The sequence below is a fragment of the Streptomyces sp. NPDC057137 genome (assembly GCF_042670825.1).
GTDB lineage: Bacteria > Actinomycetota > Actinomycetes > Streptomycetales > Streptomycetaceae > Streptomyces.
This window is the reverse complement of record NZ_JBHUUW010000003.1, coordinates 1-56011: the sequence shown is the minus strand read 5'-3', so window position 1 is coordinate 56011 and position 56011 is coordinate 1. Positions and strand designations below refer to the sequence as shown.

Annotated in this window: 53 protein-coding genes (1 of these 53 cut by a window edge); 23 read left to right on the top strand and 30 right to left on the bottom strand. The window is 71.2% G+C overall.

Annotated features, from left to right (window positions below):
- Window positions 1-195 carry the 5' end (the start) of a ketopantoate reductase family protein gene (locus ACFT9I_RS04140; protein WP_382560394.1) on the bottom strand. Its footprint begins 804 nt before the window's first position, so the window shows 195 of its 999 coding nt (coding positions 1-195); its start codon is at window positions 193-195; the stop codon falls past the left edge of the window.
- Between the two features lie 196 nt (window positions 196-391).
- On the opposite strand from ACFT9I_RS04140, the gene ACFT9I_RS04135 reads away from it, so the two are divergent.
- The 5 genes from ACFT9I_RS04135 (at window position 392) to ACFT9I_RS04115 (ending at window position 5940) form a co-directional block, all read left to right on the top strand.
- On the top strand, window positions 392-1552 hold the full coding sequence (locus ACFT9I_RS04135; RefSeq protein ID WP_382560391.1) for a PP2C family protein-serine/threonine phosphatase: 1161 nt from the start codon (window positions 392-394) through the stop codon (window positions 1550-1552).
- 145 nt (window positions 1553-1697) lie between these two features.
- Window positions 1698-2891: a sulfite oxidase gene (locus ACFT9I_RS04130; RefSeq protein ID WP_382560388.1), complete on the top strand. Its 1194-nt coding sequence runs from the start codon at window positions 1698-1700 to the stop codon at window positions 2889-2891.
- Between the two features lie 264 nt (window positions 2892-3155).
- Window positions 3156-4253, top strand: coding sequence for an ABC transporter substrate-binding protein (locus ACFT9I_RS04125; protein WP_382560385.1), 1098 nt, complete (start codon window positions 3156-3158; stop codon window positions 4251-4253).
- Window positions 4250-5191 (top strand): ABC transporter permease, encoded by a 942-nt coding sequence (locus ACFT9I_RS04120; RefSeq protein WP_382560383.1) that lies wholly within the window; start codon window positions 4250-4252, stop codon window positions 5189-5191. Before ACFT9I_RS04125 ends, ACFT9I_RS04120 begins: the two co-directional genes overlap by 4 nt.
- Window positions 5167-5940 carry an ABC transporter ATP-binding protein gene (locus ACFT9I_RS04115; protein WP_382560380.1) on the top strand — a complete coding sequence of 258 codons (774 nt, stop codon included), beginning with the start codon at window positions 5167-5169 and terminating at the stop codon, window positions 5938-5940. The genes ACFT9I_RS04120 and ACFT9I_RS04115 overlap by 25 nt, the downstream gene beginning before the upstream one ends.
- 48 nt (window positions 5941-5988) lie before the next feature.
- Here ACFT9I_RS04115 and ACFT9I_RS04110 read toward each other — a convergent pair whose 3' ends face one another.
- The 7 genes from ACFT9I_RS04110 to ACFT9I_RS04080 all read right to left on the bottom strand — a co-directional run bounded on the left by ACFT9I_RS04110 (window position 5989) and on the right by ACFT9I_RS04080 (window position 12344).
- Window positions 5989-7128 (bottom strand): LLM class flavin-dependent oxidoreductase, encoded by a 1140-nt coding sequence (locus tag ACFT9I_RS04110; RefSeq protein ID WP_382560378.1) that lies wholly within the window; start codon window positions 7126-7128, stop codon window positions 5989-5991.
- A 14-nt stretch (window positions 7129-7142) separates the two neighbouring features.
- Window positions 7143-8513 carry an NtaA/DmoA family FMN-dependent monooxygenase gene (locus ACFT9I_RS04105; protein ID WP_382560376.1) on the bottom strand — a complete coding sequence of 457 codons (1371 nt, stop codon included), beginning with the start codon at window positions 8511-8513 and terminating at the stop codon, window positions 7143-7145.
- Between the two features lie 56 nt (window positions 8514-8569).
- The gene (locus tag ACFT9I_RS04100) at window positions 8570-9784 is read right to left on the bottom strand and encodes an LLM class flavin-dependent oxidoreductase (protein ID WP_382560374.1); all 1215 of its coding nucleotides are present in this window, start codon (window positions 9782-9784) and stop codon (window positions 8570-8572) included.
- 102 nt (window positions 9785-9886) lie between these two features.
- The gene (locus ACFT9I_RS04095) at window positions 9887-9994 is read right to left on the bottom strand and encodes a putative leader peptide (protein WP_382560372.1); all 108 of its coding nucleotides are present in this window, start codon (window positions 9992-9994) and stop codon (window positions 9887-9889) included.
- A gap of 100 nt (window positions 9995-10094) precedes the next feature.
- Window positions 10095-10466 (bottom strand): DUF4440 domain-containing protein, encoded by a 372-nt coding sequence (locus ACFT9I_RS04090; RefSeq protein ID WP_382560370.1) that lies wholly within the window; start codon window positions 10464-10466, stop codon window positions 10095-10097.
- On the bottom strand, window positions 10459-11013 hold the full coding sequence (locus ACFT9I_RS04085) for a DUF1697 domain-containing protein (protein ID WP_382560367.1): 555 nt from the start codon (window positions 11011-11013) through the stop codon (window positions 10459-10461). The genes ACFT9I_RS04090 and ACFT9I_RS04085 overlap by 8 nt, the downstream gene beginning before the upstream one ends.
- A gap of 134 nt (window positions 11014-11147) precedes the next feature.
- A complete protein-coding gene (locus ACFT9I_RS04080) occupies window positions 11148-12344 on the bottom strand; it encodes a S8 family peptidase (protein WP_382560365.1) in 1197 nt (398 codons plus the stop codon).
- Window positions 12345-12943: 599 nt separating this feature from the next.
- Here ACFT9I_RS04080 and ACFT9I_RS04075 point away from each other — a divergent pair.
- Window positions 12944-15178, top strand: coding sequence for an MMPL family transporter (locus ACFT9I_RS04075; RefSeq protein WP_382560816.1), 2235 nt, complete (start codon window positions 12944-12946; stop codon window positions 15176-15178).
- Between the two features lie 110 nt (window positions 15179-15288).
- Here the strand turns inward: ACFT9I_RS04075 and mgt are convergent, their stop codons facing one another.
- Together mgt and erm are read right to left on the bottom strand one after the other, a co-directional pair.
- Window positions 15289-16494, bottom strand: a complete 1206-nt coding sequence (gene mgt, locus ACFT9I_RS04070) for a macrolide-inactivating glycosyltransferase (RefSeq protein WP_382560363.1) — start codon at window positions 16492-16494, stop codon at window positions 15289-15291.
- Window positions 16495-16509: 15 nt separating this feature from the next.
- The gene (erm, locus tag ACFT9I_RS04065; protein WP_382560360.1) at window positions 16510-17307 is read right to left on the bottom strand and encodes an ErmE/ErmH/ErmO/ErmR family 23S rRNA (adenine(2058)-N(6))-methyltransferase; all 798 of its coding nucleotides are present in this window, start codon (window positions 17305-17307) and stop codon (window positions 16510-16512) included.
- A 380-nt stretch (window positions 17308-17687) separates the two neighbouring features.
- Here erm and ACFT9I_RS04060 point away from each other — a divergent pair, with 380 nt between their 5' ends.
- Window positions 17688-18104, top strand: coding sequence for a VOC family protein (locus ACFT9I_RS04060; protein WP_382560358.1), 417 nt, complete (start codon window positions 17688-17690; stop codon window positions 18102-18104).
- 60 nt (window positions 18105-18164) lie between these two features.
- Here ACFT9I_RS04060 and ACFT9I_RS04055 read toward each other — a convergent pair whose 3' ends face one another.
- The 3 genes from ACFT9I_RS04055 to ACFT9I_RS04045 are packed head-to-tail and all read right to left on the bottom strand — an operon-like array spanning window position 18165 to window position 21255.
- Complete coding sequence (locus ACFT9I_RS04055; protein ID WP_382560355.1) at window positions 18165-19481, bottom strand: ABC transporter substrate-binding protein; 1317 nt, start codon at window positions 19479-19481, stop codon at window positions 18165-18167.
- Window positions 19481-20320, bottom strand: a complete 840-nt coding sequence (locus tag ACFT9I_RS04050) for a carbohydrate ABC transporter permease (protein WP_382560352.1) — start codon at window positions 20318-20320, stop codon at window positions 19481-19483. Before ACFT9I_RS04050 ends, ACFT9I_RS04055 begins: the two co-directional genes overlap by 1 nt.
- Complete coding sequence (locus ACFT9I_RS04045) at window positions 20317-21255, bottom strand: carbohydrate ABC transporter permease (RefSeq protein WP_382560350.1); 939 nt, start codon at window positions 21253-21255, stop codon at window positions 20317-20319. The genes ACFT9I_RS04050 and ACFT9I_RS04045 overlap by 4 nt, the downstream gene beginning before the upstream one ends.
- A 154-nt stretch (window positions 21256-21409) precedes the next feature.
- On the opposite strand from ACFT9I_RS04045, the gene ACFT9I_RS04040 reads away from it, so the two are divergent.
- The gene (locus ACFT9I_RS04040) at window positions 21410-22276 is read left to right on the top strand and encodes a phosphotransferase enzyme family protein (protein WP_382560348.1); all 867 of its coding nucleotides are present in this window, start codon (window positions 21410-21412) and stop codon (window positions 22274-22276) included.
- Window positions 22277-22310: 34 nt separating this feature from the next.
- On the opposite strand, the gene ACFT9I_RS04035 is transcribed toward ACFT9I_RS04040, so the two are convergent.
- Together ACFT9I_RS04035 and ACFT9I_RS04030 are read right to left on the bottom strand one after the other, a co-directional pair.
- Window positions 22311-23033: a 3'-5' exonuclease gene (locus ACFT9I_RS04035; protein WP_382560345.1), complete on the bottom strand. Its 723-nt coding sequence runs from the start codon at window positions 23031-23033 to the stop codon at window positions 22311-22313.
- 127 nt (window positions 23034-23160) lie between these two features.
- Window positions 23161-24393, bottom strand: coding sequence for an SAV2148 family HEPN domain-containing protein (locus ACFT9I_RS04030; RefSeq protein WP_382560343.1), 1233 nt, complete (start codon window positions 24391-24393; stop codon window positions 23161-23163).
- 401 nt (window positions 24394-24794) lie between these two features.
- Here ACFT9I_RS04030 and glgX point away from each other — a divergent pair, with 401 nt between their 5' ends.
- Both glgX and treY read left to right on the top strand, forming a co-directional pair.
- Window positions 24795-26918 carry a glycogen debranching protein GlgX gene (glgX, locus tag ACFT9I_RS04025; protein WP_382560340.1) on the top strand — a complete coding sequence of 708 codons (2124 nt, stop codon included), beginning with the start codon at window positions 24795-24797 and terminating at the stop codon, window positions 26916-26918.
- Between the two features lie 182 nt (window positions 26919-27100).
- Complete coding sequence (treY, locus tag ACFT9I_RS04020) at window positions 27101-29443, top strand: malto-oligosyltrehalose synthase (protein ID WP_382560337.1); 2343 nt, start codon at window positions 27101-27103, stop codon at window positions 29441-29443.
- 102 nt (window positions 29444-29545) lie between these two features.
- Here the strand turns inward: treY and ACFT9I_RS04015 are convergent, their stop codons facing one another.
- The 3 genes from ACFT9I_RS04015 to ACFT9I_RS04005 form a co-directional block, all read right to left on the bottom strand.
- Window positions 29546-29920 (bottom strand): VOC family protein, encoded by a 375-nt coding sequence (locus ACFT9I_RS04015; RefSeq protein ID WP_382560334.1) that lies wholly within the window; start codon window positions 29918-29920, stop codon window positions 29546-29548.
- Window positions 29921-29992: 72 nt separating this feature from the next.
- The gene (locus ACFT9I_RS04010; RefSeq protein WP_382560331.1) at window positions 29993-32206 is read right to left on the bottom strand and encodes an MMPL family transporter; all 2214 of its coding nucleotides are present in this window, start codon (window positions 32204-32206) and stop codon (window positions 29993-29995) included.
- A 203-nt stretch (window positions 32207-32409) separates the two neighbouring features.
- A complete protein-coding gene (locus ACFT9I_RS04005) occupies window positions 32410-32958 on the bottom strand; it encodes a DUF1707 and FHA domain-containing protein (RefSeq protein WP_382560330.1) in 549 nt (182 codons plus the stop codon).
- Window positions 32959-33082: 124 nt separating this feature from the next.
- Here ACFT9I_RS04005 and ACFT9I_RS04000 point away from each other — a divergent pair, with 124 nt between their 5' ends.
- From ACFT9I_RS04000 to ACFT9I_RS03965, 8 genes are all read left to right on the top strand, one after another.
- Window positions 33083-33991 (top strand): GNAT family N-acetyltransferase, encoded by a 909-nt coding sequence (locus tag ACFT9I_RS04000; RefSeq protein WP_382560327.1) that lies wholly within the window; start codon window positions 33083-33085, stop codon window positions 33989-33991.
- Between the two features lie 212 nt (window positions 33992-34203).
- On the top strand, window positions 34204-35955 hold the full coding sequence (gene treZ, locus ACFT9I_RS03995; protein ID WP_382560815.1) for a malto-oligosyltrehalose trehalohydrolase: 1752 nt from the start codon (window positions 34204-34206) through the stop codon (window positions 35953-35955).
- A 116-nt stretch (window positions 35956-36071) separates the two neighbouring features.
- Window positions 36072-37055, top strand: coding sequence for an aldo/keto reductase (locus ACFT9I_RS03990; RefSeq protein ID WP_382560324.1), 984 nt, complete (start codon window positions 36072-36074; stop codon window positions 37053-37055).
- A 185-nt stretch (window positions 37056-37240) separates the two neighbouring features.
- Window positions 37241-38128, top strand: a complete 888-nt coding sequence (locus ACFT9I_RS03985) for an ABC transporter substrate-binding protein (RefSeq protein ID WP_382560322.1) — start codon at window positions 37241-37243, stop codon at window positions 38126-38128.
- Window positions 38125-39024: an amino acid ABC transporter permease gene (locus ACFT9I_RS03980; protein ID WP_382560320.1), complete on the top strand. Its 900-nt coding sequence runs from the start codon at window positions 38125-38127 to the stop codon at window positions 39022-39024. The genes ACFT9I_RS03985 and ACFT9I_RS03980 overlap by 4 nt, the downstream gene beginning before the upstream one ends.
- A gap of 101 nt (window positions 39025-39125) precedes the next feature.
- Window positions 39126-39854 (top strand): amino acid ABC transporter ATP-binding protein, encoded by a 729-nt coding sequence (locus ACFT9I_RS03975; protein WP_382560812.1) that lies wholly within the window; start codon window positions 39126-39128, stop codon window positions 39852-39854.
- 24 nt (window positions 39855-39878) lie between these two features.
- Complete coding sequence (locus ACFT9I_RS03970; protein WP_382560319.1) at window positions 39879-40520, top strand: hypothetical protein; 642 nt, start codon at window positions 39879-39881, stop codon at window positions 40518-40520.
- A 103-nt stretch (window positions 40521-40623) separates the two neighbouring features.
- On the top strand, window positions 40624-41268 hold the full coding sequence (locus tag ACFT9I_RS03965) for a TOPRIM nucleotidyl transferase/hydrolase domain-containing protein (protein WP_382560317.1): 645 nt from the start codon (window positions 40624-40626) through the stop codon (window positions 41266-41268).
- A gap of 48 nt (window positions 41269-41316) precedes the next feature.
- On the opposite strand, the gene ACFT9I_RS03960 is transcribed toward ACFT9I_RS03965, so the two are convergent.
- Window positions 41317-42288, bottom strand: coding sequence for a hypothetical protein (locus ACFT9I_RS03960; RefSeq protein WP_382560314.1), 972 nt, complete (start codon window positions 42286-42288; stop codon window positions 41317-41319).
- A gap of 137 nt (window positions 42289-42425) precedes the next feature.
- On the bottom strand, window positions 42426-43064 hold the full coding sequence (locus tag ACFT9I_RS03955; RefSeq protein ID WP_382560312.1) for a nucleoside/nucleotide kinase family protein: 639 nt from the start codon (window positions 43062-43064) through the stop codon (window positions 42426-42428).
- 88 nt (window positions 43065-43152) lie between these two features.
- On the opposite strand from ACFT9I_RS03955, the gene ACFT9I_RS03950 reads away from it, so the two are divergent.
- Window positions 43153-43542: a VOC family protein gene (locus ACFT9I_RS03950; protein ID WP_382560309.1), complete on the top strand. Its 390-nt coding sequence runs from the start codon at window positions 43153-43155 to the stop codon at window positions 43540-43542.
- Between the two features lie 48 nt (window positions 43543-43590).
- Here the strand turns inward: ACFT9I_RS03950 and ACFT9I_RS03945 are convergent, their stop codons facing one another.
- From ACFT9I_RS03945 to ACFT9I_RS03920, 6 genes are all read right to left on the bottom strand, one after another.
- Window positions 43591-43836 carry a hypothetical protein gene (locus ACFT9I_RS03945; RefSeq protein WP_382560308.1) on the bottom strand — a complete coding sequence of 82 codons (246 nt, stop codon included), beginning with the start codon at window positions 43834-43836 and terminating at the stop codon, window positions 43591-43593.
- The gene (locus ACFT9I_RS03940; RefSeq protein ID WP_382560305.1) at window positions 43833-44699 is read right to left on the bottom strand and encodes an NAD-dependent epimerase/dehydratase family protein; all 867 of its coding nucleotides are present in this window, start codon (window positions 44697-44699) and stop codon (window positions 43833-43835) included. Before ACFT9I_RS03940 ends, ACFT9I_RS03945 begins: the two co-directional genes overlap by 4 nt.
- 140 nt (window positions 44700-44839) lie before the next feature.
- A complete protein-coding gene (locus tag ACFT9I_RS03935) occupies window positions 44840-45703 on the bottom strand; it encodes a LysR family transcriptional regulator (protein ID WP_382560302.1) in 864 nt (287 codons plus the stop codon).
- Between the two features lie 112 nt (window positions 45704-45815).
- Window positions 45816-46175, bottom strand: a complete 360-nt coding sequence (locus tag ACFT9I_RS03930) for a VOC family protein (protein WP_382560301.1) — start codon at window positions 46173-46175, stop codon at window positions 45816-45818.
- A 33-nt stretch (window positions 46176-46208) separates the two neighbouring features.
- Window positions 46209-46778, bottom strand: a complete 570-nt coding sequence (locus ACFT9I_RS03925; RefSeq protein WP_382560298.1) for a histidine phosphatase family protein — start codon at window positions 46776-46778, stop codon at window positions 46209-46211.
- A gap of 16 nt (window positions 46779-46794) precedes the next feature.
- On the bottom strand, window positions 46795-48216 hold the full coding sequence (locus tag ACFT9I_RS03920) for a M20/M25/M40 family metallo-hydrolase (protein WP_382560295.1): 1422 nt from the start codon (window positions 48214-48216) through the stop codon (window positions 46795-46797).
- Window positions 48217-48448: 232 nt separating this feature from the next.
- Between ACFT9I_RS03920 and ACFT9I_RS03915 the strand changes: the two genes are divergently transcribed.
- On the top strand, window positions 48449-48922 hold the full coding sequence (locus ACFT9I_RS03915; protein WP_382560293.1) for a hypothetical protein: 474 nt from the start codon (window positions 48449-48451) through the stop codon (window positions 48920-48922).
- Between the two features lie 33 nt (window positions 48923-48955).
- Here ACFT9I_RS03915 and msrB read toward each other — a convergent pair whose 3' ends face one another.
- The 4 genes from msrB to ACFT9I_RS03895 form a co-directional block, all read right to left on the bottom strand.
- Window positions 48956-49363: a peptide-methionine (R)-S-oxide reductase MsrB gene (gene msrB / locus ACFT9I_RS03910; RefSeq protein ID WP_382560291.1), complete on the bottom strand. Its 408-nt coding sequence runs from the start codon at window positions 49361-49363 to the stop codon at window positions 48956-48958.
- 33 nt (window positions 49364-49396) lie between these two features.
- Window positions 49397-50797 (bottom strand): UDP-N-acetylmuramate--L-alanine ligase, encoded by a 1401-nt coding sequence (gene murC, locus ACFT9I_RS03905; RefSeq protein ID WP_382560289.1) that lies wholly within the window; start codon window positions 50795-50797, stop codon window positions 49397-49399.
- Between the two features lie 89 nt (window positions 50798-50886).
- Window positions 50887-51417, bottom strand: coding sequence for an indole-3-glycerol phosphate synthase (locus ACFT9I_RS03900; protein WP_382560287.1), 531 nt, complete (start codon window positions 51415-51417; stop codon window positions 50887-50889).
- Between the two features lie 142 nt (window positions 51418-51559).
- Window positions 51560-52372, bottom strand: a complete 813-nt coding sequence (locus tag ACFT9I_RS03895) for a pyrimidine reductase family protein (RefSeq protein WP_382560284.1) — start codon at window positions 52370-52372, stop codon at window positions 51560-51562.
- 315 nt (window positions 52373-52687) lie between these two features.
- Here ACFT9I_RS03895 and zapE point away from each other — a divergent pair, with 315 nt between their 5' ends.
- The 3 genes from zapE (at window position 52688) to ACFT9I_RS03880 (ending at window position 55863) form a co-directional block, all read left to right on the top strand.
- Window positions 52688-53797 (top strand): cell division protein ZapE, encoded by a 1110-nt coding sequence (gene zapE, locus ACFT9I_RS03890; protein WP_382560281.1) that lies wholly within the window; start codon window positions 52688-52690, stop codon window positions 53795-53797.
- An 82-nt stretch (window positions 53798-53879) separates the two neighbouring features.
- Window positions 53880-54305: an OsmC family protein gene (locus ACFT9I_RS03885; protein WP_330173076.1), complete on the top strand. Its 426-nt coding sequence runs from the start codon at window positions 53880-53882 to the stop codon at window positions 54303-54305.
- Window positions 54306-54498: 193 nt separating this feature from the next.
- Window positions 54499-55863, top strand: a complete 1365-nt coding sequence (locus ACFT9I_RS03880; RefSeq protein WP_382560278.1) for an alkaline phosphatase PhoX — start codon at window positions 54499-54501, stop codon at window positions 55861-55863.
- Window positions 55864-56011: the final 148 nt, after the last annotated feature.

Below are 56011 nucleotides of genomic sequence, written 5' to 3'. Positions count from 1 at the left end.
GACCTCGTCGGGCCGCTCGACCACGGGCAGGCGGTGCACGCGGGTGCCGTCGGGTGTGGTGAGCCGCAGACCGTGGTCGCGCAGCGCCGCGTGGTGCGCGCCCCGCGCGACGAGGACGACGTCGTGGCCGGACTCGGCGAGCCGGCCGCCGATGCTGCCGCCGACGGCGCCCGCCCCGATGATGATGTAGCGCATCCCGACTCCGTTCCGTTCGACCCGACCCGGGGTTCGATTCCTGCCGAGGATAGATCCGGCCGGGTCCGATGAGACCCGCCGGGGGTCCGGCGGGGGTCCGGCGGGGGTCCGGCGGGGGTCCGGCGGGGGTTCCTCGCGGCGGCGCGGGCCACCCGCCGACGGCGCCCGCCGGGCAAGATCGCAGTACCGTGAAGACATGCCTTCCGTCGACGCACCGAGGCGCGACTCCAAGGCGCTGTGGCGAGGGCCGCACGCGATCGTGGGTCTGGCGGTCGCGATCCTGGCGGTGCTGCTGATCGCCGACGCGTTCGGCGGGTCCAGGATCCGTCTCGGCGGCATGATGCTGGCGCTGCCCGCCCTGGCGGCGGTGTTCGCCGGCCCCCGAGCGGTGCTGTTGATCTCCGGGGCGATGGTGCCGGCCTACGTCGGCGCCCTCGCCGAGAACGGGCGGCTGAACTGGGAGGACGCGCCGGTCCCCCTCGCGACGGCGGTGGTCATCTGCGTGGCCTCGGTGGGGGCGGCCTCGGTGCGGGAGAAACGAACCCATCAGCTGGAGCAGTCACGGCGGGTGACCGCCCAGACGCAGGCGACACTCCTGCGTCCACTGCCATCCCGGCTCGGTCCGATGGAGATCTCGTCCACCTATCTGGCGTCCGACGCGGAATCCACGCTCGGCGGCGACCTGTACGCCTGTGCGATGGTCGGCGGACGACCACGGGTGATCGTGGGGGACGTCCAGGGCAAGGGGCTGTCAACCCTGGAAGTCGTGCTGTTCGTGCTGAACGCCTTCCGCCAGGGTGCCCGGCAGGGCGTCGCCCTGGCCGATCTGCCCGCCTTTCTCGACGAGGCGGTGCGCCGTGACCTGATACGCGCCGACGAGCTGGCGGACCAGAGCGGCGACAGCGCGCAGGGACCGGAGACGGCGCAACGCATACGGGAGTGCTTCGTGACGGCCGTCGTGGTCGAGGTCGTCGGTGAGGGCGACGAGGTACGGCTGGTGAACTGCGGCCACCCGGCGCCGCTCCTCCTGCACGACGGCACCGCGCGGGAGCTGCCGGCCGTGAGAGCGTCGCTGCCGGTCGGACTGCTCGGTCTCGACAGCGACCCCGTGCAGGTCGAGACCCACCACCTGGCACCGGGCGACACCCTGCTGCTCTACACCGACGGCCTCATCGAGGCCCGTAACGCGGTCGGCGTCTTCTACCCGCTCACCGAACGCATCGGCAACTGGGCCGCCCACCCCCCGGCCGCGATGCTCCACGCCATCCTGACCGACCTGCGACGCCACGCCCGTCTTGAGGACGACGTCGCCATGGTCGCCGTCCGACGGTCCACGAGCGGGGCGAACACCGCCTGACGCGGCCCCCGGTGGTACTAGGATTTCCGCATGGCTGTCATGTCGCGCCTTTCGCCGCGCCGCTGTTGTTGTCGCTGACGCCTGCTTCTCGCGCCGTTTCCCGGCCGGTCTCCCCCGTTCCTCCCCTCCATCGAGGAGTCCCGCGATGACCCCTGCCCGTCGTTCCGTACTGAAGATGCTCGCGGCCGCCCCGGTGGCCGCCCAGGTCGCCACGGGCACGCCCGCCCTGGCCGCCCCGCGCGCCGCACCCGCTGCCGTGGCCCCCGGCATCGTCAAGCCCCTCCCACCCGAGCTGTTCACCATCCGCGGCACCAACGCCGAAGCCAACTTCGCCGCCCTCCGTGACACCGGCCTCCATACACCCGTGGAGCATTTCTTCGTCCGCAACCACACGTCGACCCCCGTGCTGGACAAGGGTGCCTGGACCCTGACGGTGTGGGGCAGCGGCCTGAGCGGCGGCCCGGCCCGCTTCACGTACGACCAGCTCCGCCGGCTCCCCTCCGTCACCCGCGACGTGGCCGTCGAGTGCGCCGGCAACGGCCGCAGCTTCTACACCTCCCAGCAGGGCGACGCCGCCTCCGGCACCGCCTGGACGCTCGGCGCGATCGGTGTCGCCCGGTGGCGCGGCGTGCGGCTCTCCGACGTGCTGCGCCGCGCCGGGATCGGCGGGCACGCGGTCGACGTGATGCCGCGCGGGCTCGACGCCGACTACATCACCGAGGGCGTCAATCTGGGCCGGGTGCGCCGCCCGCTGCCGGTGGCGAAGGCGCTGGACGACGTGATCCTCGCGTACGAGATGAACGGCGAGCCGCTGCCGTACGACCACGGGTATCCGGTCCGGGTCGTCGTGCCGTCCTGGGTGGGGATCGCGTCCATCAAGTGGGTCGGCGACATCGAGGTGAGCGCCGAGCCGCTGAGTTCGCCCTGGAACACCGACTTCTACCGGCTGTTCGGCCCCTCCTACCCGCCCGGGGGCAGCGCCCCGCTGACCCGGCAGACCATCAAGTCCGGCTTCGAACTCGCCCCGGACACCGTGCTGGCCGCCGGGCGCACCCACCGGCTGACCGGCCGCGCCTGGTCGGGCCACGCGCCCGTGCGGCAGGTCGAGTTCAGCACCGACGGCGGGGCGCGCTGGCAGCGGGCGCAACTGCGGGACACTCCGCGCCGTAACAACTGGGTGCGCTGGTACGCCCCTTGGCGCCCGCACACCAAGGGGCAGACCCATCTCCTCGCGCGCGCCACCGATCTGGCGGGCAACACCCAGCCCGAACGCTCCGTGCCCAACACACAGGGCTACCTCTTCGACGCGGTGATCAGGGTCCCGGTCACGGTGAACTGACGCATGGCTTTGTCCGGTTCCGTACCGGGTTCTGTGTCAGGCGTATAGCGGCGGTACGAAGCCATTGTTGCCGTATCGCATATTCGAACCGGGCCTCTTGCCCATGGCTTCGTACCGCCACTAGCTTCACGAACATGTCCAAATCCCAGCGGTTGAGCAAACGACGCGCCGTCGATCTCATGCGCGTCGCGACCGCGCTCTGTAGCTGACCTCACCGCCCCATGCCGTGAAGGTCCCAGCAATTCAGAGAACCCGGGAACAGACATGTCCAGAGCACTCCGTGCTGCCCTGCTCGCCACCGTCCTGATCAGCTCGGCCGTGCTCACCGGCTGCGCCGACAACACCGCGACCACCACCGCGTCCTCGAAGGATCTCTCCGACGTCGAGATCCCGGAGACGGTGGATCCGGACACCGAGATCACGATCGGCAGTCCGGAGATCCAGGTCGCGCTCAAGCTCTCCGGACAGATAGACAAACTCCCCTTCAAGGTGAAGTGGGCGAATCTCAGCGGCGGTCCGCAGTGCTCCGAGGCGTTCCGGGCCAATTCCCTGGACGTGTGCTCGGCGGCCGAGATCCCGTCGATCCACGCGCACTGGACCGGGCTCGACACCAAACTGGTGGCCGCGGCGTTCCGTACGGACCCGATCAAGAACCCGATATACGAGCTCGGCATCGCGCCGGGCGCCGACATCGACACCCTCGCGGATCTGCGCGGCAAGCGGATCGCGTACAGCCCCGGGCAGGCCCAGGGCGCGCTCGTCCTGCGCATCCTGGCCAAGGCCGGACTCACCAAGGAAGACGTGAAGCTGGTCGAGTTGCCGAGCACCGGCGACGTCTATCCGACCGCGCTCGGCGGCAAGCAGGTCGATGCCGCGCCGCTCGGCGGGGTCAACATCAAGCGCTATCCGGCGAAGTACGGCAAGGACGGCGGCAAGACGATCCCGCACGGGCTGCGGGACGACCCCAGCCATCTCTGGGTGCCGACGGAGTCGGTGAGTGACCCTCAGAAGGCCGCCGCCATCAGGGAGTTCGTCAAGTACTGGGCCAAGGCGGAGGTCTGGATCGACACCCACCCCGAGGAGTGGATCGAGGGCTACTACGTGAAGGACCAGGGGCTGTCGCGCCAGGACGGCGAATATCTGGTCAAGACCGGTGGGCACCCGGCCATTCCGGGTGACTGGACGGAGACCATCGCGAATCAGCAGAAGACGGTCGACCTGCTGTCGAAGGAGACGGACAAGAAGTCGTTCGACGCGAAGATCCTCTTCGACCGGCGCTTCGAGAAGGTCGGGGCCGAAGCGATCGCGGGCACCGGAGCGGACACCTCTGACACCGGGGCCAAGACGGGAGCCGGATCATGAGCACGGAAGCAGCCGAAGAAGTCACCCTGTCCAAAGCCGAGTCGGCGGTAACCGACGCGGGCCCCGACGCAGGCCCGGACACGGAGCTGAGGCCGGCACCGCGACCCGCGGACATCTCCCGCAAAGCACGCGGCTCCCGCGCCGCCCGGCGGCTCGGACCGCGCCGCCGGCTCGGTCTGGGGCGCCCCGTCCCGTACGGCTGGGCACTGGGCCCGCTGCTGCTGCTCGCCGTCTGGGCGGCGGGCTCCGCCACCGGCCTCATCGACGCCCGTAATCTCTCGGCCCCCTGGACCGTGGTGACGACGGCGGGCGATCTGATCGAGAACGGCCGGCTCCAGTCCAATCTCGCCACCTCGGCCCAACGCGCCGCGCTCGGCCTGCTGTTCGGCGTTCTGGCGGGCCTGATCCTGGCTCTCGTGTCGGGGCTCAGCAGGATCGCCGAAGGGGTGATCGACGGCCCGGTGCAGATCAAGCGGGCCATCCCGTCCCTCGCGCTGATCCCGCTGCTGATCCTGTGGTTCGGCATCGGCGAGTCCATGAAGGTCATCACGATCGCCCTGGGCGTCTTCGTGCCCGTCTACATCCACACGCACAACGGACTGCGCACCATCGACAACCGCTATGTGGAGCTGGCCGAGACGGTGCGGCTGAGCCGTACGGCGTTCCTGCGCCATGTGGTCCTGCCCGGCGCGCTGCCCGGATTCCTGCTGGGCATGCGGTTCGCCGTGACCGGTGCCTGGCTGGCCCTGGTGGTGGTCGAGCAGGTCAACGCCACCAGCGGGATCGGCTACATGATGGAGCTGGCCCGGACGTACGGGCAGACCGACGTCATCATCGTCGGTCTGGTCGTGTACGGGCTCCTCGGGCTGCTCTCGGACGCCCTGGTACGTCTCGTCGAACGGAGGACGCTGTCATGGCGACGCACACTGGCGGGCTGACCGCCGAACACCCGGCCGGCACCGGCCTCGGCACCGTACAGATCAGGAATCTGATCCGTTCCTTCGGCGACCGGAACGTCCTCGACCATCTCGATCTCGACGTCGGCGCCGGGGAGTTCGTCGCGCTGCTGGGCCGCAGCGGCTCCGGCAAGAGCACGCTGCTGCGCGCGCTCGCCGGTCTCGACCACGACGTCACGGGCACCGGCGAACTCAGCTCCCCCGAGCCGGTCTCCGTCGTGTTCCAGGACGCCCGGCTGCTGCCCTGGAAGCGGGTGCTCGACAACGTCGTCCTCGGCCTCGACGGGCCCGATCCGGTGGAACGCGGACGGGCCGCGCTCGCCGAAGTCGGCCTGGAGGGACGGGAGAAGGCGTGGCCCGTCGAGCTGTCCGGCGGTGAGCAGCAGCGCGTGTCGCTGGCCCGTTCGCTCGTACGCGAACCGGGACTGCTCCTCGCCGACGAGCCGTTCGGCGCGCTGGACGCGCTGACCCGTATCCGGATGCACGTACTGCTGCGCCGGCTGTGCGCCAAGCACCGCCCGGCGGTCCTGCTCGTGACGCACGACGTGGACGAGGCGATCGTCCTCGCGGACCGCGTGGTCGTCCTGGCGGAGGGGCGCATCGGCGCGGACATCCCCGTGGAGCTGCCCGCGCCGCGCGCCCACGGCAGCGCGGCGTACGCCGCGCTGCGTGAGCGGCTGCTGGAGGAGCTGGGCGTGGACCCGACGGCGCAGGAGGAGACCGCCGCCTGACCACCAGGAAGCGCCGCGCGAACCGGGCCGCCCCGCCCGGTCGCGCGGTCATCGCCGCGCCCACTCCTCGGCCAGCAGTTCGTAGCTGTGGACCCGGTCCGCGTGGTCGTGGGTGATCGTGGTGATGAGAAGTTCGTCGGCCCCCGTGGCGTCGCGCAGGACCTCCAGTTGGTCGGCGACGCTCTCGGGTGAGCCGACGAACTGCGTCTCGGTCCGGTCGGCGACCAGCTCCCGATCGGCATCGCTCCAGCGGTGCGCGCGGGCCTCGTCGGGCGTGGGGAACTGGATCGCGCCCTCACCGCTGCGGATGCTGCACACCCACAGGCCGTAGCCGGTGGCCAACTCCCGTGCGGTGGCCTCGTCCTCGGCGACGACGACGTCCGCCGAGACGCTGACGTACGGCCGGTCCAGCTCGGCGGACGGCTTGAAGGCGGCCCGGTACCCCTCGGCGGCCTCCAGCACGGTCGCCGGGCTGACGTGGTAATTCGCCGCGAACCGGAGGCCGTTGGCCCCGCCGACCTGCGCGCTGATACCGGCGCTGCTGCCCAGGATCCACACCTGGAGATCGGCTCCCTCCCCCGGCACGATGTGTGCCTCGACGCCGCCTTCGGTGGCGTAGGTGCCCGCCAGCAGCGCGAGGATGTCGGCGATCTGCTCGTCGTACGGCTGCGATTCGGCGCCCGGCTGCTGGAGCAGTTTCCGGTGCAGGGCGAAGCGCGGGGAGCGCAGCAGGTTCGCGACGGAGAACCGGGCCGGGATACGCAGCCCGTTCGGTGTGCGGCCGTCCACGACGGGTGTCACCTGCTCCGGCACCGGCGCGGGCGTCGCCGACTCCGCCCTGCCGCCGGACCGGCCGAGTCCGAGGTCGAACCGGCCGGGGTGCAGCGCGTCGAGCAGCCCGAACTCCTCCACGGTGGACAGGGCGGTGCGGTGGCCGAGTTGTACGGCTCCGGAGCCGAGCCGGATCGTGGAGGTGGCGGCGGCGGTGAGCGCGAGCACGACCGCCGGGGAGGTGCCCGCGACGCCGGGGTTGAGGTGGTGCTCGGCGAACCAGTACCGGGCGTAGCCGAGCCGTTCGGCCTGCTGGGCGAGGTCGACGCTGTTGCGCAGGGCCTGGCCGGGGGTGGACCCGGACGACACCGGCACGAGGTCCAGGACGGCGAGGGGGGTGCGGGCGGTGGTGGCCACGGTGGTGCTCCTTGTCAGTGGGCGGCGGACTGGCCGGCGGTCACGGGGGTGCGGAGACCGAGGTGGTCGCGCAGGGTGTCGCCCTCGTACTCGGTACGGAACACGCCCCGCTCCTGGAGCAGCGGCACCACCGTGTCGGCGAACTCGTCGAGCCCGCCGGGCGTCAGATGGGGCGTCAGGATGAACCCGTCGCTCGCGTCGGCCTGTACGAAGTCGTTGAGCGCGGCGGCCACCGTCGCCGGGGAGCCGATGAAGGTCTGACGGCCCGTCACTTCGATGATCAGGTCCCGGATCGAGAGGTCCTTCTCGTCGGCCAGGGCGCGCCAGCGCGCGGCGGTGGCGAGCGGGTCGCGGTGCATCCGTACGCTCGCCCGTCCCCGCGCGACGGTGTTCTCGCCGGGGACCGGGTCGACGGTGGGCAGCGGCCCGTCGGGGTCGTAGGAGCTGAGGTCGCGGTTCCACAGCTGTTCGAGGAGCCGGATCGCGGTCTGGCCGCTCACCTGCTGCCGGCGGATCACGGCCGCCTTCTCCTTGGCGTCGGCGTCGGTGTCGCCGAGGGCGAAGGTGACGCCGGGCAGGATCTTCAGCTCGTCCGGGGAGCGGCCGTACCGGGCGAGGCGGCCCTTGACGTCGGCGTAGAAGGCCTGCCCGGACTCGAACGTGCCGTGCCGGGTGAAGATCGCGTCGGCCGCCGACGCCGCGAACTCCCGGCCCTCGTCGGAGTCGCCCGCCTGGAAGATGACCGGCCGGCCCTGCGGTCCGCGCGGCACGTTGAAGTGGCCGCTGATGTCGAACTGCCTCACGTGGTGGTCGAAGCCGCCCGGGTCCGGGTGGGCGAGGAAGAGACCGGACTCCTTGTCGGCGACGATCTCGTCGCCGTGCCAGGAGTCGAACAACTCCCATGCCGCCGAGAGGAATTGCTTGGCGCGCTCGTAGCGGTCCTCCTGCGCGAGATAGCCGCCGCGCCGGAAGTTCTGGCCGGTGAACTCGTCCCACGAGGTCACCACGTTCCACGCGGCGCGCCCCGCCGAGAGATGGTCGAGCGAGGCGAACTGCCGCGCCACTTCGTAGGGTTCGTTGAAGGTGGAGTTGACCGTGCCCGCGAGGCCCAGCTTCTCGGTGACGGCGGCCAGCGCGCTCAGGACGGTGAAGGTGTCGGGGCGGCCGACGACGTCCAGGTCGTAGATCTCCCCGTTCTGCTCGCGCAGCCGCAGCCCCTCCGCCAGGAAGAGGAAGTCGAACTTCGCGCGCTCGGCGGTCCTGGCGAAGTGGGTGAAGGAGCTGAAGTCGATCTGACTGCCCGCGGCCGGGTCGCTCCATACGGTGCTGTTGTTGACGCCGGGGAAGTGGGCGGCGAGGTGGATCTGCTTGACGGGCTTACTCATGAGAATGCGGTCCTTCGAGTCGTCAGGAGTCAGGTGACGCGTGGCAGGGCGCGCGCTCAGGCCGCGGCGTACCGGTTGGCCGGGCGCGGCAGGCCGAGCAGCCCGCGCAGGGTGTCCGCCCCGTAGGCCGTACGGAAGACGCCCCGGCGCCGCAGTTCGGGCACCAGTCCGCGGGTGATCCGCTCCAGGTCGTGCGGCAGCGCGGCGGGCCGCAGCCGGAAGCCGGTGAGCCCGGCCGCCTGTCCCTCCTGGAGGAGGTCGGCCAGCTCGGCGGGGGTGCCGGTGAAGACGGGGGCGTCACTCGTGTACGCGGCGCCCGCCCGCTCGTCCAGGCGGTCCCGGCGGTCGGCCGCGGCCCCCGGGACGTCGTCCAGGTACACGAGGAGGTCGCCGAAGATGTGCACCGTCTCGTCGGCACGGCCCGCCGCCGACCGGGCGTCGTGGATCCGGGCGACGATCACGCGGGCGTCGTCGGCGTCGCGCGGCGTGACGAACCCGATCTCGGCGGACGAGGCGACCAGTTCGTACGGCACGGTGTCGTGCGCCAGTGCGGCGACGGGCGGCCGGCCCTGCGGTGGACGCGGGGTGATGGAGGGGCCCTTGACGCTGAACTCGGCGCCCTCGAAGTCGATGTAGTGGAGTTTGGCGCGGTCGATGAAGCGGCCGGTGGCGACGGAGCGGATCTCCGCGTCGTCCTCCCAGCTGTCCCAGAGCCGCTTCAGCACCTCGACGTAGTCGCGCGCCTCGGCGAACAGTTCCCGGATCGCCGCGGGCGTGATCGGTCCGGCGGGGGCGGTACGGCGTCCGACGTGCGCGAACTCGTCGGCGCGGCCGGAGACCCTGACCCGTATCCCGGCCCGTCCACGGCTCACGTGGTCGAGCGTGGCGATCGCCTTCGACAGATGGAACGGCTCGGTGTGGGTGACGAGCGCCGTCGGGACGAGCCCGATGTGCCGGGTCAGCGGTGCCACCCGGGCGGCGATCAGTACGGCGTCGAGCCGGCCGCGTACGAGATCGGTGCGGCCGTCCGGTCCGTCGGGGCGGGACGACTGGAGGCTGAGGGAGTCCTCGAAGGTGACGAAGTCCAGCAGGCCGCGCTCGGCCTCGGCCACCAGATCGGTCCAGTAGCGGGCGGTGAACAGTTCGGCGGGCCGGGCGGCGGGCTCGCGCCAGGCGGCGGGGTGCCAGCCCGCGCCGTCGAGAGCGACGGCGAGATGGAGGTGCGGAGGGGACGAAGGCGGCGGGGACAGGGGCGTGGGAGACACAGGCATGGGAGGTACCGCTTCCTGCTGTCCGGGAGTACGGGAACTCGGCGGGATGGACACGCGCGCCGGACAGTCGTCACCCCCGGAACGGACAGCGGGGGTGGTGCGTCAGAGGGCGGTGCGCGGTGGGGCCGTGTGCCGCGGGGCGGCGTCGCCGGACGCCGGACAGAGCGCGCCGGCGACGCGCAGCAGGTCGATGTGGCGCCGGGAGTACATGCCGTCACGGTAACTCCGCACCCCCGTCCACGACAATGCCGCCCCTCGATCACTCGCGCGGTCGGGGCACGTGGTCGGGGCACGCGGTCAGGACACGTGATCAGGGCCGGTCCGGCGCGAAGACCGTGCCCTGGTGGAAGTAGAGGAGCCAGCTTCCGCCGGTCAGCATCCACAGGGAGCTCCGGTGGGCCCAGACCCCCTTGTACTCGGTGTCGAAGGTCAGCAGCACCAGGTGCGGGGCCAGTTCGACACCCCGCATCTCGGTCGTCGTGACGGGCCGGGCGGCGGGCGCGTCGTGCGCGGTGAGCGCCACGATGATCGAGTGGCGGTCCCAGCGCCTGCCCGACGAGCCGAACTCGGTGAACTCCGGGTGGAGCAGTTCCCCGATCAGCTCGGCCGTCGAACGGACGGCCGGGTCGAGGAGACGCAGTTCGGCCTCGATGGCGGCGACGACCGCGGGCGACTCAGTCATGGGTCAGCTCCACCAGCTTCACGACGGTGTTCCAGTTGCGGGAGGTGGCGATCAGGCCCTTGTACACGCGGGGCCTGGACAGCGCCTCGGCGAGTTTGGAGCGGCCGAGGCCGTCGGGGGCGTACAGATACAGCGCCCGGTCGCCGAGCCGGAACTCCTCGGGGCGGTACGACTCCTGGTCGACGGCGGCGAAGCGGTCGGGGGCCACCGCCTCGGAGAAGTAGGTGACGTGGAGCTGTTTGCCCTGGAGCGAGGCGGCGGGGAAGGGGCAGTCGTCGGCGACGGCCTTCAGATAGGCGGCGTCGCGCACCAGACACTCGACGGGGAAGCCGAACTCTTCGTGGATGGCGTCGCCGAGCGCGGCGGCGAGTGTGGACTCGTCGGCGCCGGTGGTGTCGGTGAAGACGGCGTTGCCGCTCTGGAGGTAGGTCGCGACGTCGCTGTGGCCGAGGCCGGTGAGCACGTCGCGCAGCGCGGCCATCGGGACCTTCCGGCTCCCGCCGACATTGATTCCGCGCAGCAGTGCCCCGTACCTGGTCGTCGTCATGGGTCCACGATAGGTCGGCGGGCGGCCGGGACCGCTCCGGCATGCGGAAGGCGGCCGCCGCGCCCCGTGGGGGAGAGCGCGACGACCGCCGGTCCTGTGCTGTGTGCTGCCCTGCGCCGTGTTGGACCGCCCTGCTACTCGACGACCTTCAGCAGCTTGTTCGGGGTGCTCGCGTCGGCGTCGGTGATGGCGTCGGGCGTGGCACCGTCCGTCAGGGCGGTGGCGACGTCGGCCGGGGCGGCGTCGGGGTGTCCGGCCAGGTACACCGCCGCGGCGCCGACGACGTGGGGGGTCGCCATCGACGTACCGGAGATGGTGTTCGTGCCGGTGTCGCTGTCGTTCCAGCTCGACGTGATGTCGGAGCCCGGCGCGTAGATGTCCACGATCGGGCCGTAGTTGGAGAAGTACGACTGCGTGTCGTCCACGGCGGACGAGGCGACCGTGATGGCTTCCTCGACGCGTGCCGGGGAGGTCGCGCTCGCGTCGCTGCTGTCGTTGCCCGCCGCGACGCCGAAGGTGACGCCGGAGGCGATGGCCGCGCGGACGGCCTCGTCGAGGGCGGGGTCGGCGCCGCCGCCGAGGCTCATGTTGGCGACGGACGGGCCGCTGTGGTTCGCGGTGACCCAGTCGATGCCGGCGACGACCTGCTCGGTGGTGCCGTTGCCCGTGTCGTCGAGGACCCGGACGGCCACGATCTTCGCCTTCTTGGCGACGCCGTGGGCCGCGCCCGCGACGGTGCCGGCGACGTGCGTGCCGTGGCCGTTGCCGTCGTCGGCGCTCTCGTCGTTGTCGACCGCGTCGTAGCCGAGCGACGCCCGGCCCTCGAAGTCGGCGTGGCTGACGCGGACTCCGGTGTCGATGATGTACGCCGTGACGCCCTCGCCCGCGCTGTCCGGGTAGGTGTAGGCGTTGTCACCGGCGGTCGCGGTCTGGTCGATCCGGTCCAGGCCCCAGGACGGCGGGCTGTCCTGGGTGGCGCTGATCGAGAACTTCTTGTTCTGGACGACCTTGGAGACGGCCGGGTCGGCGGCGAGGCGCTTGGCCTCGGTCTCCGAAAGGCCGCTGGCCGAGAAGCCGTTGATGGCGGACTTGTAGGTGCGGTTGAGCTTGCCGCCGTACTCCGCGGCGAGGTCCTTCTTGTCCGCCTTCTGGTCCAGCATCACGATGTAGCTGCCCGCGACCGCGCCCTTGGCGTCGGCCCCGTACACCGTGCCGAGGGGGGTGGCCGCCCCCGCCGTGGGGGAGGTGAAGGCGGTGATACCGGCCACGGCTGCCACTGCGGTTATCGCCGCGGTGAGTCTCATCCGGGTGGCGCGCTTATGAGTTGTCATGAAGAGGGTTCTCCTCGTGAGCATTTGTGGGGGGATGGCTCGCCGGACGAAGAACTTCCGGCGGGCTGATTCGAAACCTTGGCCGATTGTCGCGCTCAGATCAAGACCTTCAGGCTGCTGTGACTTAGAAAACAACGTTTCTTAATACGAAATCGGCCATCCGTACGCAACTCGGACCGGGCGCGCGATCTCCGTCCGTGGCGCGTTAGTTGTAAGGGGCTTCGATCCCTCTTGTCAGGGATGTGCCCACCCCATGAGGAGGAGATTTCGCACCCTCCGGGTCACCGGGGAGCAGGAGGAGAAGGCCGGAATCCGACCATAAATTCGAGAAGGAGATCGCGGCGCACGGCCGCTCTCAGGCCCGAGGGGACGGACCGGCGATGGGGACGACAGAGAGACGACGACGGGGACGACGGAACCGCGGTACGCCGTCGGGAACGGGCCCGGGGGCGGGCCCGGAAGCGGGTCCGGAAGCGGGTCCGGGGACGCGTCCGGGTGCGGTGTCCGCGCCGCGTGGGATCGCGGCGCGTGCCGGTGTCTGGAGCGCGCGGCACCGGTGGACGGCGGTCACCGTCTGGGTGCTGTTCGTCGTACTCGCCATGGGACTCGGCTCGGCGGCGGGCACCGTCGAGGTCAAGGACAGCGAGCAGATGTCCGGCGAGATCAGCCAGGCCGAACGGATCATCGAGGACGGGGGTCTCGATGAACCGGTGAGCGAGTCGGTTCTCGTCCAGGGTGTCGACTCGTCAACGTCCGCCACCGACAAGGAGTTCCGCGCCGGGGTCGCCGCGGTCATGGCGGCGGTCGAGCGTACGGGCGAGGTCGCCGACGTCACCTCGCCGTACGACACGAAGACCATCTCGAAGGACGGGCGCAGCGCGCTGGTGCAGTTCAACATGCGCGGCGATCCGGGGACTTCGGGCGAGCGCGTCGAGCCGGTGCTCAAGGCCGTCGAGGGCGTGCAGGAGCAGCACAAGGACACGCTGCGCATCGCGGAGCTGGGCGGCGCCAGCATGAACAAGACCTTCGACGAGGCGTTCGGTGACGACTTCAAGCAGGCGGAGATCTCCGCCGTGCCGGTCGCGCTGGGAATTCTGCTGATCGCCTTCGGCGCCCTGGTCGCCGCTCTGCTGCCGGTCGCCCTCGCGCTCACCGCCATCATGGCGACGATGGGGCTCATGGGCGTGGTCAGCCATGTCATGCCGATGACCGACACGGCCAACTCGGTGATGCTGCTGGTGGGTCTGGCGGTCGGCGTCGACTACTGCCTGTTCTATCTGCGGCGTGAGCGCGAGGAGCGCGAGGCCGGGCGCGACGCCGCGACGGCGCTGCGGATCGCGGCGGCGACGAGCGGCCGGGCCGTCATCGTCTCCGGTGTGACGGTCTGTGTCGCCATGGCGGGCATGCTCTTCACCGGGCTGGCCGAGTTCAAGGCGATGGGTCTCGCGTCGCTGATGGTGGTCGCGGTGGCGATGGTCGGTTCGGTGACCGTGCTGCCCGCGCTGCTGTCACTGCTCGGTGAGCGGGTGGAGCGGGGCCGGGTGCCCTTCCTGAACCGCCTCAAGCAGTCGAAGAAGCAGCGCGCCGCCACCGCGGCGGGAGCCGGTGGCGGCGGGACCGGTGAGAGCCGGTTCTGGCGCGCGGTACTCGGCCGCGTACTGCGCCGGCCGAAGCTGTCGCTGGTGGTCGCCGCGGGCGCGCTCGTCGCGATCGCCCTGCCCGCCGTGGGCATGCAGACGCAGAACTTCACGCTGGACCAGGAGTTCGGCGACTCGCTGCCCATCGTCCAGACGTACGAGCGGGTCAACGAGGCCTTCCCGGGCGGTGCCGAACCGGCCGAGGTCGTGGTGCGGGCGGACGACATCAACGCGGCGCCCGTACGGCAGGCGCTCGCCGACTTCCGTACGGAGGCGGTGAGTTCGGGCGCCTCGCAGGGGCCCGTCGAGATCGTCACGCACGACGCGCAGAACATCGCGATCATCGATGTGCCGCTGGTCGGCGGCTCGGACCAGGACCGGGCCGAGAAGAGTCTGGCGCTGCTGCGGGACACCGTACGGCCGGACACGCTGGGCACGGTCGACGGCGTCGAGGCGCCGATCTCCGGTCAGGTCGCCGGGTCGAAGGACTTCAACGACCAACTCGTCGGGGCCGTCGCGCCCGTCTTCGCCTTCGTCGTGATCTTCGCCTTCGTACTGATGCTGCTCTGCTTCAGGTCGCTGACGATCGCGGTGACGTCGATCGTGCTGAACCTGCTGTCGGTCGGCGCCGCCTACGGCATCCTCACCATCGTCTTCCAGCACGGCTGGGGCGCGTCGCTGGTCGGCGCCGAAGGCGTCGGGGCGATCATCTCCTGGCTGCCGCTGTTCCTCTTCGTGATCCTGTTCGGGCTGTCGATGGACTACCACGTCTTCGTGGTGTCCCGGATCCGCGAGGCGCGGCTGCAGGGACGTACCACCCGTGAGGCGATCACCCACGGCGTGGTGACCACGGCGGGGGTGGTGACGAGCGCGGCAGTGATCATGGTCGCCGTGTTCGCCATCTTCGGGACGCTGTCGATGCAGTCGATGAAGCAGATGGGCGTCGGTCTGGCGGCGGCGGTGCTGATCGACGCGACGATCATCCGGGGCGTGCTGCTCCCGGCGATCATGGCGCTGCTGGACGAGCGGAACTGGTACTTCCCCCGCTGGCTGCGGTGGCTGCCCGACCTGACGCACGACGAGTCGGTGGTCGCGGAGGTGGAGTCCGACGCCGGAGCGGAGTCCGGGTCCGGGTCCGGGTCCGACAGCGAGGGCTACAGGAAGGCGGGCGAGCAGCCCGATCCCGTACGGGTCTGACGCACCAGCCCCCGCACGGACGTCCCATGCACAGTGCGCCGTACGCCCGACCGGTCTCCCCGGCCGGGCGTGCGGCGCGCTGTCTCGTACGTCAGGAGTCGGGCCGGACGTCAGGAGCCGGTCGTCGGCAGCGCGGCCTCGATGATGTCGGCCGCCTGGCCCGTACCGCCCTCCTTCGCCATGTCCCGCTTGATCTCCGCGCCCCTGCGGGCGACTTCGGGGTCCGCCACGAGCGCGGTGACCGCCTCCCGCAGCGCCTCGGCCGTCGCCTCCTCCATAGGAAGCTGCCGGGCGACGCCGAGCGAGACGAGCGTGTCGGCGTTGCCGAACTGGTCGACGGCCAGCGGTACGGCGACCATCGGCGTGCCGGTCGCGAGCCCTTCCTGGCTGCCGCCGGCGCCCGCGTGGGTGATGAACGCGTCGGCCTTCTTAAGGATGGCGAGTTGGGGCACCCAGGAGTGCACCTCGACGTTGTCGGGGATCTCGCCCAGTTCGGACGGATCGACGAACTTGCCGATCTGGAGGACGACATGCCAGCCGGGCAGTGCGCCGAACGCCTCGACGCAGGCGCGGTAGAAGTCGGGCTGCTTGGTGTTCGCCGAGCCGAGCGAGACCAGCAGCACCTTCTCCGCCCCGGCCGGCCGCTCCCACTCCCCCTGGTCGGCCCGCTCCCCCTGGCACGCGCCGACGAAGGTGTAGACGGACTCGTCCACCCGGTCGGCGAACAGCTGGAGTGCCTTCGGGATCAGCACGATCGCGCGATCGGGATGGACGACGAACCGGCCCAGGGGCAGGTTCATGTCGTTCTCGTCCAACCACGCCTGGAAGCGGGCGACGTAGGCCCGGCCGCGCTCGGACTCGGCGAGCTGGGCGTCCTGAGGAGCGGCGACCTCCTCGTCGTATCCCTCCCAGGCGACCATGTTCGGTGAGAGCTGGAGATACGGGACGCCCCACCGGCGAGCCAGGATCGGCGCCGGGTACGACGTGATGTCGCTGATGACGAGATCGGGGCGGTCGCCTCCGAACAGCTCGGCCAGCCGGGGCAGCGACTGCATTCCGTCGTCGAGGAAGGGCTCCAAGTTGTCGATCAGCTCGGTGCCCCAGGCGTCGGGGTCGTCGTCCATCGGCAGGGTGGAGGTGTAGATCACCGGCTCGGCGCCGGTGACGGCGACCTTCTCGGCGAAGGCGGCGGGGATCGCGTAGCTGACGCGATGCCCACGGGCGACGAGTTCCCGGATGACTTCGAGGCTCGGGTTCACGTGCCCGTGGGCGGCGATGGAGAACATGGCGATATGGGCACGCTGTGGTGACGTCATGCCCCCACCGTAACATCAAACGAGACGAGACGTCTCGTTCAGTTCTGAGTGCAGGGTCAGCCACGCCCCCGGCGGCACGAACGCGACGATCTCGGCGCGGTCGACGCGCGCCGCGTCGAATGCCGCGTCCAGCCGTCGGCGTGGGTGGCCGGCCCGGCGCAGTGACGCGTACAGCGACCCGCCGACCCCGGAGAAACCCACCTCCACCAGCCGCCGGTAGTCGGCGAGTCGGTCGGCCGGCAGCAGCGGGCGCGGGCGCCGCTCGACGCGCAGGATGCCCGCGTCCACGCGCGGCACCGGGCGGAACTCCCGCCGCCCGATCCGGCCGAGCAGCCGCCAGTCGAAGTGCGGCCAGGTCTCCACCGTCCGCAGCGACCAGCGCCCGAAGTCGCCGGTGCGCTTGCGGGCGTATTCGAGCTGGGTGATGAGCGTGGCGTCGGTCAGCGCGGGCGCGCGCAGACACCAGTCGACGATGTCGGCGGTACGCGAGAAGGGCACGTTGCCGACGACGGCGAAGGGTTCGCGGGGCGGCGGTACGGCGACGAAGTCCCGCTCGTACACCCGCACATGGGGTGTGGCCGCGAGGGCGGAGCGGAGTCCCGGGACGAGCCCGGGGTCGATCTCGTACGCGCGCAGCTCGCGGCAGTGCGGTGCGAGCGCGGTGGTCAACGCGCCTTTCCCGGGGCCGACTTCGAGCAGCAGCCCGGCGGGGTCGGGGCGGGCCGCGCGTACGAGGCGGGCCGCGGTGGCGGGGTCGGTGAGGAAGTTCTGCGAGAGCGTGCGGGATCGGTGCTGCTGCCGGCTGCGGGCCATGGCCTGCGTCCTGTCTCCTGAAAGGGCTTCGTGGGCAGACGAAGGCCCTGACCGGAGCAGGGTGGAGCGGCGCACCGATCACAGATCGGTGCGCGGGGGGACGCCGTATGTCAGCGGTCGAGGATCCCCGGTCCGGTCAGGGCGCCGGGGGTGCGCCGCAGCCGGGTGAAGGCGGCGACGGAGCCCCGGAAGGAGCGGGTCTCTACGATCGCCATGAAGTTGCTACCCATGCCCCGGACGCTAGACGAGCCGGATCGTCTCGCACAACCGGAATTACTTTCCGCCGGAAATGCAGCGGGACGCGGAGATCGGTCCGTAGGCTCCGACCTCGCTGTGGGACGTCCACCAGGGACGTACGAGGTACGAGGAGAGGAACGGTCATGGGACTGCCAGTGGTGCATTTCGAGATCGTCGGCGCCGACCCCGCGAAGTTGCGCGCCTTCTACGGAGAGCTGTTCGGCTGGGACTTCGACCTGGGGGACGCGAGCACGCCGGTGGTGTCGCGGCCGGGCGAGTACGGCTTCGTGTACGGCAGCGCGAATCCCGTGCCGGGTGAGGCCACGGACGGGACCGTGCCCAGCATCAACGGCGGGGTCGCCGGCGGGGCGGGCTTCCGGCCACAGGTTCTCTTCTACATCGGCGTACCCGACGTGGAGGCCGCGCTCCGGAAGGCGGAGGCGCTCGGCGGAACCCGCCGGATGGGCCCCGAGCCCGCGCACCCCGCGCCCGGCACCCTCGTGGTCGGGCACTTCGCCGACCCCGAGGGCAATGTCGTCGGGGTCGCCGGTTCGGCCTGAGCGACGGCCGGCGACCGGGAGGCGGCGCTCGCCGACCGGCGCCCGGCCGCCCGGCCCGGATCAGCGCTGATAGCGGGCCAGCACCAGATTGCCGTCCTTCACCAGCCGTTTCTCCAGCTCGGCGCGGTCGATCGAGCCGCTGTAGTACTCCTGGAGCGCCGGCGTCGCGACCTTGTCCTTCCACTCCGGATAGCCGCGCACCGACTGCGCGGGCGCCGGCAGCAGCTCGCGGGCGAGCGCGGCGCCCGTCGACCAGCCGTCCTTCTCGGTGTGCAGGGACGGGTCGGCGAGCGCCGCCGTACTGGTGGGCAGCATCCAGTCGCCCTGGGCGAGGCGGACCATGTTCTCGGGCTGGAGCAGGAAGTCGATGAAGGCGACGGCCTCTTCCTTGTGCCGCGTGTCCTCGGAGACCGACAGGGTCTGCGGGCTGACGCCCTGCGTCGCGCCGTCGGCCCCGGCGGGCGACGGCAGCACCGTCCACTCGAAGCCCTTCGGCGCCTGCTGGATGATCTGCTGCCGGTACGAGAAGCCGAGCGGCACCATCGCGTACTTCCCCCCGAAGAACCCCGGCAGCGTGTCCGAACCGCCCATGCCGAGCGTGGCACCCGACGCGCTGCCGTCGCTGTTGACCTGGTCGCGGATGACGGCGGGAACCTCGGCGTCGGCCTCGGTGTACAGAATCGTCACCTTGTCGTCCGCGCCCCGGTGGAAGAGCTGCCCGCCCGTGGACCGGCTGAGGTTGAGCGTCGCGGAGACCGGGTCCTTGAGCGGCCAGGCCACCCCGTACTCCGCCTGCCCCGCCCCCGGCTTCCGCCCCTCTCCCGCCGTGAGTTCCTTGGCGGCCGCCCTGAACTCGGCCCAGGTCCACGGCTTCTCGACCGTCGGGATCCGGACGTCGGAGGCTTCCAGGATCTTCTTGTTGGCGATCAGCACGCGCGGCTCCTGGAGGAACGGCACGCCGTACACCCCGTCGCCGAACTCCGTGGTCTCCCAGCTGCGCTCCGGGATGTCCCGCTTCAGCCGGTCGGGCAGCAGCCCGTCGAGGTCGGCGAGATAGCCGCCGTACGCGAAGTCGGCGAGGTCGTCGGAGGCGTCGTGGATGATGTCGGGCGCCTCACCGCCCTCGAAGGAGGTGAGCAGTTGGTCGTGGACGCTGTCCCAACTGCCCTGCACGTACTCGACGCGCACGTCGGGGTGGGCGGCGTTCCACTCCTTCACCAGCTCCTTGTTGACCTCGACCGACTCGTCCTGCCAGGCCAGGGACTGGAAGCGCAGGGTGATCCGCCCGTCCGCCGAATCGCTGTCGGAGCCCGAGCAGCCGGCGAGCAGCAGTCCGAGGGTGGCCGCGGCGGCCACCCACCTTGCTCTGGTACGCATCAGGTCTTCACCGCCCCGGCGAGCATGCCGCCCGTGATCCGTCGTTGGATGATCGCGAAGATGACGAGCGAGGGGATCGTCGCGAGGAACGCCGCCGCCGCGAGCGGTCCCAGGTCGGCGACGCCCTCGGCGCCGAGGAAGTGGGTGAGGATCACCGGCAGCGTCTGCTTCTCCGGGCTCTTGAGCAGGACCAGCGCGAAGAAGAACTCGTTCCACGCCGTGATGAAGGCGAACATCGCGGTGGCGACGATGCCCGGCGCCAGCAGCGGGGCCGTGACCGAGACGAGCGTACGGAGCCGGCCGGCGCCGTCGACGGCCGCCGCCTCCTCCAACTCGGCCGGTACGGCCCGTACATAGCCGACCAGCATCCAGAGCGCGAACGGCAGGGACCACACCACGTACACCATGATCAGCCCGAACAGCGAGTTGATCAGATGGAGGTTCTTCAGCACCAGGAAGAGCGGGATGATCACCAGGACGAACGGGAACGCCTGGCTGATCACGACCCAGCCGGTCGCCGCCGTCGCGAGCCTGCTGCGCTGCCGGGCCATCACGTACGCCATCGGTGTCGCGATGACGACGGCGATCAGCGAGGCGGAGAGCGCGACGGTGAGGCTGTTGCCGGCGGCCCTGAGCAGGGGCTGCTCGTCGAACGCCTGCCGGAAGTTCTCCAGGGTCGGGCTGTCGGGGATCCAGGTGGGGTGCAGACTGCCCAGCTCACGCGCCGGTTTGAAGGCGGTGGAGATCAGCCACAGGAACGGGAAGGCGAGAAAGACCAGATAGCAGAGGAGCGCGAGATACTGCCCGGCGCGCGCCGGTCTGCTGGTGCGGAGACTCATTTCTCCTCCCCCGACTTGAGACGTCCCACCAGGTAGAAGGCGAGGAGGACGGAGATCACGGCGACCATGACGCAGCCCATGGCGGCGGCGTAGCCGAACTGGCCGTAGCGGAAGGCCTCTTCGTAGGCGAAGAGCATGGGCAGTCGGGTACGGCCGCCGGGTCCGCCGCTGGTCAGCACGTAGACCAGGGCGAAGGAGTTGAAGTTCCAGATGAAGTTGAGCGCCGTGATGGCGAGGGCGACCGGCTTGAGCGCGGGCCAGGTGACGGTACGGAACCGGCGCCAGGCGCCCGCGCCGTCCAGCGCCGCCGCCTCGTGCAGTTCGTCCGGGGTGTTCTGGAGCCCGGCGAGCAGGGCGACGGTGGTCTGCGGCATACCGGCCCAGATCCCGACGACGATCACGGCGGGCAGGGCGGTGGCGAGGCCGGTGAGCCAGTCGCGGCCGTCGCCGAGGCCGAAGTCGCGGATGGTCTCGTTGAGGATTCCGGCGTCGGCGTTGTAGACGAGGCGCCACATGATGCCCACGACGACCTCGGGCATGGCCCAGGGGATGATCGCCAGCGCCCGCGCGAGCCAGCGGAAGCGAAGCCGCTGGTTCAGCAGCAGGGCGAGGCCGAGCGCGAGCACGAACTGCGGAACGGTCACGCCGACCGCCCACAGCAGACCGATCCGGAAGGACTCCCAGAAGAGCGTGTCGTGGTACAGGTCCTGGAAGTTGAGCGTCCCGATCCACTCGGTGGGCTCGGTGCGGCCGGACTGCGCGTCGGTGAAGGCCAGCGTGATGCCGTAGAGCAGGGGGCCGACGCTGAGGACGAGGATCGGTATCAGGGCCGGCAGCACCAGGAACCAGGCACCGCGGTCGACCACCTTCTCCCGTGGCCGCCCGCCCTCCGGTGTTCTCTTGCCTGACCGCGCCTTTGCGGTCGCCAGTGTCACGGATTCGGCTCCTTCGGGCGGCTTTGTGGGGATGGCCGCCCGAGGGGGTGTCTTGCGGCCCCCGTCATCGTGCTGACGAGCGGTGCGTTCGTCAAGCCAACCTGCGTGAATGCGAGACTGGGACCACGAACGGCAGGACAGAGGGAGAGTTTCGATGGACGAGGCACGGGCGCGCGCCGTACTGGACGCCACGGGCCTGCCGGCGCGCGACGCCGAGCTGCTGGCGCTGGGCGAGAACGCGGTCTTCGGCGTCGGCGACCTGGTCGTCAAGGTCGGCCGGAATCTCGCCGACGCGCCCGAGCTGCTGGAGCGTGCCGAGCGTGAACTGGCCGTCGCCGACTGGCTCGCCGAGAACGGCGTCCCGGCCGTCCGGGCGGCCGAGCCCAAGGTCCGTACGGTGGACGGCCACCCGGTGACGCTCTGGCGGCGGCTGCCCGACGCCGTACGCCCCGCCGGCCCGGCCGATCTGGCGGCCCTGCTCCGCCTCGTCCACGCCCTGCCCGCGCCGCCCTTCGAGCTGCCCCGCAGGGAACTGCTCGGCGGCGTGGAGCGGTGGCTGCGGCTCGCGGGCGACGCGATCGACCCGGCCGACGCCGGCTATCTGCGCGAGCGCAGGGACGGCTTCGCCACCGCCGCCGCGGCGCTCACGCCGCACCTCACGCCCGGCCCGATCCACGGCGACGCGCTCCCCCGGAACGTCCATGTCGGCCCGGACGGACCGGTCCTGGTCGACCTGGAGACCTTCTCCACCGATCTGCGCGAGCACGACCTGGTGGTGATGGCGCTGTCCCGTGACCGGTACGGCATGCCCTCGGAGGCGTACGACACCTTCACGGACACCTACGGCTGGGACGTACGCGACTGGTCCGGCTGCGCCGTGCTGCGCGGCGCCCGTGAGACGGCGAGCTGCGCCTGGGTGGCGCAGCACGCCCCGACGAACCCGAAGGCGCTCACGGAATTCCGCCGCCGGGTCGCGTCGCTGCGCGACGGTGACCCCGAGGTCCGCTGGTACCCCTTCTGACGGCCCGGCGGGTGGTCGCAGGACCTGAGCCGGCTCAGCCCGCCGCCGGCACCAGCTCCCGCAGCGGCCAGTCCGCGTTCACCACCGCGTCCGTGTTGCCCTTGCGGCGCAGGAAGCTCTGGAAGTCGGCCGCCCACTCCGCGTACCAGGCGATCTGCTGTTCGTGCAGCGCCGCCGCCGTCAGGGACGCGACCTGGCGGTGGCGGCCCGCTATCGCCGTCGCCACCCGCACGGCGGCCAGCGCGTCCGCGCCCGCGTCGTGCGCGGTGTCCAGCACCACCCCGTACTCGGTGCAGACCGCCTCCAGATTCCGCTTGCCCCGCCGGTACTTGTCCACGGCGCGGTCGATCGTGTACGGATCGATCACCGGGCCGATCCGCCCGTCGCCCGTCCGGTCGTTCAGCGACGGCAGCCCGTGCCGCGCCAACTCCGCCGCGAGCAGCGTCAGATCGAACGACGCGTTGTACGCCACGACCGGTACGCCCCGTGTCCAGTAGCCGGCGAGCGTCGCGGCGATCTCGTCCGCCACCTCACGCGCGGGCCGGCCCTCCGCCGACGCGCGCTCGCTGGTGACCCCGTGGATCGCCGACGCCTGCTCCGGGATCCGGATGCCCGGGTCCGCCAGCCAGTCCCGCCGCTCCTCCACCGCACCGTCCCGTACCGCGATCACCGCGGCGGTCACGATGCGCGCCTCCAGCGGCTCCGTACCCGTCGTCTCCAGATCGAATCCGACCAACGGCTCCCCGTGCCAGCCCATCCCGGTCCTCCTTCATGCTTCTCCCCGTTCGACATTCACCTTCGCACGCGGCACTGACAACGCCGGATTGAGCGAGCCTTGACGCGGCTTCAGCGCGTCGTCACACGTCAGCCGGATGTCCACGGCGTCAGGAGACGGGGCGGGAGTCGGCCCACACCGACTCGAACTCCTCGCGGTAGGTCTGGAACAGCCCGTGCTCCATGTCCTGGCCGACCCGCACCACGTCCCGCCCCGCACCCCGCAGCACCAGCACCGGCGCCTCCATGCCGCGTGCCCGTCTCAGATACGACTGGACGACCGCCAGCCCGTCGGCGCCGTCCCCGTCGACCAGATACGCGGTGAAGCGCGGGGTCTCGTCGAAGACATGGATCTCGAAGGCGCCCGGGTCGCGGAGCCGGGAGCGGACCCGGCGCATATGGAGGATGTTCATCTCCACGGAGCGGCTCAGCTCGCCCTTCTTGAGACCCAGTTCGCGCTCCCGGCGCTTGACCGAGCTGCTGGCCGGGTTGAGGAAGAGCAGCCGTATCCGGCAGCCGGACTCGGCGAGCCGGACGAGGCGCCGGCCGGAGAAGTTCTGTACGAGGAGGTTCAGGCCTATCCCGACCGCGTCGAGGCGCCGGGCGCCCCCGAACAGGTCCTCGGCGGGGATCTGCCGCTGGAGCCGGACCCGGTCCGGGTGGACGGAGACCACGTCCGCGTACCGGTCGCCGACCAGGTCCTCCACGGCGTCCACCCTGAGCCGCTCGGCGGACGGCACGGGCGTCCCGTTGCCCAAGATCTCCAGCAGCCGCGCCGACGCCCGCTCGGCCTGCGCGAGGACGGCCTCGGACAGCGCCCGGTTGCGGGAGACGACGTTACGGGCCACCTCCAGCTCGTCCAGGGCCAGCTCGACGTCCCTGCGGTCGTCGAAGTACGGCTGGAAGCCGGGCCAGTGCTGGACCATCAGCTCCCGCAGTTGCGGGAGCGTCAGGAAGCTCAGGACGTTGTCGTCGGCCGGGTCGAGCAGATAGCCCTTACGCCTGGAGACCTCGCGGACGGCGACGGCGCGCTGGACCCACTCCTGCCCCGCCGGTCCGGCGGCGGCCACCACCCAGTCGTCGCCGTGCACCGGCTCGTAGATGGGCTTGAGGATCGCCGAGACGACCGCACGAAGCCGTTGTTCGACCAGATTCAGCCAGATATAGGCCCGGCCGGCCCGCTGGGCGCGCGTGCGCACCTCGGTCCAGGCCTCAGGGCCCCAGTCCAGTTCCGCCCCGATCTCCATCGGCCGTGCGAGGGAGACCGCTCCGGGCGGGATGTCGCCGGAAACCCCCTCGTGACCTGGGTCACCTGGGGGTAGCTCCAGCCCTCCCGAGCTCACCCGCGCACCGCCTTCCCTCCCCTTTCAACGATCAAGGAAGGGTACTGCGCAAACGGGAGGAGACGCAGCCGGATGCACAGGCTCGTTTCTCAACTCCCCAGGCGCGGCCGGACGTTCTGTGTGCCGATCTCGGCCGGAGTGGGATGATTCATAGCGATTGGGCCTGGTGACGGATGGTCGGCTGAGGGGCGGCGTATGGTCTGAATCCGGCCATATACGACGTCAGGACACGGTCCGGCAACGGGGTGGTGCTCCGGGAACCCGAAGTTGACCCGCCGGGTCGGCCCGACTGCTTCCGGCCCGGCTTCGGCGACGGCCTCCTAGGAGGTTGCGCCTCTTTCGGGGAGTATCTGATCGAAGAAAGCCCCAGCACCCGGATCAGAAGTGGAAGAGTCATATCTATGCAGGTCTGGCCGGGACAGACGTATCCCCTCGGCGCCACGTACGACGGCGCCGGAACCAACTTCGCGGTCTACTCAGAGGCCGCGCACCGGATCGAGTTGTGCCTCCTGCACGACGACGGTTCAGAAACGGCGGTGGAGCTCCGCGAGACAGACGCCTTCGTCAGGCATGCCTACCTGCCGGGCATCATGCCCGGTCAGCGGTACGGCTTCCGGGTCCACGGGCCGTACGCGCCCGAGAACGGGCAGCGCTGCAACTCGGCGAAGCTGCTCCTGGACCCGTACGCCCGCGCGATCAGCGGCAGCATCGACTGGAACGAGTCGGTGTACGGCTACCACTTCGGCAAGCCGGACTCGCGCAACGACATGGACTCGGCGCCGCACACGATGACGGCCGTCGTGGTCAACCCGTACTTCGACTGGGGCGACGACCGCCGCCCGCGGACCGACTACCACCGCACCGTCATCTACGAGGCCCATGTGAAGGGCCTGACGATGCTGCACCCGGATCTGCCGGAGGAGCTGCGCGGTACGTACGCGGGGCTGGCCCATCCGGCGGTGATCGAGCATCTGACCGAGCTGGGTGTCACCGCGCTGGAAATAATGCCGGTGCATCAGTTCGTCAACGACCACCGGCTGGTGGACGCGGGCCTCAACAACTACTGGGGCTACAACACCATCGGCTTCTTCGCCCCGCACAACACCTACGCCTCCTGGGGAGACCGGGGCGAGCAGGTGCTGGAGTTCAAGCAGGCGGTGAAGGCGCTGCACGAGGCGGGCATCGAGGTGATCCTCGACGTGGTCTACAACCACACGGCCGAGGGCAATCATCTGGGCCCGACGCTCTCCTTCAGGGGCCTCGACAACGCCTCCTACTACCGGCTCGGCGCCGACAACCCGCGCTACTACACGGACACCACCGGCACCGGGAACTCGCTCCTGATGCGCAGTCCGCACGTGCTCCAGCTGATCATGGACTCGCTGCGGTACTGGGTGGAGGAGATGCATGTCGACGGCTTCCGCTTCGACCTCGCCGCGACACTCGCCCGCCAGTTCCACGAGGTGGACCGGCTGTCGTCGTTCTTCGACCTGGTCCAGCAGGACCCGGTGGTCAGCCAGGTGAAGCTGATCGCCGAGCCGTGGGACGTGGGCGAGGGCGGTTACCAGGTGGGCAACTTCCCGCCGCTGTGGACCGAGTGGAACGGCAAGTACCGCGACACGGTCCGCGACCTGTGGCGGGGCGAGCCGCGCACCCTGGCGGAGTTCGCGTCCCGGCTCACCGGTTCGTCCGATCTGTACCAGGACGACGGGCGCCGCCCGCTGGCGTCCATCAACTTCACCACCTGCCACGACGGCTTCACCCTGCACGACCTGGTCGCCTACAACGACAAGCACAACGAGGCGAACGGCGAGGGCAACAGGGACGGCGAGAGCCACAACCGCTCGTGGAACTGCGGGGCGGAGGGGGAGACCGACGATCCGGAGGTGGTGGAGCTGCGCGACCGTCAGGTGCGCAACTTCATCGCGACGCTGATGCTGTCCCAGGGCGTGCCGATGCTCAGTCACGGTGACGAGTTCGGCCGTACGCAGGGCGGCAACAACAACGCGTACTGCCAGGACAACGAGGTCGCCTGGGTGCACTGGCCCGAGAAGGGCGACGAGAAGAACAAGGGCCTGCTCGCCTTCACCCAGACCATGGTCTGGCTGCGGCGCGACCATCCGGTGTTCCGGCGGCGGCGGTTCTTCCACGGCCGTCCGGTGGAGGGGACGCACGACGAGCTGTCGGACATCTCGTGGTTCACCCCTGAGGGTGAAGAGATGATCCAGGGCGACTGGGACGCGACCGACGCGAAGGCCATGTCGGTCTTCCTGAACGGGCAGGCCATCTCGGAGCCGGGGCCGCGTGGCGAGCGGATCTCGGACGACTCGTTCCTGCTGATGTTCAACGCGAGCGCGGAGACGCTGGAATTCGCCGTGCCCGCGCATCACGGCAGCCAGTGGCGGATCGTCGTGGACACGGCCCGGCCGGAGGGCGTGCCGCCGGGGGACGGTCCGAAGGTGGACGCGGGCGAGCGGATCACGATGATCGGCCGCAGCATGACCGTGCTGATGCGGCAGGTGTGACCGGGACCGGGGCGGGGTGCGGGTCCGTGCCCCGCCCCGGTCGTGCCCGCCCCTCGGGCGGGCCCGGGCAGGTCTCCGGGCAGGTCTCCGGGCAGGTCTCCGGGCGGGCCCCTGGTCGGGCCGGGCTGCCGAATGCATGAGCGGATGACACAGAAGCCGCTCAGCGGGGTACGTACGTTCGCATGACGCCCTCTGCCACCTACCGACTCCAGCTCCAGCCGGACTTCCCCTTCGCCGCCGCCGCCAAGGCGGTGCCGTACGTGGCCGCGCTCGGGGTCTCGCACCTCCATCTGTCACCCGTGCTGGAGGCCGTACCGGGCTCGACCCACGGATACGACGTCGTCGACCACTCGCGCGTGCGCGCCGAGCTGGGCGGCGAGGAGGGGCTGCGGAAGCTGGCCGACCGGGCCCACGAGTACGGGCTCGGGATCGTTCTCGACATCGTGCCCAACCACATGGCGACCGCGCCCCGGCACAACAGGGCCCTGTGGGAGGTGCTGCGGGAGGGTCCGGCGTCCCCGTACGCGCGGTGGTTCGACATCGACTGGGAGGCGGGCGGCGGGAAGTTGCTGCTGCCCGTGCTGCCGGGGCCGGTGGGTGGTGAACTGGCCGGACTGCGGGTCGAGGACGGCATGCTGCACCACGGCGAGCAGAGCTTCCCGCTCGCCGCCGGCACGGAGGAGCTGCCGCTGCCCGCGCTCCTCGACGCCCAGCACTACCGGCCCGCGTGGTGGCGGCTGGGACGCACCGAGCTGAACTACCGGCGTTTCTTCACCATCTCCGAGCTGATCGGCGTGCGGGTGGAGGACCCGGAGGTCTTCACCGCGACCCATGCCAAGATCCTCGAACTCGTACGGGACGGGGTCGTCGACGGTCTGCGGATCGACCATCCGGACGGACTGGCCGACCCGGAGGCGTATCTGCGCCGCCTCAACGAGGCCACGGGCGGGGCCTGTTGGACGGTCGTGGAGAAGATCCTCACCGGTGACGAACCGCTGCCCGCGAGCTGGCCGGTGGCGGGCACGACAGGGTACGACGCGCTGCACCGTATCGACGGGCTGTTCACCGATCCGGTCGGCGCCGACGAACTGGCGCAGCGCTTCCGGGACTTCACCGGGCCCGCGGGCGACCGGGGCGGCTACTGGGAAGCGACCGTGCGGCGCGCGATGTACAAGGTCGTCATCGACGAACTGGCCGCCGAGACGGGGGCGCTGGCCCGGATCGCGGAGCGGATCTGCGCGGCGGACGTCACGTTGCGCGACCACGCGCCGTGGGCGCTGCGGACGGCGATCAGGGAGCTGCTGGTACGGGTGCCCGTCTACCGGCCCTACACGGTCGCGGGCGGCCCCTGCCGGAAGTCAGACGAGGCCGCGGTGTCGGAGGAGGCGGCGCGGCAGGCGAAGGCGGCGTTCGCGGTACCGGAGGAGGCGGCGGCGGTCGACGTCGTACGGGAGTTGGCCCTCGGCAGGCTCGGCGGCGGCCCCGACCGGACCGCGTTCTGCGCGCGTTTCGCCCAGACGTCGTCCGCGCTGCGCGCCAAGGCCGTGGAGGACACGGCGTTCTACCGCCATGTGCCGCTGCTGTCCGCGAACGAGGTCGGCGGCGATCCGGGGCGGCCCGCGGTGAGCCCGGAGCGCTTCCACGACTACTGCGCGCGCCTCGCCCGCGACTGGCCGGCCACCGGCACCGTACTGACCACGCACGACACCAAGCGCAGCGCGGACGTACGGGCCAGGATCAGCGTCCTGTCCGAGTGCCCCGAGCGGTGGGACGCGTTGCTGCGCCAGTTGGCGGGGGTCGCCGCGCCGGACGCCCAACTGGCCTGGCAGGCCTGGCAGACGGCGATCGGCTTCACCCCGGCGGAGGCGCCGCCGGACGGCGCCAGGATGGAGCCGGCGCTGCTGAAGTCCGTACGGGAGGCGGGGCTGCACACCAGCTGGACGGAGCCGGATCCGGTGTACGAGCAGGCGGTACGGGACTTCGTCGCGGCGGGCCCGGCCGGCCGGCCGCGCGAGGCGGTGGCCCGGCTCACCCGTGAACTCGCCCCGTACGTAAGGGCGAACACGCTCGGCGCGGCGCTGGTCCATCTCACGATGCCGGGCGTGCCGGACATCTATCAGCGGACGGAGCGGGAGTATCTGGCCCTGGTCGACCCGGACAACCGCGAACGCTTCCGTACGGGCCCGCCCGACGAGAAGACGGTGCTGACGGTGGCGGCCCTGCGACTGCGCCGCGAACGCCCGCACGCCTTCGCGGAGTCGGCCACGTACACACCGTTGACCGCGACGGGCCCGGCGGCCGACCACTGCACCGCGTTCTCCCGCTCGGGCGAGGTCATCACGGCGGTCACCCGGCTGTCCCTGCGCCTGGCGGCGGCGGGCGGCTGGTCGGGCACGGTGCTGGAACTCCCGGCGGGCCGCTGGACGGACGCGCTGTCCCCGGACCGCGAGTTCCCGGGCGGCCCGATCTCCCTGACGGAGCTGCTGTCGGCGAGCCCGGTGGCGCTGCTGTCCCGCCGCGAGTAGCGGTGCGGGCGCCCCCCACCACGCGGGCGACGGCGTGGGAGGGGGGTACTCGGCGTCCATCTCGTCGGGCCGAACGTCTCTGATGCCGTGTGACGATCCGCCTCAGGGCGCCGCGGGGGCCTGGAGGATCTGGAGGTAGTTGCCGACCGGGTCCGAGACGGTGGAGAAGATCCACCCTCCCCCGACGTCCTCGACCGGCCGCACCCAGGTCACTCCGAGGGTGTTGAGGTGCTTCTCGGCCGCTCGGATGTCGCGCACCGTGATGTTGATCAGGTGCCTCCCGGGCTCCGCGGCCTTGTCCGCGACGTCGTCACGCCGGTCGAAACCGATGATCGTCTCCTGTCCGACGACAAGCATGTGCTCGTCCCAGCGGGCACCCAACGGCTCCAGCGCGGCGCGATACCACTCGATGAGCGGTTCGGGGTCCGTGCTGCCGAGGATGACGCCGAGTCCGGTGATGTTGCTCTGGGCTGCCATGAGGTGTGCCTCCCTCTTGTCCATGCGTCCGATACGCACATACAAGGTCATGACCGTCCGCGGCGGCGGAAATCATCGGTCCCCGCGCGCCGCCGCACCGGGCACCGCTCCGGACGGCACCGGAGCCGGCGCCGGGGCCACCTCGCGCAGCCGCTCCGGCTTGGCCGGCCACCACACCCGGTCGCCCAGCAGCGCCATCGCCGACGGCAGGATCAGCGCGCGCAGCACGATCGCGTCGAACAACACGGCCACCGTCAGCCCGACGGCGATCTGCTTCATCTCGATCCGGTCGATGAACAGGAAGCTGACGAAGACCGAGACCATGATGACCGCCGCGCTCGTGACGACACTCGCCGAACCGGCTATGCCTTCGACCACCGCCTCCCGTGTCGGCACCCCGCGCCGCACCCGTTCCCTGATCCGGCTCACCACGAAGATCTGGTAGTCCGTCGAGAGCCCCACCAGGATCGTGAAGATCATCAACGGGTTGCGGGAGCCGACGAAGCCGGTGGAGTCGAAGCCGAGCAGTCCCTCGGCCCACGTCCCCTGGAAGACCAGCGCGAGGACACCCCAGGAGACCGCGACGGCTGCCACGTTGAGCGCCACGCCCAGCAGGGCCAGGACGACGGAGCGGAAGGCCGCGTACATGATGACCAGGGTGGTGAGCGAGACGAGCACGATCACCCAGGGCAGTCGCCCCTCCTGGTGGGCCGCGTAGTCCACACCGCCGGCGGTCTCCCCGGAGACGGCGGTCTCGGCGCCGTCGACCCGCCCGACCGTCGCGGGGACGAGTACGTCCCGTACGCGCGTCAGCGAACGCTTCGCCTCGTCGGAGTTCTGCGTGTACGGAACGGGCAGCCGCAGCAGGGCCGTTCGGCCGTCCTTCGACACGACGGGCTTCGGCGGACCGCCCTGGGCGAAGAGCGGATCACCCTGGGTGTGGGCGGCGAGCTGCCGCAGCCCTGTCCGTGCCTCGTCGGCGTGCGCGTCGTCCGTCCTCACGAGGACGAGATGCGCGATTCCCCGGGCGGGATACGCCTCCGTCAGCTTGTCGTACGCGGCGACCGACGGGACGCTGTCCGGGAAGGTCTCCTTGCCCTCCGTACCCATGACCAGGCCCAGCGCCGGCAGCGCGAGGGCCGCTGTCGCCGCGACGCCAGCCATGAGGGTGAGAAGCGGCCTGCGCATCACCGGGCGCAGCATGGCCGTCCACATCCGGGAGCCGTCGGCGCCCGGACGTCCGGCGCGGCGGCTCTTCCTGCCGTCCGTCCGGGGGCCGAGCTTCGCGAGCAGCGCGGGCAGTACGGTCAGTGACGCGGCGACGGCGACGAGCGTCGCCAGGATCGCGCCGGTGGCGATGGACGAGAAGATGACGTCGTCCACGACGTAGAGTCCGCCGAGCGCCAGGACGACGGCGAGTCCGGAGTCGACGACCGCGCGCCCCGAGGTGGCGGCGGCCAGCTCCACGGCGGCGACATGGCTGATGGTGCCGCCGGACCGCTCGCGCTCCTCCCTGGCCCGCTTGAGATAGAAGAGCGAGTAGTCGACACCGACGGCCATGCCCAGCATGAAGACGACGCTGATGACCGCGCCGCCCGCGTCGGGGAAGACCCAGGACGCCAGCCCGTACAGCCCGATGGCGCCGCCGATCGCGGAGACCGAGAGCAGCAGGGGGATCCCGGCCGCCAGGACGGTGCCGAAGACGACGAACAGGATGATGAACGTGATCGGCAGACTGATCATCTCGGTCCGCTGAAGGTCGGTCCCCTGCTTGTCGTTGACTCCGTTGGAGATGGAGGCGCTACCGGTCTGTTCGATCGTCAGACCGGGGTGTGCGTCGCGTACGGCCTCGGTCTGCGCGAGCAGCGCGTCGACGTCGGTCTTGGCGGTCTCCTTGTCGCCGCGCAGGGTGACGGTGACCAGCAGCGACCCGCCGTCCTTGGAGGCGACCGGGCCGGCGACGGACACGACGGCCGGCAGCTTCTCCATCCGCTGCTCGACGGCGCCGGATGCGGCCCGTGCGGCCCGGGTGTCGAGCGGCCCCCCGCGCGAGGTGATGAGCACGTCCTCCTGGGGCGCGGGGGTGAGACCACTGTGCTGGGCCATGGCCTCCGCGCGGCCCGCCTCGCCCACCCAGAAGTCCTCGAACTTCCCCTTGTTCGTGCCCGCGGCGGCGCCCGCGCCGACGCAGAGCGCGAGGAACACGACCCACCCGACGACCGCGCGCCATGGGTGGGTCGCGCACCAGCGCGCGACCCTGACGGTGAACTGCTCTCTGCCCGACATGGCGGGCACCTCCCCCTGGACGAACCTGATCCGCTGTTGATGATCAGGTTCCCGCCCGGGGTGTATCCGGGTCACTGGGGTACACCGCAGAACCTGCCTGTGGTTTTCCCCAGCAGGCGGCTACGGAAAGCCGCTGGGTGGGCGGTTCGGCGGGCCGCTCGGCGCGCGGTTCGGCGCGGCACCGGCGCCGCGAGGGGCGCCGTTCAGTTCGCCGCGAGCCGGTAGCTCAGCTGGCCGAAGCTCACCATGTCGCCGTCGCGCACCACGACGGTCCCCGTCACCCGGCGCCCGTTGACCGTCGTGCCGTTGGTCGACCCCAGATCCCGCAGGATCCACCGCCCGCCCTGCATACCCAGCTCGGCGTGGAGCCGGGAGACGGTGTCGTGGCTGAGCCGTAGCCCGTTCATCGGGTCGCGGCCGATACGCAGCGGAATCGGGCCAGGGTCGGGCAGCAACAGCTTCGGCAGCCGTTCGACCTGCCAGGCCCTGCGCAACCGTACGGAGAACGCGGACGCCCGCCCCACCGCGCCGAACAGCCGCCGTGTCCAGCGGCCGTCGGTGTCCAGGTCGGCCGTGAGCACCTGCAGCTCGTCGGACCTGCGCGCGGCCAGCGCGAGATCCATGCGGCGGATGAAGGTGTCGTGGGACAGCTTGCCCTGTGCCGCTCCTTCTCTCAGGACCGCGAGCACACGGTCGCGCTCGGCGTCGGAGAGCCGCGCGGGATACGTGTGGAACTCGAACGAGGACGTCACATGACTGATTGTCGGGCCGAGTCGGTGAGGTGTCCAGAACGGCCATCGCACGGTGACAAAATTGGTTCGACCGGCCACTTGCCGGTCGTTTACGGTGAGCGCCCCTTCCTGGAGGCTCACTTACATGACCGATCCGGTCTTCCGTCAGATCGCCGATTCCGAAGCTCCGCTGTTCCGTTCGCTGCCCGACGCGGGACTCGTCGGCCGCGCGATCACCGGAGTCGAGTACCGCACCGTCGCCGAGGGCGGCGACTACCGCCCGGAGTGGAGCTGGGTGGCGCTGCGCGACGGCGTCGTCGTGGCCCGCGCCGCCTGGTGGGGCGGGCCCGAGGACCGGGAGCCGCTGGTGCTCAACTGGCTCGACATCGCGGAGGGCGAGGACGAGGCGGGCGCGGAACTGCTCCGCCGCGCCCCGTGGAACGTCGAGTACGAGCTGATCGCGCCCGCCGGCTGGCGCGAGGACGCGAAGCTCCGCGCGGCCGTCGAGTCCCGGACGGACGCCGCACGGGCCGCCGGGATGAAGCCGCTGGTCGAGCGCTTCACCTACCGGTGGACGTCCGATCTGGCGCTGCCGGCGCGGCCGGGCCGGCTGGAGTTCCGCCCCGAGCCGGACGACGACGTGATCTTCGACGTGCTGCGCCGCGTCCAGGCGGGCACGCTCGACGCGCACGCGCTGCGCGCGATCGAGAAGTCGGGGGCGGACAGCGCCGCCCAGGAGGAGCTGGACTTCTTCCGCTGGTGCCCGTCGCCGCGCGAGTGGTGGCAGCTGGCGTACGACCCGGCGGGCGAGCTGGTCGGCATCCACGTACCCGCGCACAACCCGTCGGGGCCGTGCGTCGCGTTCATCGGGGTCGTACCGGAGCAGCGCGGTCACGGGTACGCGTACGACCTGCTGGTCGAGTGCACGAACGTGCTGGCGGAGAACGGGGCGACGTTCATCGCGGGCGCGACGGACCGGGGGAACTTCCCGATGGCCGCGCAATTCGCGCGCGCGGGCTATCCGGTGGCGACGGAGCGGATCAACCTGGTCTGAGCGGTCGGGCCGGCCCGGTCGGCCCGGTCGGATCCGACCGGGCCGGTCCGACCGGACCGACCCAGCCGCCGGACCGATCCGGCCGCGGGACGCATCTGGCCGGATCCGGTCGTGTCCTCCGAAACGACGCGATCACCGAGCCTCCTGCCTGCACTCTTGTCACTATGTGGGTGATGAGTGCCGACGACATCGGCGACAGAGGGGGACGACTCGTGCAGTTCGAGGTCTGGGCACCGCAGGCGCGGGACCGCGTCACGCTCCACCTGGGAGACGCCACCGGCCACACCATGACCCGCGACCCGCTGCGCGAGGGCTGGTGGACCGCCGAGGCGCCCGCCGCCGACGGCACCCGCTACGGCTTCGCCCTGGACGACGGCCCCGTGCTGCCCGACCCCCGCTCCCGCCGCCAGCCGGACGGCCCCGACGGGCTCAGCGCGGTCGTCGACCATGACTCGTACGAGTGGTCCACGCCGTGGCGCGGCCGGCCGCTGCCGGGCGCGGTCCTCTACGAGCTGCACGTCGGCACGTTCACCGACGAGGGCACCCTGGACGCGGCGGGGGCCCACCTCGCCCCACTGGCCGCGCTGGGCATCACGCATGTCGAGCTGATGCCGGTGTGCCCCTTCCCGGGGACGCACGGCTGGGGGTACGAGGGTGTGTCGCTGTGGGCGGTGCACGAGCCGTACGGCGGGCCTGAGGCACTGAAGCGCTTTGTCGACACGGCTCACGGGCTGGGCCTCGGCGTCGTGCTCGACGTGGTGCACAACCACCTGGGCCCGTCCGGCAACTACCTGCCGCAGTTCGGCCCGTACTTCACCGACACGCACCACACCCCCTGGGGATCGGCCGTCAACCTCGACGCCCCCGGCTCGGACGAGGTCCGCGCGTATCTGCTGGAGAGCGCGCTCGCCTGGCTGCGTGACTACCGCTTCGACGGGCTGCGCCTCGACGCGGTGCACGCCCTCGCCGACACCCGCGCGCTGACCTTCCTGGAAGAGCTGTCCACCGCCGTCGACGCGCTCTCGGCGGAGCTGGCCAGGCCGCTGTTCCTGATCGCCGAGTCCGATCTGAACGATCCCCGTACGACCACGCCGCGCCCGCAGGGCGGTCTCGGGCTGCACGCCCAGTGGAACGACGACTTCCACCACGCGCTGCACACCGCGCTCACCGGCGAATCGCAGGGCTACTACGCCGACTTCGCGGCCGGGCCGGTCGCCGCGGTGGCCAAGACCCTGACCCGTGGCTTCTTCCACGACGGTACGTATTCGAGTTTCCGGGGCCGGACGCACGGCCGCCCCGTCGACCCCGGCAGGACCTCCTCCCACCGCTTCCTCGGCTACGCCCAGACGCACGACCAGATCGGCAACCGCGCGCTCGGCGACCGGTTGTCGGCGACGCTCTCCCCCGGTCTGCTGGCGTGCGCCGCGACGCTCGTACTGACGGGGCCTTTCACACCGATGCTCTTCATGGGCGAGGAGTGGGGCGCGCGTACGCCCTGGCAGTTCTTCACCGACCACCAGGACCCGGAGCTGGCGGAGGCCGTACGCAACGGCAGACGGCGGGAGTTCGCGGCGCACGGCTGGGCGGCCGAGTCCATTCCCGACCCGCAGGATCCCGCCACGCGCGACCGCTCGTGCCTGGACAGGACGGAGGCGGCCCGCGAGCCGCACGCCCGCCTGCTCGCCTGGCACCGCGACCTGATCGCCCTGCGCCACAGCCATCCGGACCTGTCCGACCCGGACCTGGCGACGGTGAAGGTGGCGTACGACGAGGGCGCACGCTGGCTCGCGTACCGGCGCGGCGATCTGCGGATCGCGCTGAACCTCTCCGCGCGGCCGGTCGAGATCCCACTGGGCGGCCGGACCGGCCAGGTGCTGGTGGCCTGGGAGCCGGTGGAGCCGCCCGGCCCTGACGGGGTGCTGCGGCTGCCGCCGGAGTCGTGCGCGGTGCTCGCGGGCGGCTGAACTCCGGCCACCGGAAGGGCAGGAAGGGAAGGAAAGGAGCGGAAGGGCAGGTAGGGAGTTCTGCGGCAAGGAAAATCCATGCCCTGGTGTGCGCTCGAACGCCTAACGTCTGGACCATGAAGCAGCGAACTCTCGGCAGGACGGGGCTCCGCGTCAGCGAACTCTGTCTCGGCACGATGACCTTCACGAAGGACGACGAGGCGGGCGCGCATCGCATCCTCGACACCTTCACGGAAGCCGGCGGCACCTTCCTGGACACGGCGGACGCGTACGGCCGGGGCGTCTCGGAGGAAGTTCTCGGCAGCTGGCTGAAGGGGCGCGACCGCGACGGGCTCGTCATCGCGACGAAGGTGGCCCTCCCGATGGGCGATGGCCCCAACGAGGCCGGGCTGAGTCGCAAGCACATCATCGCGTCGGTGGAGGCGAGCCTGCGGCGGCTCGGCACCGACTACATCGACCTCTACCAGACGCACGTCTGGGACTTCCGAACCCCGATCGAGGAGACCCTCGGCACGCTCGACACTCTCGTGACGGCGGGCAAGGTCCGCTATCTGGGCGCGAGCAACGTCTCCCCCGGCCAGCTCCAGCGGGCGCTCGACGTGGCCGACCGGCGGGGCTGGGCGCCGTACGTCTGCCTCCAGCCGATCTACAACCTCCTCGCGCGCGAGGTGGAGTGGGAGCTGCTGCCGCAGAGCGAGGCGGCGGGCGTCGGGGTGATCCCGTACAGCCCCCTCCAGGGCGGCTGGCTGACCGGCAAGTACCAGCGGGGCATGACGTCGGTCCCGCCCGGCAGCCGTGAGTCCCACGGCGACGGCGAGAGCTGGCGGGGCCGCGACAACGAGGAGACCTGGCGGGTCGTGGAGACGGTCCAGGCCGTCGCCGCCGAGTCGGACCGCACCCCCTCACAGGTGGCACTGCGCTGGCTGCTGGACCGCCCGGGAGTCACGGCCCCGATCATCGGCGCGCGGACACTCGACCAGCTGACGGACAATCTCGGCGCGGTGGGCTGGGAGTTGACGGCGGCCCAGACGAGCCGCCTGGACGAGGCCAGCGCCCGCCCGCTGCCGTATCCGTACAACGTGCTGGCGCGCTTCGTCTGAGGATCCTGTACGGCTCCGCAGTACGGCCCCAGATGGCACGAGTACGGCTCCGCAGTACGGCCCCGGGCTCACGTAACAGGCGGGTGTCGCGGTGCTGTTCACAGCGCCGCAACACCCGTTCCCAATATGCGGACAGCTGCCGTGATCTCTCGACAGACCGGCCCGAGCACTGCGAGTCTCCCGCTATGCATCTCGTCAACCGTTCCCTGGTCACCGCTCTGTGCTCCGCCCTCGCCCTCGGCGCCGCCCTCACCGGCTGCTCCCCGCAGCCGGACGACAAGGCGTCCGACAAGGCGTCCGGCAAGCAGGACACGGCGGAGTCCTGCGCACCCGGCGGGCTTGACACCGAGGCGGCGGGAAAACTGACCGTCGGCACCGACAAGCCCGCGTACGCCCCCTGGTTCGCCGACGACGAGCCGTCCAACGGCAAGGGGTTCGAGTCGGCGGTGGCGTACGCAGTGGCCGAGCAGCTCGGTTACGGGCGCGACGCGGTCGTCTGGCAGACCGTGCCGTTCAACACCTCGTTCGCGCCCGGCGCCAAGAAGTTCGACTTCGACATCAACCAGGTCTCCATCAGCGAGTCGCGCAAGAAGGCCGTCGCCTTCTCCTCCGGCTACTACGACGTACGCCAGGCCGTCGTCGCCCTGAAGTCGTCGAAGGCCGCACGGGCGACGAGTGTGGCCGACCTCAAGGGCGTCAAACTGGGCGCCCAAGTGGGCACCACCAGCCTCGACTTCATCAATGACCTGGTGAAGCCCACCCAGTCGGCCGCCGTCTACCAGAAGAACGACTTCGCCAAGTCGGCGCTCAAGAGCGGCCAGGTGGACGCCATCGTCGTGGACCTGCCCACCGCCTTCTACATCACCGGCGCCGAGGTGCCGGAGGCGGAGGTCGTCGGTCAGTTCCCGAACTCCGGCGACAAGCCGGAGCAGTTCGGTCTCGTCCTCGACAAGGAGAGCGCGCTCACCTCGTGCGTGAGCGGCGCCGTGGACGCTCTCCGTAAGGACGGCACCCTCGCCGCCCTGGAGAAGAAGTGGCTCTCCGACGCCGTCGACGCACCGGTGCTCAAGTGACGCTGGACAAGACGCTGGACAACAGGCTCGCCAAGCCCGGCAGCGACGACGGCTACGTCCCCTCGGAGCGCCGCGTCGCCCGCGACCGCCACCGGCGTGCCCGCGCCCGGCGCGCGACGGCGATAGCCGCCGTCAGCACCCTCGTGACGGGCGCGGTGCTGTTCGTCCTGATCACCAACTCCCCCGGCTGGGACCGCACCAAGGAGACGTTCTTCAGCGCCCACTACGCGCGCGTGGCGTTCCCTCAGGTCATGGAGGGCCTGTGGCTCAATCTGCGGCTGCTGGCGGTGTGCGGTGCCGCCGTGCTGGCGCTCGGACTGCTGCTCGCGGTGGCGCGCACCCTGCGCGGGCCGGTGTTCTTCCCGGTACGGGCGCTGGCCACCGCGTACACGGACTTCTTCCGCGGACTGCCGCTCATCATCTGCCTGTTGATGGTGGTCTTCGGAGTGCCGGCGCTGCGCCTGCAGGGGGTGACCAACGATCCCGTACTGCTGGCCGGCACCGCCCTCGTACTGAGCTACTCGGCGTACGTCGCGGAGGTCTTCCGGGCGGGCATCGAGTCCGTCCATCCCTCCCAGCGGGCCGCGGCACGCTCCCTCGGGCTCAGCAGCGGGCAGGCGCTGCGCTTCGTCGTACTGCCCCAGGCGGTACGGCGCGTGGTGCCGCCGCTCCTCAACGACCTCGTGTCGCTCCAGAAGGACACCGGTCTGGTATCGATCGCCGGCGCCGTCGACGCCGTGTACGCGGCGCAGATCATCGCCGGCAAGGACTTCAACTACACCCCGTACGTCGTCGCCGGTCTGGTCTTCGTCGCGCTGACCATCCCGATGACCCGGCTCACCGACTGGGTGACGGCCAGGATGGACCGGCGACGGGCACAGGGAGGAATCGTATGAGCGCGCCGACGGACGCGACACCGGGGACGGGATCGGGGACGGGATCGGGGACGGGATCGGGGACGACACAGGCCGCCGCGCCCGAGGCTCCCGTGCTGCGGATGGAAGCCGTCCGCAAGTCGTTCGGCACGTCACTGGTGCTGCGCGACGTGGACCTGGAGGTCGCCCCGCACACGGTGACCGCGCTCATCGGCGCCTCGGGGTCCGGCAAGTCGACCCTGTTGCGCTGCGTCAACCTCCTTGAGGAGGTGGACGACGGAGCCATCTGGCTCGACGGCGAGGAGATCACCGATCCGCGCACCGACACGAACGCGGTGCGCCGCCGGATCGGGGTGGTGTTCCAGGCGTACAACCTCTTCCCGCACCTCACCGTCCTGCAGAACATCACCCTCGCTCCCCGGCGCGTCCACGGGCTCTCCCGTACGGAGGCGGACGCCCGCGCCCGCGAACTGCTGGAGCGGCTCGGGCTCGGGGCGAAGGCCGGTGAGTACCCGGACCGGCTGAGCGGCGGACAGCAGCAGCGGGCGGCGATCGTACGGGCGCTGGCGGTACGCCCCCGGCTGCTGCTCCTGGACGAGATCACCGCCGCGCTGGACCCCGAGTTGGTCGGCGAGGTGCTCGGCCTCGTACGCGAGGTGAAGGACGAGGGCATGACGATGGTCATCGCCACCCACGAGATGGCCTTCGCCCGTGAGGTCGCCGACCAGGTCTGCTTCCTGGACGCCGGGGTGGTGCTGGAGCGCGGCACCCCGGAGGAGGTCTTCGGCAATCCCCGGGAGGAGCGCACCCGGCAGTTCCTGCGGCGGATCGTGGAGGCGGGTCGTCTGTAAGAAGGCGGCGGCGCGTACGGCAGGATGGATCGCGACCAGCTCACCGGCCCCCAGGAGTACGCCCATGACCGCCGAGAACGGCACAGCGTCGTGATGCTCACACGGGTCGTCGCCGAAGGCGTCGCCCGGGGCGACATCACGCTCGCGTTCCGGCGCTGGGCGACCGGCCGGGTGTCCCCGGGCGGTACGTTCCTCTCCGTCGCCGGGGTGATCGTCATCGACGCCGTCGAGCGCGTCGATCCGGCGACGATCACCGCCGAGGACGCCCACGCCGCCGGCGCCCGCCACGTCGAGGACGTGCTGGCCGCCCTGCGTGGCACCTCCCGTGATCCGGTCTTCCGGATCACCCTGTCCTACGGCGGCCCGGACCCCCGGCACGCGATGGCAGCCGACACCGCCCTCACCGCCGACGACGTCGCGCACATCGCCGCGGCGCTGGACCGGCTCGACGGGCGCGCCGGGCGAGGCGCGTGGACACGCGAGACGCTGCGGCTGATCGAGGCCAACCCGGGCACGCGTGCCGTGGACCTCGCGGCGTCGCTCGGCGTCGAGAAGGACACGCTCAAGCGCGACATCCGCAAACTGAAGGACCTCGGCCTCACCCTCAGCCTCGACACCGGCTACACGCTCTCCCCTCGGGGAGCCGCGTGGCTTCGCGCGCTGTAGGTAGGAGGGTGCGTGCGGAGGCGTGCCCTGACGCCCGGTGGGAAACCGGCGTGCCGCCGGAAATTCCTTGGCGTGGGGGGCGGGAACGGCGGAGACTCGTCCCATGGCTGACATGGGGGCGTTCCGCGAGGCGGTCATCGCGTGGGCGGCCGGTGACCGGAACGACCCCGGCGGCTCCGGTGATTCCGGCGGCTCCGCGCGCGAGCTGGCCGCGAGGCTGTCCGTCCGGGCGGTCGTCCTGCTCGAAGGGCCGAGCGACGTCGCCGCGGTCGACGCGCTGGCGGCGAGCCGGGGCCGGGACCTGGCGGCCGAAGGAGTCTGCGTCCTGCCGATGGGCGGGGCGATGAGCGTCGGGCGCTTCGCGCACCTCCTCGGGCCGTCCGGGCTCGGCCTGCGCCTCACCGGGCTGTGCGACGAGCGCGAGCGTCGTTACTACACCCGCGGCTGGGAGCGGGCGGGTGCGGCACAGGACGGGTTCTTCGTCTGCGCGGCGGATCTCGAGGACGAACTCATCCGCGCGCTGGGTGTGACACGGGTCGAGGAGCTGGTCCGCGCGGAGGGCGACCTGCGCCCCCTGCAGACCTTCCTGCGCCAGCCCGCGCAGCAAGGACGCTCCTCGCAGCAGCAGTTGCGGCGCTTCCTCGGTACGAAGAAGGGCCGGAAGATCCACTACGGCCGCGTCCTCGTCGAGGCCCTCGACCCCGACCGCGTACCCGCCCCGCTCGACGACCTGCTGGCCGTCCTCTGACCCCCGGCCGCCGCTCGGACCCCGCTCTGTCCTCGTCCGGGCGCGAGCTCAGTCCTCGTCCGGGCGCGACGGTGACACCAGGCGCTCCAGCAGTTCCTGGAAGTCGTCACCGACCAGGATGCGCAGCCCGCCCGCCTCGGTGTTCCCCTCGTCCTTGTCGCTGAGCTGCGTCAGCGTGCCGTCGCGCCACCAGTAGACGTACGGGCTGATCGCGCCCGGCGTGTCCTCGAAGCCGGACGCGGCGAACGAGGCCATCGCGTTCAGCGACGGGATGACCGTGGCGTCACGTATGACGTGGAACGCCAGCTGATGGCGGAACGGGAACGCCACCAGCGCCCCGTCCGTGCCGAGTCGGCGCCCGGTGACCTGGTGTACGACGCTGTCCAGCGCCAGCACCCGGCTCGCGGTGTAGAACGAGTCGCCCATGACGACCTCGAACCGCATCCCCTCCGGGTCCTTGACCGTCTCCCGCCCCTCGACGGGCAGTTGGCGAAGATTGCCCAGTGCCTGCGCCCGCAACTCGTGCAGCGGGCCCAGCGGTTCCAGCGCCTCGTCGGTGAGCATCATGACGCTCTCCGGGAGGTCGAGCGCGAGGATCTCGTACAGTCCGGGGGCGACGGAGCGCGCGTACGCGAACGCCTGCGCGTCCAGGCTGTCGCCGCTGATCACCCGCGGGTAGAGCTGGGCCCGTATCTGCGCGGGCGACAGCGTGTCGAGGGCCGAGGGGCCGTCCATGGTCCGCAGCACCATCCCGGCGTGCTGCCGGACGAGTTCGCCCCAGACGCGGGCGCCCCGGTCGTCGTTGTGGCAGACGGCGGCGAGGTTGGAGAGCCCGAACTGGCGGCCCGCGCTGTCGGTCACCAGGTCCGAGTAGACGGTGACCTCCAGGCCCCGCTCGGCGAACGCCTCACGGACCTGGCTGCGGAAGAGCGCGGCCTCGTCGGTCGAGAAGAAGGAGAACTCGGGGTCGCGGGGCATTTCGCGCCCGTCCCGTTTCGGCCCGCGTCTGAACAGCCCCACGTCGTCCGCCTCCCCATGATCGCACCCGGCTTCGCGCCCCGGTCCCCGTTGCCCCTGTGATCGTCAATGTGCGCCGAACGATCGATGGTAGGCCCTGGGCGGCGTCCGATGTCGGGTCGGGGGGCGTACGGTCGCGGTCAGCCGGGTCCGACGGCGACCGGAACGACCAGGTCCGCGTGGTGCCGGCCCTGTGCCACCAGTCGCGCGTTGGCCTCGTCGGAGTCACTGACCCAGCGCTCGGCGTACGGCCGTTCCTTGCCGAAGCGCACATGCCGGTCGACCAGCCGTCGTACGCGCACCACGGGGTCGAGTTCCAGGAACCACGCCTCGTCGATGAAGGCTCGGACCGGCGCCCACGCCTCGTCGTCGTGCAGCAGGTAGTTGCCCTCGGTGATGACCAGCGGGACGTCGGGCGCGACGGCGATGCTGCCCGCCACGGCCTCCTCCAGCGCCCGGTCGAACGCGGGCGCGTAGACGACGGCCCCCGGCGCGGGCTCCCGCAGCCGGGCCAGCAGCGCGGCGTATCCGACGGCGTCGAAGGTGTCGGGCGCGCCCTTGCGGTCGGCGCGGCCGAGTCTGCGCAGCTCGGCCTGGGCGAGATGGAAGCCGTCCATGGGGACGAGTACGGCGCTCCCGCCGAGCGCCGCGACGAGTTCCGCCGCGAGGGTGGACTTCCCCGCGCCCGGCGCGCCCGCGATGCCCAGGATCCGGCGTTGGCCGGGGGCGGCGAGCCGACGGGCGCGGCGGGTGAGTGCGTCGAGCTGCCACGCGTCCATGGGCGCATTGTTCCATCCGGGCCCATCGCGGCCCGGTGCCGTTGCGCTGCCTTGCCCACCCTGCGGTCATACGTATAACGTTCTCGCCATGCCTCATATCGCCCTGGTCACCCTCGTCGTCCGCGACTACGACGAGGCCATCGCCTTCTACACCGAGTCCCTCGGCTTCGAACTGGTCGAGGACACCGACCGGGGCGACGGCTCCCGCTGGGTGGTCGTACGGCCGCACGGCGGTGCCGGCGCGCTCCTGCTGGCCCGCGCGTCCGACGACGCCCAGCGGGGCCGCGTCGGCGCGCAGACGGGCGGCCGGGTGGGGTTCTTCCTCCACACGGACGACTTCGCGCGGGACCACGCCCGGATGCTGGCCGCGGGGGTGCGCTTCCTGGAGGAGCCCCGGCACGAGCCGTACGGCTCGGTGGCGGTCTTCGAGGACCTGTACGGCAACGGCTGGGACCTGATGCAGCCGGCACAGCCCTAGGGTTCGGCCCGCGCGGGAACTTCGTGGGTCGCGGGAACTTCGTGGGGTTCAGACGGCGCGGTGGGCGATCAGGCTGTTCGCGCAGTCGCGCACCGTCCGGCGGGCGGGTCGCGGCTGGCGGCCGAGGACGCGCCGCGCCTTGTCCGTGCTGTGGCGGTTGCGGCGTCCCAGTGCGGGCGTGATCTCGCGCAGCGACGGGTCGCGGAAGCGGGCGGCGAGGCGGACGGCGAAGTCCGGGATCCGCGCGGCGGAACCGGGCCGGTGATCCGGCCCGGGACCGGGACGGTGCTTCACCCCTGGGCGAGGTCGGCCAGGGCGTCGAGGCGCGTGGGCGTCCAGCCCAGCTCGCGGCGGGCGCGTGCGCCGGTGAGCTGCTGGTCGAGGGCGAACGCCTCGGCGATCGGGCCCATCCGCCGCTCGGCCTCCTCAAGCGTCAGCGATTCGATCCGGCCCGGACATCCGGCGGCGTGGCTGAGGGCCTGGGTGATGTCCGCGAGCGGGAGGTTCTGTCCGCCGACCCCCGCGTAGACGGAACCGGCCGGGGCGTTCAGGGCCAGGACGTACAGCTCGGCCAGGTCGTCGACATGGACCAGAGCCCAGCGGTTGGAGCCGTCCCCGATGCACGGTACGGCGCCGGCGGCGCGCCCCGGCTCGACGAAGTACGCCTGCGTCAGTCCGCCGGAGTGGCCGTGGACCAGTCCTGGCATCACCACGACCGGGCGCTCCCCGGTCGCGGCACGGGCCAGCACGCGCTTCTCGTTCTCCAGCCGCCAGGCGGTGATGCGCGGCGGGCTCTGCGGGGCGTTCTCGTCGACGACCCCGTCGGTGTCGCCGTACACCCACACCCCGCCGGTGTGCACGTAGGGGCCGCTTCCCGCACCCTCCTGCATCGCCTCCGCCGCGGCGCGGTCGACGTCCGCGGTGCCCTCGGCGTAGTCCACCCCGAGGTGGATCACCCCGTCGGCCCGCCCGGCCGCATCCCGGAGAACGTCGGTGTCGGTGAGCGCCCCCGCGACAGGGGTGGCACCCAGGTCGGTCAAGGTGCGCGCGGAGTGCTCGCTGCGCGCCAGCGCCGTCACCTCGATGCCGTGCCGGATCAGCGCCTGGACGGTGGCGCGGCCGATGTAGCCGGAGCCGCCTGTGATGAAGACCTGCATCGCACTCACGGTCCTTTCGGATGGCGGCGGAAGATCCGCCGCTCCTTCCACCCTGGACCCGTGCCGCGGATCACGTCCAAGACCTCTTCCGCCATTGGTGATGCTCTCAGGGCATCAGTGCTGGGCATCAGTGCTGGGCATCAGTGCTGGGCCACGGCGATGTCGGCGAACTCCGGCAGCAGCGGGGAGTGCCGATGGGCGCTCCAGGCGAGGCAGACCTCGTTGGGGCCGATGTCGCCGATGGGCACATGGGCGACATCCGTGTGGGTGTAGTACGCGGCGGTGGAGAGCGGGAGGACGATGACGCCCCCGGTCGTCGCGACGTGTTCGAGCTTCTCCTCGACGCTGCGGAAGGCGGGGCGCGGACCGGCCCCCTCCGTGCCGCCGGGCCGGTCGGGGAGGTCACGCCACTCGGGTACGGCGTCGGGGTCCTGCAGCAGGCGTTCGGCGGCCAGGTCCGCGATACCGATGGACTCCTTGCCCGCCAGACGGTGGTGCGCCGGCAGGACGGCGACGCGCGGTTCCCGGAAGACCGGGCGCAGCGCCAGGCCGCGACGGTCGACCGGCAGCCGCACGAAGCTCACGTCGAGAAGGCCTTCGTGCACCGCCTCGACCTGGTCGGCCCAGGAGGTACGCACCACCTTCACGGTCAGCTCGGGATGTGCGGCGGAGAAGGCCCGTACCGCGCCGGTCACCGTGATCCCGGGCATGAAGCCGACCGTGAACGTCGACTCCCCCCGCGCGGCCCGCCGCACACGAAGGTGGAGCGCCCGCGCGCCGGCCAGCAGGGGCCGGGCGTCCTCCAGCAACTGGCGGCCCGCGGCGGTCAGCTCGGTGGACTGCTTGTTCCTGGTGAACAGCTCGGCGCGCAGTTCGTGCTCCAGGGCGCGGATCTGCCGGGAGAGCACGGGTTGCGTGATGTGCAGCCGCTCCGCGGCCCGGCCGAAGTGCAACTCCTCGGCCACGACGACGAAGTAGCGCAGCTTGCGCAGATCGACATCCACTCGCTCTCCCGCCGTGCGGACGCCGTGCAGGCGCCATGGGTCCAGGCTAGGCCCACTCCGCGCGGCCTGCCTGATCCGGCGGGGCGATCCGGCCTGATCGACAAGACACCCCCTAGCCCGCGGACCGCTCCCCCAGCACGCAGAACTCGTTCCCCTCAGGGTCCGCGAGCACCACCCACGGTTCGTCCCCCCGCTGCCCGACGTCCGCGTGGCGGGCGCCGAGTGCCAGGAAGCGTTCGACCTCCGCGTCCCGGTCGTCGGGGCGGAAGTCCAGGTGGAGGCGGTTCTTGACGGTCTTCCCCTCCGGTACGGGCCCGAAGAGCAGGCCGGGCATCCGGTCGGGCGCCGGCCTGATCTCGTAATCCTCGGGTGAGCCGTTCACCACGGTCCAGCCGAGCGCCTCGCACCACCAGCGGCCGAGGGCGACGGGGTCGGTGGCGTCGACGACGAGCGATTCCCATTCGAGTCCCATGGGCCCGAGGCTAGAGCCTGTCGCCGACAGGCTCTAGCGGACCGCGCCCCGCCCCTGCCAGCCCGTCGGCAGGGCGTACTCCCACCCCGGCCGCCACCACCCCGGCGGCTCGTCGACCACGTCGCGCAGCCGGGCTCCGCCCAGCAGGCACGCCAGCGCCCAGCGGTTCGCCGAGTGCGCGACGAGCAGCACGCGCTGTCCGTCCCGCGCCGCGCTCAGCTCCCGCAGGAAGTCGGCCGTGGCGTCGAGGACGTCCCGGTAGCTCTGACCGCCGAGGAACGGCTCCGTGATGTGCCGGGCCCTGCGTGGCGCCAGTTCCGTGAACGGGCGCCCGGTGAAGTGGCCGTAGTCGCACTCCCGCAGCCGCGCGTCCTGGTGGACGGGGATCGCCGTCCCCGCGAACGCGATCCGCGCGGTGTCCACCGCCCGCGCCAGGTCGGAGGTGAACACCGCGTCGATTCCGTCGTCGCGGCGCCGGTCGCCCAGCTCGCGAGCCTGTCGGCGGCCGGTCGCCGACAGCTCGCCGGGGAGCCAACCGGTCGCGAGACCGGCCTCGTTGTCGGTCGTGGTGGCATGCGTCTCGTAGACGAGTTCCACCGTCATGCCGGGGGCCGGATCATCAGTTGCCCGGCATCGGGAAGGCCACCGGGCTCCGCTTCCCGTCCCGGTTGACCGCCCGTACGCCGAAGAAGACGTTGTCCTTGGACAGGTCGACCGTGTGCGTGGTCGCGAGGCCGACCTTGATCACATGGGTCCACTCCGGCTCCGTCGTCTCGCGCCACACCACCTCGTAGCCCGCCAGGTCCGGCTCCGTGCCGAGCGCCCACTTCAGCTCGGTGTCGTTGGTGAGGTTGCTCGTCACGATCCGTGCCTCGCGCGGCGTGCCCGGCGCCTGCGCCAGGGTCCACAGCACCGCGCCGTTCACCCGCGTCACACGCGCGATGTAGTCGAAGTCGCAGAACTCGGGCAGGTCGCCGTACTGCTTGCCGTCCTCCACCCGTACGTCCTGGTGCTGGTGCGCGAAGTCCTCGGCCGGTTCGGTGAACCGGGCCGCCGGATAGCCCTGTTCGAGGAACGGGATGTGGTCGCCGCCCCGGAGGTAGCGGTCGCGCCGGTAGACCACGCGCACGTTCATCCCGGTCGCGTCGTTGTCCCCCACGTCGCTCACGAAGCGCGCGAGCTGCCGGGTCGCCGAGTCGTTCTCGCCGCCCACCGAGCGACGGGTGTTGGCCTGCGCCGGGGTCTCGGACGTCGGTACGCCCTCCGCGAAGAGCCGCACCGTGTACGGGTCGCGGGTGCCGTCGTCGGCGCGCGAGCTGCCGATGATGTCGTTGGTGAACATGCCCTGGATGTCGGCGCCGGCCGCCTTGAACTGCTTTGCGGCGTACCCCGATCCGTACAGCCCCTGCTCCTCGCCGGCGACCGCCACGAACACGATCGTCGCCGCCGGGCGCCGCTTCGCCAGCACCCGCGCCAGCTCCATCACGAGCGCGACACCGGACGCGTCGTCGTCGGCCCCCGGCGCGTCGCTGGTCGCGTCCATGACGTCGGTGACGCGCGAGTCGTAGTGCCCGGCGACGACGTACACGCGGTCGGGGGTGACCGAACCACGCAGTGTGGCAACGACGTTGGTGATCTTCGTCGCGACCGGGATGCGCGACGCGGGTTCCTGGATGTACGACTGGAGCTCGGCGGTCATCCTGCCGCCCGACACCGCCGCGTACTTCTTCATCTCGGCCAGGATCCAGTCACGCGCGGCGCCGATTCCGCGCTCGGGGTCGTCCTGGACCGACAGCGTGTGCCGGGTCCCGAACGCGGCGAGCCGCCGTACGGTCGCCTCGATCCGGTCCGCGTCGATCTCCTTGAGCAGCTTGCGCAACTCCCGGTCGGGCACCTGGACAGTGGCGGCCCCGCCCCCGCCCCGGTTGGGCGCGGCGGCCGCCTGCCCGCCGGAGGCGATCAGGGGCACGCCGGCGGCGGTCACGGCGGCCGAGGCGAGAACGGTCCTTCTACGCGGCATTCCAGCGGACTGCTCGGGCATGGAAAATTCCTTCCGAAGCGATGAACCGGCGCTTCATCGTCATGGACAGGCCAACCCCACACAAGCCCGCGCCACCAGCCCGTGGCACGGGCCCCCGGCACAAGCCCCCGGCACAGGCCCGCCCACCGGCGCGGGCCGCAGGCGTGGTGGCGGCAGGTACCGTAGGGCGTACCGAAATCGTGCACCTCCCTGCGGGCTGCGTGACACCCGAAGGAACTGGTGAAGGAAGCCCATGACGACCAACCGAGGACGCAAGGACGTCATCCGTGACCGGATGAATGCCACCGGCGAGTCGTACAACGTCGCCGCCCGCAACCTCAAGGCCATGAAGGACATGGGCGCCACCCGCGAAGCCGCTCTCGTGCAGCGCTGGGTGCCCGCCGAGAGCTTTGATGTGCCCTGTCCGTGCGGGGGGACCTGTGAGCCGGGTGAGACCTGCGACCACTGCCATGCCCGGCACCGGCATGTGAAGCGTTATCCGGGCAGTACCACCGAGGTCGAGACCTGGGCCGACCGGTACGAGTGCACCGGCTGCTCCTCCTCGTACACCCTCACCGTCCATCTGGCCGGGCGGCCCTGGGGCGTCGCCGAGACCGTGGTGGTCGGCGGGTCGGCGGAGGAAGTCGTGCGGGCGCGGGTGCTTCCCGGGGTGATCCATCCGCTGCTGCGCTCCGAGGCGGAAGCGGCGACCACCGGCGGCGAGTGAGCTCGCCGATGGCCGCCGTGGATCCCGTCGGTGTCAGCCCTCGTCGGGCGTCAGCCGCAGTGAGATCGAGTTGATGCAGTACCGCTGGTCGGTCGGCGTGTCGTAACCCTCGCCCTCGAAGACGTGGCCCAGGTGCGACCCGCAGCGTGAGCAGCGGACCTCCACGCGGACCATGCCCATCGTGCGGTCCTCGATCAGCTCGACCGCGTCGCTGTCCTTCGGGTCGTAGAAGGACGGCCAGCCGCAGTGCGACTCGAACTTCGTGTCGGAGCGGAACAGCTCCGTGCCGCACGCGCGACAGGAGTAGACGCCGGTCGTCCTGGTGTCCGTGTACTCACCGACGAAGGCGGGCTCGGTGCCTGCCTGGCGCAGCACCGCGTACTCCGCCGGGCTCAGTTCCTCGCGCCACTGCTCGTCGGGCTTGTCGATGTCGTACGCCATCGGATTCCTCTCTCACGCCTCGGGCGATCCGCCTCAGTGGGACAGCCGGGCAAGGATCTCCGGACCGAGGTCCGTGACGTCACCCGCCCCCATGGTGAGAACGAGATCACCGGGCTTCGCCATTCCCGCCACCGCCTCGGGCACCGCGCCCTTGTCGGACACGGCCCTGACGTCCGCGCCCGCCCGCTCCGCCGAGTCGATGATCAGCGCGCTGGTGATGCCGGGGATCGGGTCCTCGCGGGCCGGGTAGATGTCGAGCACCACCGAGGCGTCGGCCAGGGCGAGTGCCTGGCCCATCTCCGTACCCAGCTCCTGCGTGCGCGAGAAGAGGTGCGGCTGGAAGACGACGAGGAGCCGGGAGCCGGGGGCGGCGGCGTCGCGCATCGCCTCCAGGTCGGCGGTCATCTCGGTGGGGTGGTGCGCGTACGAGTCGATGACCTGCACGCCGTTCGCCTCGCCCTTGAGCTGGAGGCGGCGCTTGACGCCGGTGTACTTGCCGAGCGCGGAGGCGAGGTTGTGCGCGGGGATGCCGAGCGCGACGCCCGCCGCGAGGGCGGCCACGGCGTTGTGCGCGTAGTGGCGGCCGGGGACGGAGACCGTGAAGGTGAGGAAGCGGCCGGCCAGGACGACGGTGACCTCGCTGGTCAGTCCGCGCGCGGTGACCTTGTGGACGCGTACGTCGGCGTCCGCCGCCTCGCCGTACGTCACCACCTTGATCGTGGAGAGATCGCGGACCTTCGCGGTCAGCTCGACCGCGCCGGGCTGGTCGGCGGCGACGACCAGCGTGCCGCCGGGCACGATCTTGCCGACGAACGTCTCGAAGGACTCGTAGATCTCGTCCATGGAGGCGTAGTTGGCGTGGTGGTCCAGCTCGACGTTGAGGACGATCGCGACCTCGGGGTCGTACTTCTGGAAGCTCCGGTCGCTTTCATCCGCCTCGGCGACGAAGATGTCGCCGTCGCCGTGCCGGGCGTTGGTGCCGGGCCCCTCCAGGTCGCCGCCGATGGCGTACGACGGGTCGAGACCCAGCTCCGTGAGGGCGACGGCCAGCATGGAGGTCGTCGTCGTCTTGCCGTGCGTACCGGCGACGGCGATGGACCGCAGGCCGCCGCCCATCAGGGCGGCGAGGGCGTCGGAGCGGTGGACGACCGGTACGGACAGCTCGGCGGCCCGTACCAGCTCGGGGTTGTCCGCCCGGATCGCGCTGGAGACGACCACGCACGAGGCGTCGTCGGCGAGGTGCTCGGCGGCGTGGCCGATGTGGACCGTGGCGCCGAGGGCGCGCAGGGCCTCGGCGGTGCCGGACTCCTTCGAGTCGCTGCCCGCGACCTTCGCGCCGCGCTGGGTGAGGATCTTGGCGATACCCGACATTCCGGCGCCGCCGATGCCGATGAAGTGCGGCCGTTCCATGGCGGTGGGGATACCGGGTGCCATACGTGTTCTCCCAGGGTGGTGCGGGTGGGGGCGGCGGGGGTGCGGGCTTCCGCGGGCGGGCGGCCGGGTGCCGTCAGCGACCCCCCAGCCTATTCGCTTCGGCCCGCCCCCTCGGCCTTCCCTTCGCTCTCCCCCGCCTCGTCGTCGTCCTCCGCGCTGTGCGCGAAGAGTTTCAGCACCGGTACGCCGACCTTGTGCCGTGCGCGCGAGGCCCAGTCACGGTGGAAGAACTCCTCCACGTAGTGGGGTTCGGTGAGCACGATCACCTCGTCGGCGGCCGACTCCTCGACGACGGACTTGAGGTGGTCCAGCGGGTGGTTCTCGACCACCAGGCCGGTGGCCTGACGGCCCGCCGCCCGCAGGACGGCCAGCGAGTGCGCGAGCGCCAGCTCGGCGGGGCCGCGGGCCTCGGCACCCTCGGGCTCGTCGCCCTCGCGGCCGGCTTCCCTCAGCTCCCCGTACGCCACGTCGTCGATGGCTCTCAGCAGCGCGTCCGCCTGGTCTCCGCGGGGCTGCATGAGGAGGATGAAGGAGACGTCCTCGGCACCGTGGAGCGTGGTGACGAATTCGACGTCCACGGACGACAGGGGCTTCTCGATCATCAATACGCTTGTGAACACGACAGGCGCCCTTCGTCGTTCAGGGGCCGGTGAGGCCCGCTGCGGAAACCATCCTTCCCCGTGTCCGCACGGGGTCTGCGTGAGTCTGCGTGAGTAAGTGTGCCCAGCGGAAGCTAACCGGAACGACAAATTCCGCCCAATGTCAGATCCGACGGTATCGGGTGAAAAGGAACCCGGCCTCCTCCAGTACGGCCGCCAAGGCGAAGCGTTCCGGGTCCGGCAGTCCCGGTCCGCCGGTGATGCGCTGCGCGCTGCCGACGGTGAGCAGGGGGGAGACGGTCAGGCAGAGTTCGTCCAGTACGCCCGCCGCCGCGAACTGGCCGAGCAGCCGGGGGCCGCCCTCGGTCAGCTGCCGCACCAGACCCATCTCCGCCAGGGCCGCGACCGCCCGGTCGGGGTCGACGCCGGGCCCGTCCCCGGCGACGATCACCCGCGCGCCCGCCTTCTCGGCGTCGCGGATCCGGTCGGGGGAAGCGGCGGCGCCGGTCAGGATCAGGGTCGGTACGAGGGGTGAGGTGAAGAGCGGAAGCGAGAAGTCCAGGTTCAGGCTCGCGGTCACGACCGCGATGGCGGGCGCGGGCGCCTGCCCGGCGGCGACACGCCGCGCGGCGAAGGCGTCACGGGCGCGGGCGGGGCGGTAACCCTCCAGGCGAACCGTTTCAGCACCGACGAGGACCACGTCCGCCAGGCCGCGCAGGGTGCCGAAGATCCGCATGTCGGCGTCGGACGAGATGGCCTGCGAACGGCCGTCGTGCTGGGCCGCGCCGTCGAGCGTGGAGACCATGTTGGCGCGCAGCCAGCCGCTGCCGGCGGGCTCGGGGTACGCGTACGCCTCGGCCAGCTCGTCCAGCGCCCACTCCCGGTCCGCGGAGTTCGCGACGTCCTCAGGGCGGACGGCGGGCGCGTGTGCGGGCACGGGCGCGGTCTGATCGGTCACGGGGAACAGGCGTCGCATGCGCAGCAGTCTGACACGCGGACGCGGTCCGACACGCGCCTCTACGCGCCGGTACGCGGCGCTCGCGCGGTGCGGTGCGCCATGGATGTGCGCCATGGGCGCCCGCAGTCCTCGACGGGCTTACCGAGCCCCCGCGCACAACCCCCGTGAAGGGGAAACTCACGCGAACGCCTGCGGCGCGGTGCGCACGCCCGGAAAGCTGGAGCTGCCATCGGCAGCCGCCCCAGCCCCTGACCGGCCTCCGATCGCCCTCCGATCGGCCCCTGACCGGCCTCCGGGACGGCGTACCCGCGACACGCTCTACAGTTGAGCCCCGTGCCAGCCTCCCCCGCCGAACCGGCGTCCGCCTCCGCTCCCGTGTCCGGGCCCGTGTCCCTCTGCGCGCGGGAGCCGCGGGTCGCCGCCGAGCGGCTGGTCGCCGAGATGGTTCCGCCGCCCCGCTTCGACTCGGTGCGTTTCGCGACGTACGTCCCCGACCCGAACCAGCCCAGCCAGACCGAGGCCGTCACCGTACTGAGCGCGTTCGCCGCCGGGCTCGACGGCGCGGCGGGCGGCGGGCAGGGCAACGGCAACGGCAAGGGCAAGCGGCGCTGGTTCGGCCGGCAGCCCGCCGAGACCGCCGGCCCCCGCGGCGTGTATCTCGACGGCGGTTACGGCGTCGGCAAGACCCACCTCCTCGCCTCCCTCTGGCACGCCACCCCCGCCGCCCCCGAACAGAAGGCGTTCGGCACCTTCGTGGAGCTGACGAACCTCGTCGGCGCGCTCGGTTTCCAGCAGACCGTACGGACCCTCGGCGGCCACCGGCTGCTCTGCATCGACGAGTTCGAGCTGGACGACCCGGGCGACACCGTCCTCGTGTCGAGCCTGCTGAGCCGTCTCGTGGAGGCGGGTGTGGCGCTCGCCGCGACCTCCAACACGCTTCCCGGCAAGCTCGGCGAGGGCCGCTTCGCCGCTGCGGACTTCATGCGGGAGATCCAGGGGCTCTCGGCGCGCTTCCGCCCGCTGCGTATCGACGGCGAGGACTACCGGCACCGGGGACTGCCCGAGGCGCCCGCGCCGCTCACCACCGAGCAGGTGACGCGCGCCGCGCACGCCACCGAGGCCGCCAGCCTCGACGACTTCCCCGCTCTCCTCGCCCACCTCGCCACCGTCCACCCCAGCCGCTACGGCGCGCTGACGGAGGGTCTGCGAGTCGCCTGCTTCACGGATGTGGGCCCGGTGCCCGACCAGTCGACGGCCCTGCGGCTCGTCGTACTCGCCGACCGGCTGTACGACCGGGAGATACCGGTTCTGGCCTCCGGACTCCCCTTCGACCGGCTGTTCGGCGAAGAGATGCTGAACGGCGGTTACCGGAAGAAGTACTTCCGTGCGATCTCACGTCTCACTGCGCTGGCACGCGACGCAAAGGGCCTGCTCGCCGAGTAAGTTCGGAGCCGTAACGATGTGCGGTGCGCGAGGTGCGGTCGATCAGCTCTCGCGTGCCCGATACAGAAGGGTTCCCATCACCATGGCTACCACGCGCCAGGCACACACCGTCTGGGAAGGCGACCTCCTCAAGGGCAGTGGCGTCGTCACCTTCGACTCCTCCGGCATCGCCGAGCAGCCGGTTTCCTGGGCCTCCCGCGCCGAGCAGGCGAACGGCAAGACCAGCCCGGAAGAGCTGATCGCCGCCGCTCACTCCAGCTGCTTCTCGATGGCCCTGTCCAACGGTCTCGCCAAGGCCGGCACCCCGCCGACCAAGCTGACCACCCAGGCCGAGGTCACGCTGGTGCCCGGCACCGGCATCACCGGCGTGCACATCACGGTGCAGGGCGAGGTCGAGGGTCTGGACGAGGCGGGCTTCGTCAAGGCCGCCGAGGACGCCAAGGCCAACTGCCCGGTCAGCCAGGCGCTCGCGGGCACGAGCATCACGCTCACCGCGTCGCTCGCCTGATCCGGTCCGCCGATCGGGTCCGCTGATCGGGTCGGTCGATCAGGTCCGCTGATCGAGTCCGCCGATCCGCTGATCTCTCAGGACATACCAGGCGACACATAAGGCTCAGTGGCCCGCACGGTTCACGTGTGCTCTACACCCGTGATACACACGTGCGGGTCACGTCTCCTGTCCGCCAACAGGGAGTTGCCTCATGTCCGCAACACGACGTCAGGTCCTGGCCACCGGAGCAGCATCGGTCGCCGGAATCGCGTTCACCGGAGCGGTGTCGGAGCTTTTCGCCGGCACCGCTGTCGCACAGGAAATGGGGCGCAGCGGCTACGGCCCGCTCGTACCCGATCCCGACGGCCTGCTCGATCTGCCGAAGGGTTTCCGTTATCGCGTCCTGTCCAGAACGGGCGACGAGCTCCGTTCCGGCGAGGGCGAAGTCCCCAGCAATCCCGACGGCATGGCGGCCTTCGCCGGCCGCCGCGGCCGGGTCCATCTGGTCCGCAACCACGAGAACCGGGCCGACGGCAAGATCGGCGTCCCGACCGTCGAGGGTCTGACGTACGACCCGATGGGCAAGGGCGGCTGTACGGCGCTCGAACTCGACGGGCGCAACAACGTTCTCGGCGAGCGTGTCGCCATCGCCGGCACCGCCGTCAACTGCGCGGGCGGGCCGTCCCCCTGGGGGACCTGGCTCACCTGCGAGGAGACCGAGGACAAGGCCGGCACCAACGGCTACACCAAGGACCACGGCTTCATCTTCGAGGTCGACGGCGCCGATCCGCACCGCACCGGCGCCGTACCGCTGAAGGCGATGGGCCGCTTCCAGCACGAGGCCATCGCGATCGACCCGCGTACCGGCGTCGTGTACGAGACGGAGGACGCGTTCGACAGGCCCTTCGGCCTCTTCTACCGCTTCCTGCCCGAGAAGCCGCTCGGCGGACTGGGGTCGCTGCGCGCGGGAGGCACGCTGGAGGCCATGCGCGTCCCCGGCGTACCCGACCTGTCGGTCATCCAGGAGCCGGGCGCGAGCTTCGACCGTGTCGAGTGGGTGCCCGTGCCCGACACCCAGGCGAAGGAGACGCCCATCCGGCTCCAGGACTTCGGCAAGAAGGGCATCACGCACGCCCAGAAGCTGGAGGGCTGCTACTGGGGCGACCGGTCCGTGTACTTCGTGTCGAGCTTCGCGAAGAGCGCGGAGGGCTCGGCGGCCGACCACTACGGGCAGGTGTGGAAGTACGAACCGCAGCGGCGCCGGCTCACGCTGGTGATCGCCTTCGGCCCGGACACCGACATCCAGCTGCCGGGCGAGTCCCCCGACAACATCTGCCTCGCGCCCAGCGGCGGCCTGATGGTGTGCGAGGACGGCGGCGGCGCGCAGCACGTGTACGGGCTGACGCGGCACGGCGAGCTGTACGAGATGGCGCGCGGCGCGGAGAACATCGGGACGCCGGAGGAGCCGGAGTGGGGTGAGTTCGCGGGTGTCACGTTCGCACCGGACGGCGACACGATGTACGTGAACTGCTACACGCCGGGCACGACGTTCGCGGTCACGGGGCCCTGGCGCTAGGACCTGTCTTCAAAGTCCCGCCTGGCCCGCGGCGTCTGGCACGGCACCTCGCCGCGTTGTCGGAGTCATGCGAGTACGCCCAGTACGAGCATGATCCTCCGCCTTGCGATGCACCGCACCAGACGCCGCGGGCCCCGCCCTGCGGGCG

Coding starts and splice junctions, on each gene's coding strand:
- ACFT9I_RS04090 (WP_382560370.1), bottom strand. CDS start 10,466: ATGACTGAGTCGCCCGCGGTCGTCGCCGCCATCGAGGCCGAACTGCGT.
- erm (WP_382560360.1), bottom strand. CDS start 17,307: ATGGCCCGCAGCCGGCAGCAGCACCGATCCCGCACGCTCTCGCAGAAC.
- ACFT9I_RS04000 (WP_382560327.1), top strand. CDS start 33,083: ATGACCGATCCGGTCTTCCGTCAGATCGCCGATTCCGAAGCTCCGCTG.
- ACFT9I_RS03930 (WP_382560301.1), bottom strand. CDS start 46,175: ATGGGACTCGAATGGGAATCGCTCGTCGTCGACGCCACCGACCCCGTC.
- ACFT9I_RS03970 (WP_382560319.1), top strand. CDS start 39,879: ATGGATCGCGACCAGCTCACCGGCCCCCAGGAGTACGCCCATGACCGC.
- ACFT9I_RS03975 (WP_382560812.1), top strand. CDS start 39,126: ATGGAAGCCGTCCGCAAGTCGTTCGGCACGTCACTGGTGCTGCGCGAC.
- ACFT9I_RS04130 (WP_382560388.1), top strand. CDS start 1,698: ATGACCCCTGCCCGTCGTTCCGTACTGAAGATGCTCGCGGCCGCCCCG.
- treY (WP_382560337.1), top strand. CDS start 27,101: ATGACGCCCTCTGCCACCTACCGACTCCAGCTCCAGCCGGACTTCCCC.
- ACFT9I_RS04135 (WP_382560391.1), top strand. CDS start 392: ATGCCTTCCGTCGACGCACCGAGGCGCGACTCCAAGGCGCTGTGGCGA.
- ACFT9I_RS03885 (WP_330173076.1), top strand. CDS start 53,880: ATGGCTACCACGCGCCAGGCACACACCGTCTGGGAAGGCGACCTCCTC.
- ACFT9I_RS04105 (WP_382560376.1), bottom strand. CDS start 8,513: ATGAGTAAGCCCGTCAAGCAGATCCACCTCGCCGCCCACTTCCCCGGC.
- ACFT9I_RS03895 (WP_382560284.1), bottom strand. CDS start 52,372: ATGCGACGCCTGTTCCCCGTGACCGATCAGACCGCGCCCGTGCCCGCA.
- ACFT9I_RS03950 (WP_382560309.1), top strand. CDS start 43,153: ATGCCTCATATCGCCCTGGTCACCCTCGTCGTCCGCGACTACGACGAG.
- ACFT9I_RS03965 (WP_382560317.1), top strand. CDS start 40,624: ATGGCTGACATGGGGGCGTTCCGCGAGGCGGTCATCGCGTGGGCGGCC.
- ACFT9I_RS04075 (WP_382560816.1), top strand. CDS start 12,944: ATGGGACTCGGCTCGGCGGCGGGCACCGTCGAGGTCAAGGACAGCGAG.
- ACFT9I_RS04100 (WP_382560374.1), bottom strand. CDS start 9,784: ATGCCTGTGTCTCCCACGCCCCTGTCCCCGCCGCCTTCGTCCCCTCCG.
- ACFT9I_RS04115 (WP_382560380.1), top strand. CDS start 5,167: ATGGCGACGCACACTGGCGGGCTGACCGCCGAACACCCGGCCGGCACC.
- ACFT9I_RS04010 (WP_382560331.1), bottom strand. CDS start 32,206: ATGTCGGGCAGAGAGCAGTTCACCGTCAGGGTCGCGCGCTGGTGCGCG.
- ACFT9I_RS04120 (WP_382560383.1), top strand. CDS start 4,250: ATGAGCACGGAAGCAGCCGAAGAAGTCACCCTGTCCAAAGCCGAGTCG.
- ACFT9I_RS03990 (WP_382560324.1), top strand. CDS start 36,072: ATGAAGCAGCGAACTCTCGGCAGGACGGGGCTCCGCGTCAGCGAACTC.
- mgt (WP_382560363.1), bottom strand. CDS start 16,494: ATGACGTCACCACAGCGTGCCCATATCGCCATGTTCTCCATCGCCGCC.
- ACFT9I_RS03925 (WP_382560298.1), bottom strand. CDS start 46,778: ATGACGGTGGAACTCGTCTACGAGACGCATGCCACCACGACCGACAAC.
- ACFT9I_RS04055 (WP_382560355.1), bottom strand. CDS start 19,481: ATGCGTACCAGAGCAAGGTGGGTGGCCGCCGCGGCCACCCTCGGACTG.
- msrB (WP_382560291.1), bottom strand. CDS start 49,363: ATGGCGTACGACATCGACAAGCCCGACGAGCAGTGGCGCGAGGAACTG.
- ACFT9I_RS03955 (WP_382560312.1), bottom strand. CDS start 43,064: ATGGACGCGTGGCAGCTCGACGCACTCACCCGCCGCGCCCGTCGGCTC.
- ACFT9I_RS04050 (WP_382560352.1), bottom strand. CDS start 20,320: ATGAGTCTCCGCACCAGCAGACCGGCGCGCGCCGGGCAGTATCTCGCG.
- ACFT9I_RS03940 (WP_382560305.1), bottom strand. CDS start 44,699: ATGCAGGTCTTCATCACAGGCGGCTCCGGCTACATCGGCCGCGCCACC.
- ACFT9I_RS04125 (WP_382560385.1), top strand. CDS start 3,156: ATGTCCAGAGCACTCCGTGCTGCCCTGCTCGCCACCGTCCTGATCAGC.
- ACFT9I_RS04085 (WP_382560367.1), bottom strand. CDS start 11,013: ATGACGACGACCAGGTACGGGGCACTGCTGCGCGGAATCAATGTCGGC.
- ACFT9I_RS03915 (WP_382560293.1), top strand. CDS start 48,449: ATGACGACCAACCGAGGACGCAAGGACGTCATCCGTGACCGGATGAAT.
- ACFT9I_RS04035 (WP_382560345.1), bottom strand. CDS start 23,033: ATGGGCTGGCACGGGGAGCCGTTGGTCGGATTCGATCTGGAGACGACG.
- ACFT9I_RS04080 (WP_382560365.1), bottom strand. CDS start 12,344: ATGACAACTCATAAGCGCGCCACCCGGATGAGACTCACCGCGGCGATA.
- ACFT9I_RS04015 (WP_382560334.1), bottom strand. CDS start 29,920: ATGGCAGCCCAGAGCAACATCACCGGACTCGGCGTCATCCTCGGCAGC.
- ACFT9I_RS04060 (WP_382560358.1), top strand. CDS start 17,688: ATGGGACTGCCAGTGGTGCATTTCGAGATCGTCGGCGCCGACCCCGCG.
- ACFT9I_RS03985 (WP_382560322.1), top strand. CDS start 37,241: ATGCATCTCGTCAACCGTTCCCTGGTCACCGCTCTGTGCTCCGCCCTC.
- ACFT9I_RS04095 (WP_382560372.1), bottom strand. CDS start 9,994: ATGTACTCCCGGCGCCACATCGACCTGCTGCGCGTCGCCGGCGCGCTC.
- ACFT9I_RS03880 (WP_382560278.1), top strand. CDS start 54,499: ATGTCCGCAACACGACGTCAGGTCCTGGCCACCGGAGCAGCATCGGTC.
- ACFT9I_RS03920 (WP_382560295.1), bottom strand. CDS start 48,216: ATGCCCGAGCAGTCCGCTGGAATGCCGCGTAGAAGGACCGTTCTCGCC.
- murC (WP_382560289.1), bottom strand. CDS start 50,797: ATGGCACCCGGTATCCCCACCGCCATGGAACGGCCGCACTTCATCGGC.
- ACFT9I_RS04040 (WP_382560348.1), top strand. CDS start 21,410: ATGGACGAGGCACGGGCGCGCGCCGTACTGGACGCCACGGGCCTGCCG.
- glgX (WP_382560340.1), top strand. CDS start 24,795: ATGCAGGTCTGGCCGGGACAGACGTATCCCCTCGGCGCCACGTACGAC.